The following is a 55,962-nucleotide window of genomic DNA, read 5'->3' on the forward strand; positions in this document are numbered from 1 at the left end:
CACGATGTCGAGCGAGCCCAGAATTGCGGACACGTCCGCAAGCATGTGGCCCTTGTTCAGATGATCCATGGCCTGAAGGTGCGGGAAACCCGGCGCACGGATCTTCAGGCGATAGGGTTTGTTGGTGCCGTCGCCGATCAGGTAGACGCCGAACTCGCCCTTGGGCGCTTCCACGGCGGCGTAATACTGACCTTCTGGCACGTGCACGCCCTCGGTGTAGAGCTTGAAGTGCTGGATCAGCGCTTCCATGGAGCGCTTCATCTCGGCGCGGCGCGGCGGCGCGAACTTGGTGTCCACCGGCAGCACATCGCCCTGGTTCTCCTCGCGGGAGAGCCAGTCACAGCACTGCTTCATGATCTTCACGGACTCGCGCATCTCTTCCATGCGGCACAGATAGCGATCGTAATTGTCGCCGTTCTTGCCCAGCGGAATCTGGAATTCGAGCTCGTCATAGACCTCATAGGGCTGGGAGCGGCGCAAGTCCCAGGCAAGGCCCGAACCGCGCACCATGACGCCGGAGAATCCCCACTCAAGCGCTTCCTGTTTGGACACGACGCCGATATCGACGTTCCGCGCCTTGAAGATGCGGTTCTCGGTCAGAAGGGTCTCAAGATCGTCCACGTGCTGCGGGAACTGCTCACACCAGGCGACGATGTCGTCGATCAGCTCTTGCGGCAGATCCTGGTGCACCCCGCCCGGGCGGAAATAGTGGGCGTGCAGGCGGGCGCCGGACGCGCGCTCATAGAAGCCCATGAGCTTTTCGCGCTCTTCAAAGCCCCACAGCGGCGGGGTCAGCGCGCCCACGTCCATCGCCTGGGTGGTGACGTTCAGCAGATGGTTCAGGATGCGGCCGATTTCGGAGTAGAGCACGCGCACATAGGAGGCGCGCTTGGGCACGGGAATGCCCGCGAGCTTCTCGATGGCCAGGCAGAAGGCGTGCTCCTGATTCATCGGCGCGACGTAATCGAGGCGGTCGAAATAGCCGATGCCCTGAAGATAGGTCTTGTGCTCCAGCAGCTTCTCGGTGCCGCGGTGCAGAAGGCCGATATGCGGGTCAACGCGCTCGACGACTTCGCCATCCAGCTCCAGCACCATGCGCAGCACGCCGTGAGCGGCGGGGTGCACCGGGCCGAAATTGATCGTGAAATTGCGGATATCGGTTTCAGCCATGTCAGGCGTTCCCCTGCGGCGCCATGGCCGCCATCAATTCTTCGCCAGTCATCTTCTTGGTGTCCTGTGCGAAGTCATAAAAACGCGGTTTTGCATCGATGAAGACTTCCGAACGGAAGGTCGCAGCATCACTCAGCGGCACGGCGAAGGCGGAAATGGCGATCTTGTCGTGATCGTCCGCAAATCGCCAGGCGAGCGCAGAGCCGCACGTCTTGCAGAACAGGCGCTCGCCCCACTCCGAAGAACGGTAGACGCCCACAGCGTCCTGATCGTCAAAGACCGGGGCCGACAGCGCCATCACATCCATGAAGGGCCCGGCAGCCCAGGTCCGGCACTGTCCGCAATGGCACGCATCCACATTCTCGTCACGCAGCGTGACGGAGAAGGTGCAGGCCCCGCAAAGACAGCGCCCCTGTACAGGTTGAGACATCAAGCGCCCTCCCCGCCGGCCTTCTCGTCACCCGGCAGCACGTATTTCGCGCCTTCCCAGGGGCTGAGAAAATCAAAGTCGCGGTATTCCTGCACCAGCTCGACCGGCTCATAGACCACGCGCTTCTGCTCGTCGTCGTAGACCACCTGGTTGAAGCCCGAGAGCGGGAAGTCCTTGCGCAGCGGGTGACCGTGGAAACCATAATCGGTCAGGATCCGACGCAGATCAGGATGGTGATCGAACAGGATGCCGTACATGTCGAAGGCTTCGCGCTCGAACCAGTTCGCCGCCGGGAACAGCTCCACGACGGAATTGACGGGCGTATCCTCATCCGTGCTCAGAACCACGCGAATCCGCTGGTTCAGATGCATGCTCAGAAGATGATAGACCACATCGAACCGGTCAGAGCGGGACGGCCAGTCCACGCCGCAGATGTCGATCAGGGTGGTGAAGCGGCACAGGGCGTCATCGCGCAGAAACCTCAGCACCTTCACCACGCGGTCGCGGTGAATGGTCAGCGTCAGCTCCTCATGGGCGACGTCCACACTACGGACATCGTCGCTCAGCGCCGCCGAAAGATGGGCGCCCAGTTCAGTCATCGTTTCGGTCATGCTCATAAGAGCGTCTCCTAAACGGGCGCCTTAGCGCTCGATCGAGCCTTCGCGGCGAATTTTCTTCTGAAGCTGCAGGATGCCGTAAACCAGCGCCTCTGCGGTCGGCGGGCAGCCCGGCACATAAATGTCGATCGGAACGATCCGGTCACAACCGCGCACCACCGAATACGAATAATGGTAATAGCCGCCGCCATTGGCGCAGCTGCCCATCGAGATCACGTAGCGCGGCTCGGGCATCTGATCGTAGACCTTGCGCAGGGCCGGAGCCATCTTGTTGGTCAGCGTGCCCGCCACGATCATCACGTCGGACTGACGGGGCGAACCGCGCGGCGCGGCGCCCAGACGCTCGACGTCATAGCGCGGCATGGAGGCTTGCATCATCTCCACCGCGCAACAGGCGAGACCAAAGGTCATCCACATCAGCGAACCGGTGCGCGCCCAGGTGATCAGGTCGTCCGCCGCAGCGACAAGGAAGCCCTTGTCCGCCAGCGCATCGCTGACGCCGTCAAAGAACGGGTCATGCTTCTTCGGGTCGTAATGCGGCGTCTTGGCCGTAGCGGCGGAGCCCGCCGGAACAATCAGGTCAGACATGTGCCCTACTCCCAGTCCAGCGCGCCTTTGCGCCATTCATAAAGAAAGCCCACCGTGAGAACCCCCAGGAAGACCATCATCGACCAGAAGGCCGCGACGCTGCCGTCAAAGATCGGGAACAGCCAGGGGAACAGGAAGGCGACTTCGAGGTCGAAGATGATGAACAGGATCGCCACCAGATAGAAGCGCACGTCGAATTTCATGCGCGCGTCGTCAAAGGCGTTGAAGCCGCATTCATACGTGGAGACCTTTTCCGGATCGGGGTCAGACGGCGCCAGCACGAAGGCGGCGAGAATGAACACGAGACCCAGCCCGGCGGCTATGCCCAGAAAGATCAGGATCGGCAGATATTCCAACAGGAGCGCGTTCATGTGAGGTCGCACCCTTCCCCGCATCAAGATGGCCAAATGGACCGGTGATTCCGTTTTGCGTATCCGGCCATATAAATCCGAACAAACGCTTGCACAGTGAATCCCCGGCCGCGGTTGGGGCGGAAGCTAGTCTTCTGACTGCGCGCTCGCAAGCCGAAAGCTCTGTCCAAATGCGGTCTAAAGTGGGGAAAAGACGGCTATATTTGCGAATGCCTCTCAAATGCGGAGCATTTCTTTCTTCTGTTTCATTTTCTGCAACGGATCAGACCGTGATACGGCGTATGCCAAGCAAGACGGCGCATGTGCGCCAGGACTTCGCCAGGGGCAAAAACGTGACACGCATTCTATACGCAGGCGGAGCGATTCTCGTCGCCGCCGCATTGATCTGGTTTATCTTTTTCCGCGGCAGCGCAGCGGCGACGGGCGATCTTGTAATCGAGACCTCTCCCGCAGAAGCCCGCGACATCTCGAGAATCGTTTCCTCATCGGGCGCCATTGCGCCGCTGATCACGGTCGAGGTCGGCTCGCAATTGTCTGGTCAGGTGCTCGAACTGCACGCTGACTTCAACGACCAGGTCTCCTCAGGCGATCTTCTTGCCCGAATCGACCCCCAGACCTTCGAGACCCGCGTGGAAGAGGCGCAGGCCTCACTGGAAGTGGCGAGCGCACAGGTCGCCGTGGCCCAGGCCAATCTTGAACGCGCGCGTGTTGACCTCGAAGTCTCCCAACGCAGCTTTGACCGGGCGCAGGAGCTGGTTCAGCGCGGCACATATTCCGCTGCACAATATGACAGCGCCGAATCTGCGCTTGCCGCCGCGAACGCTGCGCTTCTGGTTGCGCAAGCCAATCTTCGCAACGCCCGCGCCAGCGAGCTTCAGCGGCGGGCCTCTCTGGAAAGCGCCCAGGTGGATCTGGAACGCACCTACATCCGGTCTCCCATCGAAGGCGTCGTGATCGACCGTCAGATTGATGAAGGCCAGACCGTTGCGGCGTCCTTCAACGCTCCGGTTCTGTTCCTGATCGCCCAGGACCTCTCTCGCATCCAGATCGAGGCCGAGATTGATGAGGCCGATATCGGCCAGATCGATGAAGGCCAGACCGTCACCTTTGACGTTGACGCCTATCCGGATCGCGAATTCGCCGGCGAAGTGACCCAGGTTCGCCTCGCCGCCACCAATGAAGCCAATGTGGTCACCTATACGGTCGTCATCCAGGCCGACAATCCCGGCCAGCGCCTGTTGCCGGGCATGACGGCGAACGTCTCCATCGTTACGGGCCAGGTTGAAGACGCGCTGTCCGTGCCGAACGCCGCGCTTCGCTTTACGCCGCGCGGCGCGGCCGAAGCCCTTGTGGTCGCCAATGAAGGCGATCAGGGCGGACGGCGCGAAGGCGGCGGCGCCGCCATGATGGAACGGCTCGCAGAGCAGCTTGAGCTGACCGATCAGCAACGTCCCGAAGTGGAGCGCGTCATGCGCGAGACCTTCCAGCAGATCCGGGCGCAGTTCCAGAACCCCGCTCCCGGCGCACCGCCGCCCAACCCGCAGGCTCTGATCCGTCGCGCCTTGTCGGGCGTTCTGACCGCCGATCAGCTGGCGCGTTATGACCAGCTGAGCCAGGAGCGCGCCCAGCAGCGTGATCAGGTGCGCCGCGGCTCGATCTGGATCGAAACGGCAGACGGCCAGCTTCAGGAGCGTCCAGTCGGCATCGGTCTGTCAGACGGTCAGTACACCCAGATCGTCGGCGAGTCCCTGAATGAGGGTGATCTCGTCGTCACTCGCGTCCGCGAGACCGCCGGATGACCGAGCCTCTCATTCAGGCGCGCAATCTGACCCGGGTCTATACGCTCGGCGGCGGAGATGTGTATGCGCTGGCCGGCGTGGACTGCGACATCAATGCTGGCGAGTATGTGGCGATCATGGGGCCCTCCGGCTCCGGCAAATCCACCTTCATGAACATGGTGGGCGCGCTCGACCGTCCCAGTTCGGGCGATCTGATCATCGCTGGCGAATCCCTGTCGGGCATGAGCCCGGACCAGCTGGCGGATTTCAGGAACCGCAAGGTCGGCTTCGTGTTCCAGCAATTCAACCTTCTGCCGCGCACCACCGCGCTCGACAATGTGGCGCTGCCGCTGCTGTATCGCGGCATGCCGCACAGGGAGCGCAACGAACGCGCGGCGGAGTGCCTTCGCATGGTGGGGCTGGGCGAACGCATGGACCATCATCCGTCTCAACTCTCAGGCGGTCAGCAGCAAAGGGTCGCCATTGCGCGCGCCCTGGCCGGAAAGCCCTCCATCCTCCTGGCGGACGAACCGACAGGGGCGCTCGACAGCCAGACCACGATCGAGGTGCTCGACATTCTCGATCAGCTGAACGCCGAAGGCATCACCATTGTCCTGGTCACCCACGAGGACGAAGTGGGCGCCCGCGCCCGTCGCCGGATCTGGTTCCGGGACGGCCTCATCGTGGAGGACAGCCAATGAACATGATGGCGGCGATCGGGGTCGCGCTGACGGCCCTGCGCGTCAATGCGCTGCGCAGCTTCCTGGCCATTCTCGGCGTGATCTTCGGCGTCATGGCCGTGATCACGACGGTCTCGCTGGCGGACGGCGCCAGTCAGGCGGTCCAGGACCAGATTTCCTCGCTGGGCTCGAACTCGCTCAACATCCGCGCCGGCTCCAACGACCGCGGCGGCCGACGCGGCGGCGCAGGCAGCGGCACGCCCTTCTCTTCTGATGATGTGGACGCCATCCGCAATCAGGTAGATGTCATCGTGGCGGCGTCCGGCACGGTGGACGGGTCTGTGACGGCTGTGGTGGACGGGGTGAACTGGCCCACTCAGATTTCCGGCGTGCATCCCGATTATCTCGAGATCCGTGACTGGACCATCGCCGAGGGACGCATGTTCTCGGTGGTGGACGTCGAACGCAGCAATCGCGTCGCCGTGCTGGGCCAGACCGTCGCCGAAGAGCTCTTTCCCTCGGGCGGCGCCCTGGGCGCATCCGTGCGTTTGAACAGCCAGCCGTTCGAAGTCATCGGCATCCTGTCCGAACGCGGCCAGTCCAGCTTCGGGCAGGATCAGGACGACATCATCATGGCGCCCATCTCGACTGTCCGTTCCCGTGTGGTCGGGTTTGCCCGCGCCGGGGTTCGCGATCCGGTTCAGCGTATCTGGGTCAAGGTCGCCGCTGGCGAGGACATGGATTACGCCACGGCCGAGCTGGAAAACTTCCTGCGGGTTCGCCGCGGGATCGATCCGGGAGAAGAGGACGACTTCCAGGTCCGCAACTTCGCTGAGTTCATCACCGCCTTCAGGGCGACAGAGACCGTCATGGGCCTTCTTCTGGCCGTCGCGGGCCTGATCACCCTCATCGTGGGCGGGATCGGCATCATGAACGTGATGCTGGTGTCCGTGACCGAACGGACCCGGGAAATCGGCCTGCGGCTCGCCATAGGCGCGCGCCGCGCAGACATCCGCAACCAGTTCCTGATTGAATCGGTTGTGCTGTGCTCGGTCGGCGGCGTGCTGGGGCTCCTCTTCGGACTGGGCCTCGCACTCAGCATCGAACAGTTCGCCCCTGCGCTGGGCGTGAACCTCAATGTCGCTGTGAAACCCACCATCGCACTGGTCGCCATTGGGGCCTCCACGATCGTGGGCGTGCTGTTCGGCTTCTATCCGGCGCACCAGGCCAGCCGTCTGGACCCGATCACCGCGCTGCGTCACGAATAGGCGCGAGCCTGACCCTCTATTGAAAAAGGCCGCCCCAAGGGCGGCCTTTTTGCATCTGATGACATGGGGAGCGGCATCAAGACCGGACACAAATCAAGAGGTTCCCATGTCCGCCAAGATTCGCCCGCTCATCATGATGGAGGTCCTTCTGCTGGCCGCCCTGGCCATGTCGGTCAAGGCCGTGTTCGGCCTCGTCGCCTGGCGCTATGCAGGGCCGCTCACATTGCTCGTCCTCCTGTCAGGGCTGACAATCTATTTCAAAGCCAGAGGCCTGAGTTGGCGCGAATACGGCCTCGTCCGCCTGCCAAAGCTCAAATCCTGGCTTCTTCTGCCTTTTCAGAGCCTTCTGGCGGTCATCGCCATTCTCGGAACCGGGGTGGCCGCAGCAAGCCTGGGCGGCGCGCTCGGCTTTGAATTCATGACCCAGGAGCCTGAAGGCGTGATGGATCGGTTCGGAGCGGTCGCTGATGGCAGCCTGCCACATTATCTGCTCTGGCTCGCCATAGCGATCTTCGCGGCGGGCCTTGGCGAAGAATTGTTCTTTCGCGGGTACTTGATCAACCGCCTGAAAGACGGCCTGGGCTGCGGGGGTTTCATGACCGCCCTGACGATCATTCTGCCCGCGCTCTATTTCGGCTATGGCCATGTCTACTATCAGGGTCTGCGCGGCCTGATCGTCACTGGACTCATCGGCCTGATGCTGGGCGTCCTGTTCGTTTTGTACAAGCGCAATCTCTGGCCGCTGATCATCGCGCACGCCGTGGTGGACAGCCTCGTGTTCACAGCGCTGTTCTTCCAGCTCGATGTGTAGACATACGGATCCGGTTCGGGCCGCGTCTCTGTCGTCATATCGGGAAGAAAATTCGATCCGAACTGGCGCGAGTGACGGGACTCGAACCCGCGACCTCCGGCGTGACAGGCCGGCGCTCTAACCAACTGAGCTACACCCGCCCGGATCGATGCGCCAGACAGATCTGGCGAAATCAAAAAGCCGCCCGTGGCGGCTTGTCCTGCTGATCTGAACTGGCGCGAGTGACGGGACTCGAACCCGCGACCTCCGGCGTGACAGGCCGGCGCTCTAACCAACTGAGCTACACCCGCTCAGATCATGCGCGGCGCATCGCCGCGTCAGGAAGCGTGTGTCTAAAGGCGCTCCGCACGACGGTCAAGCGGGTTTTGCCAGCAAGTGCAGCGCCTCGCTGTGGGAAAATCACAGCCGCGTGAAGCCGCTCGCAGGAAGGGAACGGCAGCGTTAAGCTGGGCTTATGAGACGATCACGCCCCCTGCTTCGCACCACCCTTTTCCTGGCGCTCCTGCTGCCGCTTCTGGGCGGTCTCGCTGTCTCCTGCAGTCCGGTCCGCTACATCATGATGACCGCCAGCACGACCGGCGCCGGTCCTGAGGCCCAACCGCCCTTGCCCGGCGTGGATGATGGTCTGTCTGGCTGGCTGCAAGCGCGCCCTGACGTCGATCTGCTCATCTCGCAAACGCTGTATGGCGCGCCGCTGCCGCCGGGAGAGGTTCGCGTCACTGAACACAGAGTGATTGATGCGAATGCCTATAATGGCGCGGGACGGCTTGAAATGCTGAGGCTCTCGATCACCCTGCCCGGCAACGGGCAAGGCGCTATCGATCTGGCGCTCGTCCTGCCCAATTCATCGACTGAGGCCGCGCCGGTCATCCTGATCCCGAGTGATTGCGGGCTGCAGGCGCAATTGCGACGCTCGGACATTCCGCCAAACCGCAATCCGGTCCCCTCCTATTGCGAACCCTCTGGTTCAAGGCTGGAGGAGTACGCCAGCAGCTTTTTTGGCGAATATGTCGTCAGCCCGCCCCTCGAACAGATTCTGCGCCGTGGCTACGCTGTCGCTGCCTGGCATGAGAGCGATATTGCGCCCGATCGGGCCAGCCTTCACGCCGAGACCTTGAGGTCGCTGGGTCTGGACCCGGCCGCGCCAGACCGTCCGGGCGTGATCGGCGTCTGGGCCTGGATGATGAGCCGCGTGGCGGATGTGCTTGAAACTGAAGAGGCCATCGATTCAGAACAATTGGCCGTCATGGGGCATTCCCGCCGGGCCAAGGCCGCGCTCCTCGCCGGCGCTCGGGATGAACGCTTCAGCGTCATCCTCGCCCATCAATCCGGCACGGGCGGCGCATCGCTCCACCGGGACAATCTGGGAGAACCGATCGGTTCCATCACCGAGGGATATCCGCACTGGTTCGTGCCCGGCTATGCCGATTATGCCGATCGCGAAGACGCACTGCCGCTCGACGCGCACTATCTGTTGGCGCTGATCGCACCGCGCAGCGTACTGCTGGGCAATAGCTGGCGGGATGTCTGGTCCGATCCGGCCGGCGCCTGGCGCGCAGCCGAAGCCGCAAGCCCGGTCTGGTCGCTCTATGACGTGGAGGGGCTGAACCAGACGCGCCTAGACGAAATCGATGTCAGTGGTCACATCGCCTATCATATCCGGCCCGCAACCCACGGCGTGCGGGGCGAGGACTGGGACGCATTTCTGGCGTTTCTGGACGCGCAGCTTCAAACAAGGTCCGGGCCTGAGCCCTAAAGCCAGCGTTTGATCCGGCCTTCACGTACTTCCTTGAGTTCCGCGCCTTCATCGCCCAGCGTGGCCCGGCTCCATCCCAGGCGCCAGGCGGAGTACGCCTTCTGCCGGTCCTCGCCCTCAAGGCCCGCCTCATCCATAGCCTTCACGAAGGCCGCGTAGTCCTCGAAGTCTTCGCCAGCATGGGCGGCCTTGAACGCTTCAAAGGGACTCATTCAGGCGCACTCCCCGGATGAGCGGGCCCAGGCCCGCTGCACTGATCGGAAAGACTGTCCGAGCCGCGCGACGGCGGCAATGGGGAAATGTCCCGACACTCTGGATCCTGTACGTGAAGTCCGGGCCGGTGGTGGGTGGTGACGGGGTCGAACCGCCGACCTACTGGGTGTAAACCAGTTGCTCTACCAGCTGAGCTAACCACCCGCATCCGACTCGAAGGGCCGCCCTTTTAGCCTTCAAGCTGGGTCGGCTTCAAGCGGTCAGAGCCGTAAGAGCCGAAGCGCCGTACAGATTTTGCATGACCGGCCAGGTGCTCGAGCGCCTTGGCCACGGCCTTGTCCTCTTCATGGCCTTCCAGATCGAGGAAGAACATCTGCTCCCAGGGCGCGCCATGAACCGGGCGGCTTTCAAGCTTGGTCATGTTCACCCCATGCTGACGGAAGCCATCAAGCGCATCCACAAGAGAGCCTGACGCATCCGACGTGATGAAAACCAGTGAGGTCTTGCACGGCAGGAGCGGCGACGCCGGCGCAGGATCGACCGCCAGCGCCACGAAACGGGTCTCATTGCCTTCAAAGTCAGAGATGTTGGGCTCGATCAGGTTCAGACCGAACAGGCGCGCGGCATCCGGGCCCGCAACAGCTGCGACAGCCGGGCCCTCATCCAGCGCCCGCTCGAGCGCCCGCGTGGTGGATGTGACCGGTATCTTCTTGAGGTCCGTGCGGGCATTGAGCCATCTTTGCGCCTGTCGCAGGGCTTGCGGATGTCCGTAGACCGTGCGCACGGGGCCCAGATCCGTCGCCTTGCCCATCAGCGCGTGCTGGATCTTCATATGGTGCTCTCCGGCGATCTTCAGATTGGAGTCGCGCAGAAGGTCATAGACCTCGTTGACCCCGCCCGTGGCGGTGTTCTCGATCGGCAGAAAGCCGTAATCGGCCTCGCCATCCTCAAGCGCCTTGAAGATGGCGGCGTAGTCGCGCTTGATCACCGGCGCAACGCCCGAGTACCGACCGGAGAAATGCGCATTGGCCGCAAACTGGGAGTAAGAGCCCGGCCCCCCGAGATAGGCGACGCGCGCCTCGGTCAGCATGACATCGCCCGCGCGCGCATCCAGGCTGGCGCGCTGACGGCGCAGGGAGTCATCGATGATGGCCTGAAACAGCGTTTCAACAAAACTGTCAGCCAGCCCCAGCTCCCGCCCTTTGGCCACTGCGCGTTCAATGACCGCGCGCTCCCGGTCAGTATCGCGAACGGGGCTCTGATCTCCGGCCTTGAGCGCGACCAGCGCTTCGACCAGCCGTCGCCGTTCCGCGAGCGTTTTCAGGATTTCGGAATCCGTCGCATCAATGGCCTGACGCAGGATCTGGCGTTCATCATGGGTCTTGGTCGGGCTCATTGCCGTTTCTCCAATAAAAAACCCCGCCATCGGGCGGGGCTGGTGACTTTTTCTTGCAAGCAAGCAGCGTCAACCGGCCCCATGGGGACGATAGAAATAGCCGCCGAAGAAAAAGAGGTTTGCTGTCATCATGCGATGCAGCATGAAACTGTCTGTGAGCTTCGGTCAAGTCCTATTGCCCGGACAATTGACATTCCGGGCGCAACACCGCCCGATAGCGGCTCACTCACAGTCAGGACCGTCATACAATGCTGACCGCTCTTACCGCCGCCGCCCTTCTGATCAGCCAGCCCCAGGCCGTGATTGAAACATCAGAAGGACGGATTGTCGTCGCGTTGAATGAGACGGCCGCGCCTGTCACCGTCGCCAACTTCATCGCCCATGCCGAGGCCGGCAATTTCGATGACGGCTCTTTCTATCGCACCGTGCGCGACGACAATGAGCGCGAAGGCATTGCGCCTATGAACCTCATCCAGGGCGGGCACAGCTTTGACGGGCTTGCGGGCGCGGAAGGCATTGCTCATGAGAGCACGCTTGAGACCGGTCTCACCCATGATCGCGGCGCCATCTCCATGGCGCGGGACGGAGTCGGGACAGCGACCACCGAATTCTTCATCATGGTCAATGACTATCCCGGCCTGGACGCCGGACCGGACGGGCGCAATCCGGATGAAGCGGGCTATGCGGTCTTTGGCGCGGTGACTGAAGGCATGGACGTGGTGGAACGGATCTGGATGAGCCCGGCCAGCCTGGAGCGGGCGCCGGCTGATTTCCCCTATCCGCAATTCATCTCAGAGCCCATCCGGATCGAAACCGTCCGGATTCTGGATGAGACCCAACAGACTGACTAGTTCTTGAGGTCCTGGCGAAGGGCTGTCAGTCGCGCCGCCACGTCGTGGGCGACCGCCTCCCCCATCATCTTCTCGAGCCGGGCATTGACCGATTCAAAGGCTGACTTGGCGCGGTCGGCCTTCTCGACACCTTCCTCGCTGACTTTCAGGCGCCAACGTCGGCGGTCGCTGGCGTCGCGGGTGCGTTCGATCAGACCTTCGCGCTGCAACCGCGCGACCATCTGGGTCACGGCAGGCTCAGACAGTTCAAGCCGGACGGCGATATCGCTCTGGGTGGCGTCGGGATCACGTAGCACAACACCCAGAAGCGCCGCTTGAGCCACCGTAAGACCCGCCGCCTCGATCACCAGGGAATCCGCTTCCTGACGCAGGCGTTCGGCGGTCTTGATCACGGCGGAATACAATCGGGGGCTGGTGTCGCTCATTCACTCACTCTGAATTCATCACTCCGCCCGCTCGGGCGGAGGCGTATATACATATTTATCGCTATCCCAGTTTGGTCAGGAAAGCCAAGTCGCTAAACGTCTAAACTTTCCAGACTCACAACAGAAAAGGCCCCGGAGCATGCTCCGGGGCCTGATCTTGTGTAACGCGCGGACCTAGTGCGGGCGCTGTTCCCCGCCGCCGCTGACTTCCGTCGATCCGGGCAAGGCCGCCAGCGCAGCGGCCTCCGCTTCTGTCCACTCAACCGGCTTAATCGGCTCGGCCAGGGCCGTGTTGAGAACCTCCTCGACGGTCTCGACCGGAATGATCTCGAGCCCTTCTTTGACATTGTCCGGGATCTCGGCGAGATCCTTTTCATTGTCCTTCGGGATCAGGACAGTCTTCACGCCGCCGCGCAGAGCCGCCAGCAGCTTCTCTTTCAGACCGCCAATCGGCAGGACACGACCCCGCAGGGTGATCTCACCTGTCATCGCTACATCCTTGCGCACCGGCACGCCGGTCAGCGTAGAGACAATCGCGGTGATCATCGCGCCGCCCGCAGACGGACCATCCTTCGGCGTCGCGCCCTCAGGCACGTGTACGTGAATGTCGGTCGTGCGGAACACAGTCGGCTTGATCCCGAGCGTCGGGGCCCGGCTCTGAACGTACGAGTTCGCCGCAGAGATGGATTCCTTCATCACATCCTTGAGGTTGCCCGTAACGGTCATCTTGCCGCGACCGGGCATCTGCACCGCTTCAATGGTCAGCAGATCGCCGCCCACCTCAGTCCAGGCCAAGCCCGTCACCAAGCCGACCTTGTCCTCGGCTTCGGTTTCACCGAAACGGTGTTTCCTCACCCCGGCGAAATCATCAAGATTGTCCGAGTTGATGGTCACATGGTCGGTATCGCCCGCCACCAGCTTACGCACGGTCTTGCGCGCCAGACGCGCAATCTCGCGCTCCAGATTCCGCACGCCGCTTTCACGCGTGTAATAACGGATCAGGTCGCGCAGAGCGCTGTCCTCGACCGTCCATTCGCTCTCCTTCAGCGCATGGGTCTTGAGCTGTTTGGGGATGAGGTGACGGCGCGCAATCTCGATCTTCTCATCCTCGGTATAGCCCGCGATCCGGATGATCTCCATCCGGTCGAGAAGCGGTTGCGGCAGGTTCAGCGTGTTCGCCGTGGTGATGAACATCACGTCGGACAGGTCGTAATCCACTTCCAGATAGTGATCGTTGAAGGTGGAGTTCTGTTCCGGGTCGAGCACTTCAAGAAGCGCCGAGGCCGGGTCGCCGCGATAGTCCGCGCCCAGCTTGTCGATCTCATCCAGCAGGATGATCGGGTTGGTGGACTTGGCCTTCTTCAGCGACTGGATGATCCGGCCCGGCATGGAGCCGATATAGGTCCTGCGGTGGCCGCGGATCTCGGCTTCATCCCGCACGCCGCCCAGAGACACGCGCACGAACTCGCGTCCCGTAGCTTCCGCGATGGAGCGTCCCAGCGAGGTCTTGCCCACGCCCGGAGGGCCGACAAGGCACAGGATCGGGCCGCGCATCTTCTTCACCCGGGTCTGAACCGCGAGATGCTCGACAATGCGTTCCTTGACCTTCTCAAGGCCGAAGTGATCGCGGTCCAGCACCTGCTCGGCCTGACCCAGATCCTTCTTCAGGCGCTTGCGCTTGCCCCAGGGCAGCGCCAGCATCCATTCCAGATAGTTACGCACCACTGTGGCTTCCGCCGACATGGGGCTCATCTGGCGCAGCTTCTTGAGTTCGGCCTCGGCTTTTTCGCGCGCTTCCTTGCTGAGCTTGGTCTCGGCGAGTTTTTCCTCGAGCTCGGTCAGCTCTTCGCGACCGTCATCGCCCTCGCCCAGCTCGCGCTGGATCGCCTTCATCTGCTCGTTCAGATAATACTCGCGCTGGGTCTTCTCCATCTGCCGCTTGACGCGGTTACGGATCTTCTTCTCGACCTGCAGCACGCTGATCTCGCCTTCCATCAGCGCGAACACCTTCTCAAGGCGCTCTGCAACATTGGAGTTGGCCATCAGCTCCTGTTTCTCGGAGATTTTCACCGACAGATGCGCGGCGATGGTGTCGGCCATCTTGGCGGCGTCGGAAATCTCGCCCACGGCAGACAGCGCCTCGGGCGGCACTTTCTTGTTGAGCTTGACGTAATCCTCGAACTTCTCGGCCGCCGCGCGCATCAGAGCCTCGACCTCGGCCGGGTCCGCGACCTGCTCGTCGACCAGCTCGGCTTCGGCCTCGAAATACGCCTGGTTGTCCAGAAAGCGGGTGATCGTCATGCGGCGACCGCCCTCGACCAGCACCTTCACGGTGCCGTCGGGCAGTTTGAGAAGCTGCAGCACGGATGCAACCACGCCATCAGTATAGACCGCCTCATGGGCCGGGTCGTCATCCGCGGCGTTCTTCTGGGTCGCCAGCAGGATCTGCTTGTCCGCGCGCATGACTTCTTCGAGCGCCCGCACCGATTTCTCACGGCCCACGAACAGGGGCACGATCATGTGCGGGAACACGACAATGTCGCGCAGCGGCAGCAGGGGAAGCGTTTTTGTTTCGCTCATAGTCATTCTCCAATCGGTCGGGTCACCCCCGCTCCCGGGGCGCAACTCAACCACGCCGACCCTTGCGGCGTCGGCCTCACGACCAGGCCCGCTCATCAAGCCGAACCTCGCCGTGTTTGCGTGCCTAGACAAGTGGAGGCGGCGCCTTGTGGCTTCAAGCCTGCGGTTCAGCGCCCATGACAGTTCCAGCGTCAGCGCAGCTCGAACTCGGGTGCGGATCGCGCCTCCACGCATGCGGGCGGCTCGGTCTCCCCCAGCATCTCACCGGATGATGAAAAGAATCTAGCAGCCAGTGACAAAGCGCAGCCATCACCATCCCAATTGGTTGTTTCAGTATGAAAACCGGCAGGAAGGATGATCACACGGCTTCGCTCCAGACCGCGTGCCGCTTCGTAGGCCCAGCTCGGCGGCGTCAAAGCATCAAGTTCGCCCGCCAGAATGAGCGTGGGCGCCTCACTGACCGTCTGTTGAAGTTCTGTCTGAGGCCGTGCGGGCACATCCCATAAGGCGCAGGTCTCTGGGGTGAAAACCGCGCTGTCCAGGCCAGCGAAACTGTCCGAAAGCGGGCCATTGCGACGCTGTGCATAGGGCAAAGCCTCGCTGCACCAGACCGACAAACGCACGCCCCAGTCAAAGTCAGAGGCATAGGCCACGCCCTCGCCGCCCGTTTCCAACCGCGTCGCCTCCTCCATCAGCCGGGGCGCGCGCTGCAGGTCGGAAGCGCTTGAAAGCGGGACGCTGTTGACGATATGGCGCTGACAAACACGCTCAGTTCCGCATTGCCGCGGCGCGGCGTCTATCGCGCCGAAGAAACGCGTCTCAAGGTCTGGATAAGCCGTGTTGCAGTCGTCGCTCTGAGCGCACAGCTGCGCGACACGTCGCAAGGACGCTTCAAGGTGCCCTGGATAGGCGTCATCAAACTGGACCCCATGCGGCAGGGGCGAATCCAGAACCATTGACTGGACTCGCTCCGGATAGTCCCGCGCATAGGTCAGCGCCAGTCGCGTGCCGTATGAGAGCGCGAAGAACGACCATTGCTCGCAACCCAGAACCGCGCGGAGGGCTTCGATGTCAGAGGCGCTGGCGGCCGTGTTGTAAGCCTCTCGTCGCACACCCTGCGCCTCCAGAGCGGACTGACACTCGGCAATGACCTGCTCAAGGCGGGCCCGGGCCCCCGGTTTGCGGCTCACAAGCGCCGGTCCAATGGGCTCGCAACGCAGGGAAGGTTCTGCATGGCGCGTGCCGCGACGCCCCAGTATGACGAAGTCGCGCTCCGCGCTCCAAGGATAGGCGCCAGGATAAAGCGCTGCGGACAAACCGCCCACACCTGGTCCTCCCGGAAGGAAGAGAACCGGCGCGCGCCCCGGGACAGGCGCCTGCGCCCGCACGATCACCACAGGCAGCCTCAGCTCAAGGTGATCCTCGGGGGCTTCGCTCTGTGCGATCACAAGAAAGCCGCGCTGATAGCGCGGCCCGTTCACGTCGACAGGAAAAGGGGCTCCCTCCTCCACGGTTTCAAATCTCGGCAAGACCGATTGCGCCGAGCTCACGCCCGGCAAACCCAGAACGCCCGCCAGCACCGCGATGATGAAACGCCTCATTCCCGCCCCCTATGGCAAAAGGGCCGCTCCATGATGGCGCGGCCCTCGAGCATATGGATCAGTGCAATCGGGAAGCGAATTAACTTCCGGTAACGCGTTTCTAGGCGCCCTGCTTCGGAGTCGCCGCCTCGCCCTTGGACTTGGCGTAGATGTAGAGCGGAGTGGCGTCGCCCGTAACGACTTCCGCGTTGACCACCACCTCTTCCACGCCTTCAAGGCTGGGCAGATCGAACATGGTGTCGAGCAGGATGCCCTCCATGATCGAACGCAGACCGCGGGCGCCGGTCTTGCGGTTGATGGCTTTCTCCGCGATCGCAGTCAGCGCATCCTCGGTGAAGGACAGGCCCACGCCTTCCATCTCGAACAGACGCTGATACTGCTTAACGAGAGCGTTCTTCGGCTCGGTAAGGATCTGCACCAGGGCCGCCACGTCGAGATCTTCCAGCGTCGCGATCACCGGCAGACGACCGACGAATTCCGGAATCAGGCCGAACTTGGTGAGGTCATCAGGCTCGACCTCGGCCAGCACTTCACCCTGACGGCGGGCGTCCGGATCGCGCACATCGGCGCCAAAGCCGACGGCGGAGCCTTTGCCGCGCTGGGAGATGATGCCTTCAAGGCCGGCGAAAGCGCCGCCCACGATGAACAGGATGTTGGTGGTGTCCACCTGCAGGAATTCCTGCTGGGGATGCTTGCGACCACCCTGGGGCGGAACAGAAGCCACCGTGCCTTCCATGATCTTCAGAAGCGCTTGCTGGACACCCTCGCCCGACACGTCGCGCGTGATGGACGGGTTGTCGGACTTGCGACTGATCTTGTCGATCTCGTCGATGTAGACAATGCCGCGCTGGGCGCGCTCGACATTGTAATCGGCTGCCTGCAGCAGCTTGAGAACAATATTCTCCACGTCCTCGCCCACATAACCGGCTTCGGTCAGCGTGGTGGCGTCGGCCATGGTGAAAGGCACGTCGAGAATGCGCGCGAGCGTCTGAGCCAGCAGCGTCTTGCCGCAGCCGGTCGGGCCGATCAGCAGGATGTTGGACTTGGACAGCTCCACATCGCCATTCTGGCCAGCGTGATTGAGACGCTTGTAGTGGTTATGCACGGCCACGGACAACACGCGCTTGGCCTTCGCCTGGCCAATCACATAGTCCTGCAGGACCTGGAAGATCTCCTGCGGGCTGGGCACGCCCTCATTGGATTTCACGAGGGAGGTCTTGTTCTCCTCGCGGATGATATCCATGCACAGCTCTACGCATTCATCGCAGATGAACACGGTCGGTCCTGCGATCAGCTTACGGACCTCATGCTGGCTCTTGCCGCAGAAGGAGCAATACAGAGTGCTCTTTCCGTCGCCTGTGGTCGCCTTGGTCATGGCTGCTCCCGTCGGTCCCGCTGTGCGCCGTAGCGCGATTGGTTCGCTTTGGCCTTGAACGTCACCTTATAGCTCAAAGTGACTCGACCCGTTCCTGCAAGATCAAGGCCGGACCTTAGCGAAACGTTTCTATAGCGCATGTGATCACAGCCAGAGGGGGGGGATCAAGCATGCAAAACCGCGCTGGCCGTATCTGGCGCAGCGCGGCTTGAGTGCTCAGGACTGAGACAGGCCTGGCTTGAATCAGGACGCTTCAGCCCCGCCGCGCTTCTCGTACACATGGTCGATCAGGCCGAATTCCTTGGCTTCCATCGCATCCATATAGAAATCCCGATCCAGCGTTTTCTCGACTTTCTCGAGCGGCTGGCCGGTGTGTTTGACGTAAATCTCGTTCATCCGACGCTTGATCTTGAGGATATCCTCGCCGTGGCGCTCAATATCCGCCGTCGTGCCGCGGAAGCCGCCAGACGGCTGGTGCAGCATGATGCGCGCATTCGGCGTCGCAAAGCGCATGCCCTTGTCACCGGCCGTCAGCAGCAATGAGCCCATGGACGCCGCCATGCCGACGCAAGCCGTCGCCACGGGGCAGCTGATGTACTGCATGGTGTCGTAGATCGCGAGACCTGCGCTGACCGATCCGCCCGGCGAGTTGATGTACATGGCGATTTCCTTGTTCGGATTTTCCGACTCAAGAAACAGCAGCTGGGCCACCATCAGGCTCGCCATATGGTCCTCGATGGGACCCGTGACGAACACGATGCGTTCCTTCAGCAGGCGCGAATAGATGTCGTAGGCGCGTTCGCCCCGCGCACTTTGCTCGACCACCATGGGAACGAGGTTCATCATCACATCCTGCGGCTCACGCATAGCCAGCTCCTCAAGGAAAGCAGTGTTCGTCTAGATCGGCCTGATTTGGCCATGGACCCGCACTGTGGCAAGGCCCGCGCCTGCGCGCAAACCCTCAAATGCACAAGGCCCGGGCCTTTTCCCTCTCAGCCGAGAAGAAAACGACCCGGGCCTTGATGGTCCCGATCGGGTTAAGGCCGGATTAGTCCTCGTCGGACTTTGCAGCCTTTTTCTTCGGAGCCGCCTTTTTCTTGGCCGGAGCCTTTTTCTTGGCGGGCTTTTTCTCTTCCGCGGCCGGCGCCTCATCGTCTTCAGCGAACAGCGCTTCGCGATCGATCTCCTGATCGGTCACATCCGCCAGCTCGAGAATGTAGTCGACGACCTTCTCTTCGTAGATCGGCGCGCGCAGGGCCTGAATGGCGCCCGGATTCTTCTGGTAGAACTCGACCACTTCACGCTCGCGACCCTGGAAGCGCTGGGCTTCCTGGTTCACGGCGCGCGCCAGTTCTTCCTGGGTGACGTCCACATTGGCCTTGCGGCCGATTTCGGCCAGCACCAGGCCGAGACGCACGCGACGCTCAGCGATCTTGCGGTAATCGGTCTTGAGCTCGTCCTCGGACTTGTTCTTGTCCTCGTCATCAAGCTGATCGTTCTCGATGGCGTTCTGAACTTCGCGCCAGATCTGCTCGAACTCCTGCTCGACCATCTTGGCCGGCAGATCCACAGAATCATGGGCAGCATCAAGCTCGTCCAGAAGCGAGCGCTTGACCTTCATGCGGGACGCCTGAGCGTGCTCGCTTTCAAAGCGCTTGATCAGAGCGTCCTTCAGGGCGTCGAGATCAGACAGACCCAGGCGCTCGGCCAGGGAATCATCGATCTGGGTTTCGCCCGGCGCCTGAACTTCCTTCACCTCGGTGGCGAAGACTGCGTCTTTGCCCGCCAGATGCGCAGCCTGGTATTCTTCGGGGAAGGTCACTTTGACATCGACCTTGTCGCCTGCCTTGGCGCCCACCAGCTGATCCTCGAAGCCCGGGATGAACTGGCCAGAGCCCAGAACCAGCTCTGCGCCTTCAGCGGCGCCGCCCTGGAATTCCTCGCCGTCGATGGAGCCGACAAAGTCGATCACGACCTTGTCGCCGTCAGCGGCCTTGCCCTTTTTCTCTTCATAGGAGACAGCTTGCTTGGCCAGCTCCTGGAGCGCCTCGTCAACCTGTTCGTCCGCGACCTTGGCGACCGGACGGGTGAGCTTGAGGGTCTTGGGATCGATCGTGTCGAATTCCGGCATGATCTCAAGGCTGATTTCGAAAGAGAAATCCGCGCCTTTCTTCAGAACGTCTTCCGGGTCCGACTTGACGTCCACCGCAGGCTGGGACGCCGGGCGGATCTTGCGCTCGTCCAGAGTGTCCTGGGTCGCTTGCGGGACCAGCTCCTGAAGAATGTCGCCCATGATCGAAGCGCCGAACATCTTGCGGATGTGGTTGGCGGGCACCTTGCCCGGGCGGAAGCCCTTCAGGCGCACTTCGGGACGGATCTCTTCGATCTTGGCGGTCAGTTTGGCTTCGAGCTCCGACGCGGGCACGACAACCTCAAACGTGCGCGAGAGCCCTTCAGCGGATTTTTCAACTACGTTCATCTTGGCGAGGCCTTGTTAGAAAGCGGTCGCCGCCATGCACGGACACGCAAATACGCGCCGGCGGCGGCCGGGAATGAGCGCGCGTTATGTCATGCAGAATTTGCAGACGCAACGCCCAGCGGCGGTGAATGTGTGCAGCCCGCCCCTCCGGTTCGTGAAAACCGGATTGGCGGAAAGAGGCAGATGACGCCTTATCAGCATCATACCTGCTTCAACTCAATCAAAACTTCTGCGCCATTTCAGTGAGATTTCATTGCTGGAATCCCCGCTGACCTCCGAGGCCAGCACCAGCGAAGGCCTGAGGCGCCATTCGATACGCGCGGATCCGAGCGCCTGTCCCACACCCGATTCCAGCTCGAGATAGACATCGTCAGTCAGTTGCCGGCCACCCAAAACGGTAATGGCGCCGTCCGAGTTCTGGCGCACATCCAGACGGTCCACCCCCAATGCAGCGCGCACATCCGCCATCGCGTCCATCCAGCCCGCACCGGAAAGTTGGGCCGCCAGCTGCGAGGCTTGCAACGGACTGAGATCGGAGACGCCAGACCCAAACAGCAGGCGTGACAGGATTTCATCCTCGGGCAGGCTGGGCGTGCTTTCAAAATGCACTTCGGGCGCACGCACAGAGCCTTCCACCCGGCCCGTCACGGTCAGGTCTTCGGCCTCATGCCGCCCCTCAATGGCCAGACGCGTCTGATCGACCGGTCCGTCGAACGTCACCGTACCCGACGTCAGATCGAAGGGCGCTGTCAGCAGCGAGGCCTGACCGGACATCAAAGTCGCCTGTCCCGACAGCCGCGGGCGGTTCGCCGTGCCCGTCACATGCACATCCGCTGACCACTCGGAACTGAAGGCGCGACTGGACACCATCAAGCGGTCGTCAGCGCGCAGACGATAATCCAGCTCAATCCGGATCGGGCGACGATAGGCGCGGTCCAGCACATCAGGCCTGTTCAGCTCCTCCACCTCGATCTGAGGGATTGAGGCGCCGCCGCTTCCCGTCGGGCGCACATCCATACGCTGGATGTCGGCTTCCCCGGTCAGCGTCAGAACTCGACCTTCAAGGCTGAACTCCGCATATCCCGAGGCGCCGCCGGACAATTCGGGACGGTCGACCAGATAGAGCTGGTTCAGCTCAATTCGACCCTCACCCTCGACGCCATCCGAGGTCGCGCGGAACTCGGCCTGGCCTGTGGCGCCGCTTTTCCCGCCTTCACCGATCTGAACGCTGTCAATGATCAGAGCGCCATTCCGCCAGGACCCCTGCGCACTGATCGGTTCGAACGTTCGCCCTGCGAGTGCGGATTGCAGCGCCCCATCGCGGAATCGCACTTGTCCGGATGTGTCCATGCCATTGATTTCAGCGTTGACCGTAAGAACGCCTCTCAAAACTTCATCCTCGGGCATGTAGAGCGCCGCCAGCACTCCGACCTCCCCATTCAGGCGCACAGCGCCTCGCCAATCCGGCTCGAGCAGGGAGCCCGGGCCCGTCATGGCGCCCTGCCGATCAAGATCGATCTCGATCTCAAGGTCGGTGTCTGTGAAGGCTCCTGTCATGCTGGCGCCCGTCTCGGTCACATTCAGGCTCAACTCGCCATCCAGGGCCCCCAGCGCCGGCTGCGAAGCTGAGGACAGGCCCAAGACTTCCAGCCGGGACCGCCCGGTCCAGACCTCTGCCTGCCGCGAGAACCGCCCGGCGAGCGCCAGATCACCTTGCGCCTGGGGCAAATTGAGCAATCCCATCACCAGATCGGCCGGAATGGCGCTGAGATCGTACTCAAAATCAGTTCCGCTCTCGTCCCGTTCAAGCTCGAACTGGAGCCCTGCGCCGTCCAGCGCCAGACGACCGCCTGCGCTCAGCGCGCCCTCCCCATATCCGATCTCGAGCGGCTGTGGGGACGTCAGAGTGCGGTCCGTCAGTTCGCCGGCAAACTGGAAGGATGCCTGCAATGCATTGTCTTCATAGGATACCGGGCCGCCAACTGAGATGGTGAAAGGCTCTGTAATCGCCCCGTCGGCATTCAGCTCGAAACTCAATCCATCAACCGGGCCTGAGAGTCGCGCATTCAGGACGTTCAGCGTCACCCCCGACAGCCGGTAATTCTCAAGCTCAGCAGACAGGTCAAGCCGCCCCTGCATGAGGGCGTCGCGGGACGCCTCATACTCCAGGGACGCCGACCAGAGCTGGATGGCGCCATCCTGACGCGCCGTGACGTCAATCGTCAGGGCGTCCGGGGCCAGCAAGGCCTGACCCTGTACTGCGATATCCGCGAAACGCCCCGAAGCGACATCCACACTGCCAGCGCCGTCATACCACTCAAGATCGCCCTGCAGCGCCAGATCGCGTTGCGATGTTCTTGCGTCAAAGCGCCAGTCGCCTGCAAGTCCGCCCTCGGCCTGAGGATCGATCTCGACACGCAGAACGGGGTTTTCCAGACTCGTTCCGCCCACTTCGAACCTGTCCGCCTGGGCCTGGATCCTGGCGGAGAGCGCTCCATCTTCCTGCTCGAGAGTTGCGGCTCCGGCAATGACCCCAGCCAGACTACTGACGCCCAGACCTTCGGCATCCACGGCGTAATCAAGCTGACCCCGCCAGACGGAGGCGCCTTTCGGACGCTGCAACCCGCCTGCGACGCGCAGATAGCGTCCGTCAACATCCAGACCCGACAGCGCGAACCCGTCGCTAAAGTCGACTCGCCCCTCGCCCGTTATCCCGGTGGCGAGCGCATACGGCGCGCCTTCGCCCGTCAGGTCCTGCCCATCAATATGCAGCAACAGGCCGTCAGAGTCGCCTTCGCCTCTTAAGGTGACAGGTCCGCTCAGACCCTGCTGGACACGGCCCGCATCATCAAGCATGAGCGTGAAACGGCCGTCGTACTCCACAGGAGACAGGGATATTTCCCCACTTCCCTCCAGTGAAGCGCCCGCCGAGCGGAGATTTGCAGCGCCCAGCCGGACTTTCTGGTCTGCGCGCAGATACACTCCCTCTGCGGTGAACTGTACGATCTCGCCCAGCGCTGCGCCTGCTCGAGCGTTTGACAGCTGAACATCCTGCCCCTCGCCCGTCAGTTCAAAGCGAAAATCCTCTCCCTCACGCTCCAGCATGAACCGGGCGTTCGCAGCCTCAAGACCGATCTGGGGGTGGGTCAGGTCTTCCACCCGGAGATCTCCCGTAAGCCAGCGAGACGGAGTCTCCGGATCCAGACGCGCATCCAAAGCGGCGTGCTGAATTGAGAGGGTCTCTGGCAACACGAGCGCAAGCCCGTCCGCGTTCAGACTTCCCGTAATCTCGACAACGGGCGGCTCGGAACGGCTCAGAGAGACCTCGCCTGCCGCACTGGTGAAGTGCAATTGCCCGGTGCGGGGCTCCAAACGCCCCTGCCCTGTCAGCGAACCTCCAGACAGCAATGCCCGGACTGAAGACGGCAAAGACGGCCAGGCGTCGGCATCAGTATCCGCGTCCAGGCTCCATCCGCCATCTCGCCAACGCCCCTGCCCGTTGATGCCATCACGATCGCCAACGGTGAAGGTGAAATCCGCGGCGCCGGCCTCTGGGTCACCCTCAATTTCCGCCGCCAGCTCAAATCCAAGGCCCTGGGCGTAGGCCAGTTGTGCGAGAGGACTGTCCGATTCAACGAGTACCGACAGATTCCCGTCGATCACTCCGTCCAGATCCCGCGTCAGGTCAGCATTCAGCCGATCTTCAGCGCCATCGGTTCTGACGATTTCGGCCGTGAGGCTCAGCCCCGCGCTCACATCACGGGCCAGGGCGGCCTCGGCGCGCAGTGCAGCTCTCTGACCGAGAACCGGTTCCTCAAGGACCAGCTCTGGAACCAGCAGACGATTCAATCGAATCCCGCGCCCGCCTCCGCTTTCGCCAGAAGGCGCTTCACGCTCGGTGTCGGGACGGCGCAGCACGCGAACACGGCCTGCCTCAACCTCTTCAATCCGGACAGAAGACCCAAGAAGCGATCTCGCGCGCCAGACGATATGAATGTCCTCCGCCTCGAGCCAGACGCCTTGATCATCTGACAGCGTGAGACGGCCGACCCTGAAGTCTGAAAGCATATCTCCTTGCAGATCGGAGAGGTTCACAACGCCAACGGCGCTGATCTCGCGTCCATCCATCACTTCAATGACCAGAGCGCGCCCGGGTGCGTGACTCAGGCTGACAAGGCCAATGAGGAGCAGAAGCGCCAGCCCGCTGAACACAGCTGCGAGAACTTTGATAAAGTCAGCCGCCCGCATCAGAAGGCCTCTCCCAGACCGAGATAGATCTGTATGTCAGCATCTGAGGCGTCCCCATCGAGCGGGGTCGCGATATCCAGGCGAAGCGGCGCGAAGTCGAGATAATAGCGGACGCCCACACCCACCGCACTCCGCACGGCTCCGAAGTCCGGCGTTTCGTCGCGTCCGGCCCCGGCGGAGTCGACAAAGACGACCCCCCCCCAACGCCGCGACTTCCTCCACCGCAGCTCGACGCTCGATTCCACGATCGAACGGCCGCCGATCAGATCACCGTCCGCATTGCGCGGCGACAATGACTGATAATCATACCCCCGCGCCGAGCCGCCGCCGCCGGCGAAGAAGCGCTGCTCAGGGGGCAGGGTTTCCAGCGGGGCTCCGATAAGCCCGCCAGCACGCAAACGTCCGGCTATGATCAGCGATGAGGTCAGGCGCTGATAACGGCGTCCCTCCGCGACCGCCCTGAAATATGTGGATGACGCGTCGCCCGCCAGCAGCGTGGGCGAGACCTCCATCGAAACCAGGGCGCCTTGCGTTGGCGCGATCGCGCTGTCGCGCTGATCCCAGACCGCCCCGAATGAGACCGAGCCGGTGTAGACATTGAGATCCAGCGTCTCGTTCTCACTGTGCGAGACGCTCAGGTCCGCGCCGGCCGACAAGGTCAGCGTGTCTGTTATCGGACGCGAGACGCGTGCCCCGACGCCCGCCTCGACCAGATCGTAGGCATCGGTTTCCTCCCGTTGCGTGCGGGCCTCAAGCGTCAGGGCCTGCCCCAGACGCCGCCAATGCGGCGCCGTCAGCTCGACCTGAAGACCGCTTTGCACCGTCGCCAGGTTCAGATTGACATCAAGGGTCTCGTCGCCACCGAAGAGATTGCGGCGCTTGTAGGCCCCGCTTACGCCGCCCCCCTCACTCGTGGACAGGCTGAAACCGGCTTCCGCAACATGTCGGGGCGAAGGCGAGGTCGAGACCAGGACCGCTCTTTGTTGAGGGCCATCAAGACCGGTCGGCTCTTCCAGGGTCACGGCGGCGCTGGACATGCTTTCCAGCGATTCAAGCCGGCTTTCAAACACGCGCATCTGGGCAGCGCTCGCCGCCTCGCCTGTTTCGAATGGCGACAGTCGCTCGATAAAGCTCTGACGCCAGCGGGCAGACTGCAGGTTGATGTCCCCGAAACGGCTTTCGACGCCCGGGTCATAGACAAAGACGGCCCGTGCGCTCGCATCCGCATGGTCGACGGTGACAGTCCGATCCTCCAGTCGGGCGTCCGGCCAGCCGGAATTGCGCAGGGCTCTCAAACCCTCGGTCTCAGCCGCGAGCACATCTTCAGCGCGCACAGCGGCGCCGGACCAAAGGGGCAGCGCGTCCCGAGCAATGGTCGCCGCCTCCCGGCTCCCTCCAGCCTCGACCTCCAGCGCCGTGAAATGAAACTGTTGGCCCGGCGTCACTTGAAAGATCGGAGCATCCTCGCTCTGGTCCGTGATGACGCGAGCCGTGTAATACCCTTCGGCACGCAAATAGCGCACGATAAGATCCGCTCCGGCGCGCGTATTGACCGCGCCCGATTTGGACCGTTCCTCGATCAGCGATTGCAGGGCGTTTTCAAGAGCCGCGTCGTCAGAGTCATTGAGATTGACGGTTTGCGCCTGGGCCGAGGCGGTCATGGCGGCTAATGCCGTAAATGCGATCGCCCTTAGCAGCATCATCTGAAACTCAGTTCGTCCCATGCATGAAGAAAAGCAGCGGGGCCTTCGCCTCGCCGCTCTGGTATCGTATTCGCCTCAAACATGGCCAAAAAACAACAGGCCAGTTTGTCAGTCGTTGTGCAATTCCCCGGTCTCGAAGCGGATTTCTCCGTCCCCGAACTGAATTTCGACCGTATCAGACTGCGCTTCCTGCCACACCAGAACTCCCAGAGTGACGATCAGGACAAGAACAATGGCGGCTCCGACGAGGACGACAGGGCTTGGTTTTTGGTTTTTCATCTCCTGCTCCTTGCTGTTTCGTTGTGACCCAAACGCATACTTCAGCAAAAGGGTTCCGTAAAAAAGCGGAACCCTCTGATCACTCCGGCGTTTTACGCGTATGAAGATAATCGCATTGATCACCTATGGTCGCAGCCTGATGGCGCTGACCATGGCGGAATCGGTCCAACCGCTCGTCGACCGGGTTATTGGGCTGGACACCATCGGGCTGACCGCCCTGTCCTTCTCAAAGTACTGCGATGAAACGCGCACCGTGCGCGAACCGTCGGAGGGACGCGGCTATACAGAAGACATCGCCTCAATCTGCAGGGAGTTCGCGGATGACCGGGTCCTAATCATGCCCGGGTTCGAGGACATGGAGACGCTGGCGGAGCACCGCAGCCTTCTGCCTGCCAACGCTGTTCTGGCCGCTCCCGATCAGAATTCGATAGAGCAAGTCACCCCGAAGCATCATTTCGCCAAGCTGGTGAAAGAGCATGACATCAACGCCCCTGAAACCGAGTTTTTTGAAACCGAGGATGAGGCGCAGTCCGGTCCGAGCATGGACTTTCCGCTCCTGATGAAGCCCAGCCGCGGCGCTGGCGGCCGGGGAATTTCAAAGGTCGAGAACCGCAAGGCCTATGAGGCCTACCTCACCGATCATGCCCAGAGCTATCCGCTGTTGGCCCAGTCCCTTGCTGAGGGAGACGACTATTGCGTCAGCGCGCTCGCCCATGACGGCGAGGTGATTGTCATGTCCGCCTATACCAATCTGGAAAACCAGCCGCGCGAGGCGGGAGCAGGCGTTGTGCGGGAAACAGTGAGCGCCAAGCCCTTCGAGGATGATATCCGCAAGATCGCCCGGGCGACGGGCTGGACCGGCGTCTTCGAAACAGACTTCATGTGGAGTGGAGACGATGCGGACTCTCCCGCCGTCATTGAGGTGAACGCCCGCTTCTGGGCCGGTCTGCGTCATTCGACTCTCAGCGGCGTCGACTATGCGCGACACCTGGCTGAACTTACGCTTTACGATGAGCTCAAATCCACGCCAGGCACGCCCGAGATCGGCTATCGCTCGCAAGTCCCCCTGGCCTGGATCCCTTCAGCGTTAGACGGCGCCTTCAGTGAGAGCGACTATGCCAGACAGTTGTCAGAAAGCTGGGAGAAAGTGAAAAACGCCAAGGGATTCAGTCTGAAGAACTTTGGAAAACTCATCGCCTCCCTTTCCGACGCGAAGGCCGCCAAGGAAGCGCTCGAGGATGTGACCCATCGTGTCATGGACCGATCGTCCCTGGATGTCGACCTGCTCGCGAAGGATGATCCGGCTGCGGCGCTTGGAGCCCTCTTCATCGTCTCCCACCTCGCTAAGTTTGGAGAACTGCCGCCCGAAGTCAGCTTTGATTCCGTAGGGTCATGACCCGCCCTGTCATTGCATATGTCACGGCGCCCAAGGGCGATCTCATCCTCTCCTTGCTTGTAGGGGCAGTCATCAGACTGTCAGGCGGGAAACCCTTGCGCCTGCGCGAGGAACCCCGCAGTGGAGAACGTCTGTTTGACGGTCTGATCCTGATGGGAGGGCTGGATATCCACCCCAGCCGCTATGACGCAAGCATAGAAATCGAAAGCCGTTTCGATCCGGAGCGGGACGGATTGGAGATAGGCTGGCTGCAACATGCCCGGGACCAGGACCTCCCGGTTTTGGGCATTTGCCGCGGTCTGCAGATGCTGAACATCTTCTATGGCGGGGACCTGCATCAGAAGCTCGACCCCGAGCTGACCCGAGACTGGCCGAACGGACCCTTGGGCTACACGTTATTCCGGAAGCCGATACAGCTCACAGGCCAGAGCTTCCTGTCAGACGTCTTCGCCCCGTACGAAACGGTCAGCGTCAACAGCCTGCACCGCCGGGCCGTCAGAACGATCGCCCCCGGATTTCATGCTACCGCCTGCGGCGAACGGGGCGGGGTCCAGGCGATCGAAGCGGACAACGCGCCGCTGCGGCTGGGCGTCCAGTTCCATCCCGAACTCCTGGTCTACAGAGCGGACATGCGTCGCTTGTTTCGAGCCTTCATCAAGGCCTGCGCATAAAAAACGGCCCCGTCTGAGGACGGGGCCGTTTTGCATAAAGGCGCGGAAGACCCTAGTTGCGGTTTTCCTCGGCGGTGTCCTCAATCGCGTCACCAGCTTCTTCAATGTCGCGACCGGCGCCCGCAATCGTGTTGCAGCCGGTGAGGATCAGCGTGGACACGGCCAGAGCGCAAAGCATAGCGTACTTCATTATAGCCTCCTTTTTTATGGCCTATTTGAAACGAACCAGACCATCAGAGGTTCCCTGTACTCAGCTCTTTTCTTCGCCAACCCGCAGCACAAAATCCATACCGCCTTCAGCATTGGCCTCAGACCAGGTTTCACCGTCCACCTGCATGGCGAACGCCTCCATCAGGGACGACCCTGTGCCCTGAGACGCCGTATCAGACATGCCCACGCCATCATCACGGATGCGCAAGGTCAGATCCTGCGCCGAGCTGGCAGTCAAAGACACGATAATGCGCCCGCTATTGCGGTCCTGGAAGGCATGCTTGTAGGCATTGGTGACCGCTTCAGTGACGAACAGGGCGATCGGAACAGCCGTATCAGGCTCAAAGGCGACGTCCTCACACTCGGCCTGGACAGAGATTGATCGTGAACCGTCATCACTGACCTGTTGCAAGTTCATGGCGAGCTCTGACAGGAAGCCGGGCATGTGCACCGCGCGCAAATCATCAGCCTCGTACAGGCTCCTGTGAACGAGCGAGAGCGCATTGATCCGCCGGCGCGCCTCCATGAGCGCGGAGCGCCCCTCCCCATCGGCCATTCGGCCCGCCTGCAGGTTGAGCAGGCTCACAATGATCTGCAGGTTGTTCTTCACCCGGTGGTGGATTTCCCGAAGCAGGGCGCCGCGTTGCTCCACCGAGGCCTCCAGCTCGCTGTGTTGCTCTTCAAGCGAGGTGGCCATTTCCGACATCGTATTCGCGAGTTCGCGTATTTCACGGGGCGCGTTCTGGGCGCGGATGGGCACAACGTCCAGACGCCCGCTGCCATACACGGCCGCGATCCGACGAAGATACCCCAGCCAGCGCAGCACGTAGTGATCCACGGCGAGCCAGACACTGGCGAGAGCCAGAGCGTACATGAGCAAAGGGATCAGGAAGGTCGCGGCGACCGACACCAGACCCCACTGTGTCACAGGCGCAGGAGATATCAGGAGAAGCGCCAGCTCATCCTCGACCAGGGGCGTCAACACCGCCGGGCGCTCACCCCCGTCCATCGACAGGCGCAGGGGTTCGGGACGGGACAATCCCTCAACCCGCCCGAGCAGGTCATCCTGCAGCTCTATCGCCACAGGCTTGAGGACACGCGCCGTATCGACTTCACGGGCTTCGGAGGGCGTCACGAGCACCACCTGACTCCCCTCGGCCACAGCATTGTCGATCAGGTTGCGAGACGCCTGCAGCACATCAATCGCTGCGGCCGCTGCGCCTCTGAATTCGCCCTCCTGCCCCAGTCGGGAGGCGACAATCAGAATCGGTCGTCGTGTGACGCGTCCCAGCGTCACGCCGGAAACAGAGCGTTCCGCCCCATTCTGCAAACTCTGATGCCAGTCCTCAGTACTCAGATCGAGCTGCCGGGCGTCCTCCAGGGCGGAACAGATGATCTCGCCATTGGCATTGGTCAGAGCGATATTTGTGAGAACCGTATCGCCGCCTGCAATCTGGGCCATGGCCCGACTGCAGCCGCCCGGCGCACTCATGAAAGCGAACCCGCGAGTCGATACGGCATCAATGATGCCTTGGGCCCGAGATATGGATTCATTGAGTTCTGACGCAGCAAGCGCGCCCAGAATGATCATGCGATCCCTCTGAACGCGCTGCTCTTCCCGCGCCTCGCTCCAGGTTTGCGCCATGGCGATCAGCAATAGGGGAAAAAGCGCCACAGCCAGCACCAGAGCGAGCACGAACCGCAATCGCCCGGTCATTTCCCCGCCCGGTTTGAACGGCATGCCTACCGAGCCTGTTCAGCGAGGTCGCTGACCTGATCAAGAAGCGTGTCGACGGCTTCTGAGGCGGCGATGCCATCTGAATTGGCCTTGGCGGCCGGTCCGGCCTTCATGATCCCTTCCAGAGCGAGACGCGCCCGGGACACACGGCTTTTGACGGTCCCTATCGCGCAATCGCAAATTTCAGCGGCTTCCTCATAGGAATACCCGCCCGCACCGACCAGGATCAGGGCTTCGCGCTGGTCATCAGGAAGCTCGGCAAGGCCACGACGCAATTCGTCCAGCGCCACGATCTGTTCCTGATTGTCCACTGCAGGCAGCGTGCGCTCCGCCAGTTCCTGATCCCACTCGGCCTGCCGCCAGGACCGGCGCTTGTCGGAGTAGAACTGATTGCGGACAATGGTCAGGACCCAGGCGCGAAAATTCGTGCCCGCCTTGAACTTGTCCCGTGCAGACCAGGCTTTCATCATGGCGTCCTGCGCCAGGTCGTCTGCGCTGGCCGCGTCGCCAGTCAGGCTTCGTGCGAAGGCGCGCATATGGGGGATCGCATCCGTCAGCTCTTTTCGAAACTGCGGCTGGGTCATCAATTCGGACGGCGACAGGCCGACCTTTTCTGAATCGACCTTACTCACGGGCGCCGCCTTTCTGGTCGCCGCGCTTGGCCTCGCCTTCTTCGAGACGGTCAAGCAAATCGGCAAAATCGTCAGGGACGCCTTCGTCCAGCACGGAATCAAACATGTGGCGCAATCCTGCGCCAATGTTTTCCTGCTGCTTGCGGGTCCGCTGCACGAGCGAGGGATCCGGGGCGCTCCGGGCGCCATTCTTGTCCTCTGACATTGCCATTCTAAGTCGCCATTCTCATGTCTTCATTTATGGTCGATAGGACCGAATTACATAAAAGAACGCAGGTTCCCTGATCGGGTTCCCAAAAAACTGAATCTTTTTTGGAACCCTTTCGGAAATCGGTCGTTTTGTACCGACATAGTTTTGTGGGGAGAGCCCAGAATGAGTTTCGTTTCAGCAATTCGCGCACACATTCCCTATCTGCGCAGATATGCTCGCATCCTGACCGGTTCTCAGCAAAGCGGCGACGCTCATGTGCGCGCTTGCCTAGAAGCCGCCGTTGAAGGCAATGAAGAGCTAGGCCATGACCTGCCGCCCCAGGTCGCCTTGTTCCAGTTATTCCATGCCTGCTGGAATCCCGAACTGGATACGAGCGATCTCCAGGATGAGGCCACCCCGCTCTCGCACGTCACCCCCAAGGCCCGCCAAGTCATGCTGCTGACATCCGTCGAGGGCTTCTCGATTGAGGATGTCGCCAAGATCCTGCGCATCGATGACGCAGAGGCCCAGTCGCTTCTGGTCTCAGCGCAACAGGAGCTGAACGCTGGTCTCGCCACGCGCGTCATGATCATCGAGGATGAGCCCGTGATCGCCCTGGATCTGCGGGCCATCGTGGAAAACGCCGGCCACAGCGTGACCGGCGTGGCAAGGACCCGGGATCAGGCCGTCGCGCTGGCGCAGAAATCTCCGCCGGGCCTCGTGCTGGCTGACATCCAGCTCGCCGACGACAGCTCGGGCATTGATGCGGTCAAGGATATTCTTGATGAAATGAATGTTCCGGTGATTTTCATCACCGCCTACCCTGAACGTCTTCTGACCGGTGAAAAACCCGAGCCGACCTACCTCGTGACCAAGCCTTTCATGCCGGAAACCGTGTCCGCCACGATCAGCCAGGCCCTGTTCTTTTTCGAACGCAAGTCGGTTGCAGCTGAGTAGACCCCCGCTTTCCCCATTTGAAAAAGGGCGCTGCGAATTTATTCGCAGCGCCCTTTTCTTTGTCATGCCGCAAACGCAAAATCCAGACACATTAAAGACATGATGAATTCACGAGATTGCCTGAAGAGAATCCGGAACACATAAGCATGCTCAACGTTTCCTTATTGCGTTCGACTTGATCGCTAGCAATGAAGGAGAGACATTATGTTGAACAAGCTGATGCTGACCACCTCGATCGCTCTGATTTCCACCACCGCTCTGGCGACGGCGCAAGCCCAGGACGCCGGGATGCAGGCCGAGATGGAGACGAGCGCAGAAGCGACGATGTCCAGCGACATGGTCAAGGCGTCCGACATTGTCGGCGCAGACCTTGAATATGCGGACGGTGCTTCGGCCATCACGGACATTCGCATGAATGACGCCGGCGACCCGGAAGCGCTCGTGATCTCACGTGGTGGTTTCCTGGGACTGTTTGACGAGGAAGTCGCCGTCTCCACCGTCGCCGCCAGCATCGCTCATGACGCAGAGGGCGAGCTGGTCGTCACCGCATCTCTGACCGATGCGCAGCTTGAAGACGCCGAAGCCATCCAGGACAGCCCGTTTGTGGTCTCGATCGAAGATCAACGCGAGGATGGCGACCTGTTTTACAGCGATCTCACCGGCGCTGCGATCCTCAACGACGCCGGCGAAACCATCGCTCACCTTGAGGACGTGAAGTTCACGCTGAGCGGTGAAACCGAATACGCGATCATCCGCGACGGCGGCTTTCTGGGCCTGGGCGGCGAAGTCGGCCTTGTCGACTTTAACGAGCTGGAACTGGCCTATTCCGCCGAAACCGGTTGGACCGTGACGTCTGACATCACCGGCGATGACGTGCGTGTGATGGAAGAGACGCCCATCAATACCGGCGCCTATCTGGATGGCCGTCAATTCCCAAGGGGCTGACCAACCCCAAACTGGGGGCGCGCTTCGGCGCGCCCCCTTTTTTGTTCACGATAGGCTGCTCTGACTTATTCCGTCGGCAAAGCAAACGCAGCTGCCGTGAAAGTCTGCCTGATGTCTCTTTGCTCACAGATCTCGCCGTATCGATCATCAGAGGTGGAGCCTGTCTGATACAGACAGCGGAACGGTCTGCTCCCTCTTTCGAATTCACAAGCCCGTTGATGACGGCGCGCTGGCTCAACTTCAGTTCCACTGACCTGACGGGCTTCTTGCAACGCATTGTGAGCGTTTCAGGGTTCCAGAACAGCGCCAACAAAGAAGCCGCCCTCATATGGAGGGCGGCTTCAAAAGCGGCTGCGCAAGGCCGTCAGGGGGAGGGTCAGCCTTCGCAGCTGGGTCGTCAATCATCCCGGCGGGGACCGGGATATCCGACTAACGCCCCGGTGCGAACGCGGTTCCCTGAAATCTGGACTCTCTAATCGATTTCCTCGTGCACCTGGCCATAGGCCAGACCTGCAAACAGAGCGGCGCCGCCCAGCGTATTGCCGACAAGCACGGGCAGGATGAAGGCCAGCCCCTCCCCTGCGCCCCAGACGCCGGCGACAATCAGGACAGTCGTTTCGACCGTCCCCGCCACGATATGCGGGAAACCGCCCGCCCCCACCAAATAGGTCACGATGAAGACCGCGCCGAGCTTCTCGTAAGGCAATCCTGGCAGCGACCAGGCCATCAGGCCAATGAGGAATCCGGCAGGCAGGGCCGAAATGAAGTTCCCCAAAGCATCCCTGTGTGTGATGTGAGAGGATGCTGAGACCATCGCCTCGAACAGATCCGGCTCGGTCACATGCGATAGCACAGCCCCGATGGCGACCGCGCCAACGAGATTGCCGAACAGGACAATCGCCCACAACCGCCCCAGAAGACGGACGGAGCGCCAGCGACGATTCTTGGTGACCGGCAGGACCGCGGTCAGCGTATTCTCCGTGAAGAGCTGCATGCGGGCCATGGCGATCAGAAGAAAGCCCGCCGGGTACCCCACGGCGATCGCCAGCGAGCTCCAGGACGCGTCTCCGACCGCTTTCTCGATCGCCCCCATGAGCAGCACGGACGCGCCCATGGCCAGACCGGCTGTCAGCGCCGAGTACAGCAAGGAGCTGGAGGGGCGAAGCAGCTCTTCCTTCCCGGTCTCCGCAATGACGGAATAGAGGGTTTTGGACGCAATTTCGCTGCGCGCCGCAAGTCGCTTGGCGCGCAGCTCATGATCAGTTTTCTTTGACAAGGGCAGACCCTTTATTTGGAAAGCGCGAACCGGGACAGGGTTTCCATGGCGAGCTTGGGTTTTCGAGCGAGAAGTGCGCCGAACCCCATCAGCGTCGCCGTTGTTTGCAAAGGCTTGCGCTTCATGGCCATCTCCACGAGCGCCAGGGGCGAGGCGGAGCTGGACGTCGTTTCAGAAGGCGGCTCTTTGCGGTTGGCTTTCCAGAGAAGGATTGCTGCGGCGATCGAGCCCAGAGAGGCATAGATAGCGCCAACAAGGGCGCTGGCCACCCACGGGGAGTACTGGACTGACGCCCAGCTCCATCCCGCATGGGTGGCGAACACTGCGCCGATGATCGGGCCGATCAGGGCAATGACTATCAGCAGTGCGTTCACGATGCGCTCCCTAGCGGCGCATCAGCAATGCGCCGAGAAAGCCGGCGCCGATGGCGGCGCCGCAAGCGCCCAGCGGGTTTTCACGAATAAGTTCGCGAAGCTGGTCCGGGGCCTCTTCGGCGGCTTCCATGCCATCCTCCAGCACGGATTTGCCGGCCTTCACGCCGTTTTCTCCGCTCTGCTGGACAATCTTAGACAGATCACCCACCAGCTGGTCCATGTCCTCGCGCAGAGAATCCAGATCCGCTTTGAGTTCTTCAGTTGTAATGTCGGGTTTAGCAGCGGCGCGTGCCATTTTGCTCTCCTTTTCTGAAGTCTGTGAGTGGGCGATAAGTCTGTCTTAGCGGGACGGTTCGTCCGTGGCCTCTTCAGCTTCATCCACGGCTTCGTCCACTTCCTCGCCGGCGTTCTCGAAGGTGTCCTGGTCCTCGCCAGTCACATTCTCGACCGCCTCATCCATGTCTTCGCCTGCGTTTTCCGCCGGACCATCAGAACAAGCGACAGCCGTCAGCAGGAACGGAGCGGCGAACAGGGGGACAAACTTTTTCATGATTTCAATTCCTTCACGTCTATATGGCGATGCGGCTGCGGGGGTCCGCCCCGCAGCCGTGGCGATCAGTCCAGGGTCAGGCTCGCGGCGTCCGACCACGCAGTGCGCCAAACAGCAGCGACACCACGAACAGAACCAGGAAAACGAAGAACAGCACTTGCGCGATAGAGGCCGCGCCGGCTGCAATGCCGCCAAACCCGAACAGGGCTGCGATCAGGGCGACGACGAAAAATCCAAGGGCCAGTCTCAGCATGGGTTAGCTCCGTGTGTATCAATCAGGCCCCCAATCAACGCATCGACCCTCAACAGGTTCCAGAAAACTCCAAAATCATTTCAAAATTTCGCGCGTATATATAAAGCATACATTATCTCATTCAGGGTCGCCGGAGCACTTGGCAAGCTATTGCAAAATTGCGGCAGGCGCTGACTGCAGTTTTATTCTCCCTCTCCGGGAACCTTAACGCATCCGTCCGCGTTTATCGGTCCCGCAACATGATGGAGATTGATAATGAGCAGCGCCGCTCTTGCTTCCAAAACCGCTCAATTTGATCAGAAAGCCGGCATTCAACCTGAAGACCGCTCCAAGATCGCGAGCGAGCTGGGCAAGGTCCTGGCTGACAGCTACATGCTCTTCATCAAGACCCAGGGCGTTCACTGGAACGTCGTCGGCCCCACCTTCTACAGCCTGCACAAGCTGACTGAAGAGCACTACGGCAACCTCTATGCCGCCATCGACGAGATCGCCGAACGCATCCGCGCCCTGGGCGAGAAGGCCCCGGCCTCTTATCGCAAATATGGCGAGTTGTCCGACATTCAGGATTATGACCTGGAGCAAACGGCCGAACAGCATGTGAAAATGCTGATCGATGACCACCGGACCGCCGTCAAATCCATGCGCGGCGCCATCGAATGGTGTGAGGACAAGAAAGACTTCGTCACGGCCGACATGCTGATCGAGCGCATGAGCTGGCACGAGGAAGCCATCTGGATGCTCAACTCGATCATCGCCGAGAAATAGGCTGTCAGACGTCTGAAAAAGCGGGCCTTCGAGCCCGCTTTTTCGCGTGAGGAGAAACGATGAGCCAATCGCCAGACGCCGCCGCCTCTGAAGCCCTCAACGCGATGGAAGCGAATGTCCAGAGCGTGGTCGAGCAAGGTCGGAACACCGTCTCGGTCCTGATCGACTGGATCGCTGAGGACACGCAGGCCGTCACGCTCGCCCTGGCGATCACGCTTGGCGTCGCGGTCGTCGCAACCTTGATCAAATGGGGCGTTTCCCTGATCCGGCAGCGCTCCGAACAGAGCAGTCTGGCGTATGTCTTCCTGGGCGCCGCGGATCGCTTGTCCGCCATGACCTTTCTGGTCGTCGGCGCGGTGATCGGTCTTGGGGCGACCGGCGCGCCATCCCAGGTCATTGATGCAACCTGGTATATCCTTGGGCTCATCCTGATCATCCAGATCGCCGCAATCATACGCGGGCTTCTGGTGGATCTTGTCCAGCGACGCGCCCTGAAACGATCGGACACCCGCAGCGCCGTCTGGAACGGCATCGCGATCATCAAATGGGCGATCAGCACCTTTATCTGGTCGGCCGCCCTGCTGCTGGTTCTGGATAACGCCGGCGTGGATATCACTGCGCTGATCGCAGGCCTGGGCGTGGGCGGCATCGCGATCGGCCTGGCGGCGCAGGGCCTTTTCAGCGATCTCTTCGCAGGCGTGTCGATCCTTTTCGACAAGCCCTTCCAGCGAGACGACTTCATCGAATTTGGCGATTTTCTGGGCACGGTCAGCAAGATCGGCCTCAAGACGACGCGACTGCGCTCGCTCTCAGGCGAGGAAGTCATCATCCGCAACACCAACCTGCTGGATGAGACGATCCGCAATTACCAGCGCCTGGAGGAACGCCGCTGGCAGTTCCGCATTGGCGTGATCTATCAGACAGGCGCTGACAAGCTCGCGCAGATTCCGGACTGGATCGAGACCATCATCGATGAAACCGAGCAGGTCCGTTTCGAGCGCGCTCATTTCGCCGGTTTTGGCGACAGCGCGCTTGAATTCGAGATCGTCTGTCATGCCCAGAGCATGGAGTATGCCGTTTACATGGATGTCCGCCACGCCGTGAACCTCGCCCTCGTCCGGAAGTTCGCCGAAGAAGGCGTCGAGTTCGCCTATCCCACCCGCACTCTCATGGTTGCGCGCGGAGACGGCTCTGTTGTCGATCCCGCGCGCGCCCCCTCAGAGCCCTCTGAAACAGGAGACGAGCAATGACCAAGGATCATGGCCCATCCGTCAAGGACGACGAAACCTATGAAGCCTTGCGTGAGGACGGGGCCTCCAAATCCAAGGCCGCCCGTATCGCCAATGCCCAGGCGTCCGATGAAACTGACGCCTCGGCAAAGGGCGGTGCGCACGAACCATATGAGGAGTGGACCAAGGATGAGCTGTACGAGCGCGCCCAGGAAATCGGCATAGAAGGCCGGTCCGACATGACCAAGGATGAGCTGATCAAGGCTCTGCGCAACGGACAATAGCGCGTTCATCTGAACTTCAGCCTCAAAATATCGGGAACATCCTGTCTTTCAGCGCGTTTCTGAATTGAGGCTGATTTTTGGAGGACTGCATGTTCGTTACGACCGCTTTATTGCTGACAATGCAGACTGCGACTGTTCCGGGCTTGCAAAATCCGGGTCCTGAACCTGAGTCCCGGCTCGTCCTGAGAAACTTTACCGATCAGCTCCATGCCGAGTTCGGCGACACCAGCCAGAGCAGCTGGTCCATCCCGTTGGGCGGCGATGATAGCCCTTCGCTGGTTCCCTCCCTTTCTGCGCAGAATGAAAGCCGGAACGACAGCGACGAGCTGTCGGCTCTGGGGATCGGCCTAGAGCTTGAGACCAGCCCCCTCGCCTTCCGCTCCATCCGTCGTCTCAGCCTGATTGTTTCCTATGACCAGGAGACTGTGATCATGCGACCTGGCGGCGGCGGCGTCAGCGCCCTGACCCGTGTCGCGGGCGAAGTCGGCGTGGCCGACGGGTTCGCTGGCATCGGCATGTCCCTGAGCGAACATGGCGCCCTGACTGCGGGCTATATCCGACAGGAACGCGAAATCCGCTTCGGTGAGAATAGCTGGGAAGCGGAATCAAGCTTTGTCGGGCTTACCTATCGACAAGCCTGGTAGGCTGATTTTCAACGCTTGAGTCTGCCGCACCCCTCGACCCCGCAAATGCATAAGCATCTGCGGGGTTTGTTCTTTTTGCGATTCGTCTTGCCTGATTCCTGTTCAGACCCGCCACGAAAACGGGAACCGCCGGGAGACTGGAACGTTTGTTCGGGAGCCCTGACCCTTTTCAAGGAGGCCTGACCGATGAAGACCGCCATCACCCTGACCGCCGTTGTTGCGCTGGCTGGACTATCGGCAGCCGCCTTCACCCAGACCAGTCAGACGACTGAACCCGAATTTGTTCAGGAGACCGTCAGCGGCAAGCCGTTCTATCTGGCGTCCACCCTTCTGTCCTCGCGCCTGATGCTCAAGGACAGCCAGGTCCAGATCAAGGATCTGCTTCTGGATGAAACCGGCAATCTGCAAGCTGTTGTCGTGGACAATCCGAACTTCATGAGCGGCGACGCCGCAATTGCGGCGGACCTGATCTACCGGGCTGGCGCAGAGGGTCAGGAGACGTTGCGCGTGGATCTGGATCGCACGGACTTCCAGATGCTGAGCCAGGGCGCCGGCTATCAGCCGATCGGTCTGAGCTGGGCGTCAGAGTATGAGAATGCACGCTCACTGAGGGCGTTGATGGGGCGTCCCATCTCCGTCAGTGAGACGTCTGCCCGCATCGCCGTGGACGACATCGAGATCAGCGAAGGCGGAGCGGTGTTGGCTGTACGGTTTGAATCCCGCGGCTGGAGCGCCTTTGACCGCCTGGAAGGCCGCCTTCCCGTGAATGCGGTGCGGTTTGACTACGCCCAACCTCAAGGCTGGACCATCGCCTCCACCGTCAACGACGCCCAGCTGAACGCGCTGGCCGGTCGTGACACCGCGATCTTCCTGAGCGCCGCTTCGGCGTCCTGATTTATTGATTGAAGGAGACCCTTATGAGCACGCAACAAGCGACCGCTACCGGCGGTGACATTTTCCGCATCATCCTGGCCATCCTGCTGCCGCCGCTCGGCGTGTTCTTCCAGGTCGGTCTGGGCCTGCACTTCTGGCTGAACATTCTGCTGACCCTGTTCGGCTATGTGCCCGGCATCATCCACGCGGTGTGGATCATCGCCACCCGTCGCTAGGCCATACGCCAGAATTCGGGCGCTGGAATCCTCCCCGTTCCAGCGCCCGAATTATATCTGGACACAGGCGCGCCCGCACGCCCGCAGCGAAGCGAGGATCGCCCGAACCGAGTGAGGGAGAACAGGAAAGAAGTGGTGCGGGTGAGAAGACTCGAACTTCCACGTCATAAGACACTGGAACCTAAATCCAGCGCGTCTACCAATTCCGCCACACCCGCACAGGCAAGACAGGCCGCAGAGTTAGCGTCTGGCGCAACCCGCGGTCAATCTGTCATAGCCGCTGACCCCGCTGTCGGATGCACTGTGCAAAGCGCCATGGACGCAGATGCCTGATGCGCCATCATGGACTGCGCGTTCAACAGGCGAGACGACCATGACCCAGGCCTCTTCCGACACCCCCCGCTCCGAAGACCGCAGCGGCTTTGACTGGGAATCCCGGTTTCAGTCCGATGACGCGCCCTGGGAGCGTCAGGGCGTCCATCCGGCAGCACAAGACTGGGTCCGCAACGGCGAGATCAAACCCGGACAGGCCATACTGACGCCCGGCTGCGGACGCAGTCAGGAACCGGCCTTCCTGGCGAGCCGGGGCTTTGATGTGACGGCCACCGATATCGCCCCGACCGCCATCGCCTGGCAGAAGACCCGGTTCCAGACTCTGGGCGTGATGGCTGAAGCGATCGAGACAGATGCGCTCGCCTGGCGTCCCGAGACCGGGTTTGATGCGCTCTATGAACAGACTTTCCTGTGCGCCATCCACCCCAAACGGCGGCAGGATTATGAGGCCATGGCGCATGCCAGTCTGAAGTCTGGCGGAAAACTGCTCGCGCTTTTCATGCAGAAAGCCGAAATGGGCGGTCCGCCCTATGGCTGCGGACTGGACGCCATGCGTGAACTGTTTGCGGACACACGGTGGGTCTGGCCTGACGGCGAGGCTCGCCCCTACCCGCACCCCGGCCTGAATGCGAAGGCCGAGCTCGCCATGGTGCTGATCCGCCGCTAGCGCGCCGATAGCAGACTTTTAAGCCCTTTGCGGCAGCATGACGGCTCCAGAATGGAGCCCTCATGGCCGCAGTAAGCGCCTCCTACGTTTCATCGCTCTACAACGCCGACGCTTTCGCGCGAGGCGCGGGAAAGCGTGCATCTTCATCGGAAGGGGCTCCGCCCGCCAAAGTCGCGACCAAGGTTCAGGACCGGCTGAGCGACGCGTTAGAGGCCATGAAACGCGCCCCTGAAGAGCATAAGCAGGCCGCCCGGAACCGGGCGCGAGACCGTGTGGAAGCTGTCCGCGAACAGCTCAAGATCATCAAGGAACTCTACGCGCAGAACCCCAAGGAAATGGCGAAAGCGCTTCGCCATCTCGTCAAGGAACTTCAGACCGCGCTCAAGGCCTACAAGGAGGCCGGCGGAGATATGACGTCGATAGGCGGGGCAGGCCTCATCGCCATGACCGCGAGCGCCGCGCCTTCTCGATCTACAGGCGCCCCTGGCTCTGAGCCTGATGCAAACGCAGCGGAAACGGGGGCAGAGACTGATGACGCCCCTGTGTTCGGCGAGCCGGCCGCAAGTCCGGCCCACTCGCCAGGCCAAGGGCCACGTCCTGACTCGTCTGACATGTCCGTTGAAGAGCTTGAGGCCCGACTGGGCGTGCTGATGGGCGATGAGGAATTCGTCCGGTCTGTCGACGGATTGAAGCGCAAGATCAAGGAATTGTTCGAGACTTCGAAAATCCAGTCCGCTTTCCTGTCCCGGGACCGGTCGCGGGATAAGGCCTTTGAAGCGCTTGACGAAGATCTCGAGGCCCTCGATGAGGATGTCACCGCGTACAAGCGTGACGTTCAGGATGAGCTGATCGCGGTGAGGCTTGAGATCAAGCTGATTGAACGCGGTGAGCGGTCTGCGCCTGTCGCGCTGGATGTGAGCGCCTGATCCGGGTCTATCGCTTGCCGCCTTCCTTGGCGGTCAGGGGCGCGAATTTCAGCACCAGGAAGGCGATCACGACGCCAGCAATCAGGTTTGCGGCGAACAGGCCCCAGATCACGCCGTTGGCGCCGCCCAGATAATTGCCCAGCCAGGCCAGCGGAATGATCAGGGCGACTCCGCGGAAGGCATTGCACGCCACTCCGATCAGCGGGCGACCGAGACCGTTGAATCCCGCCGCCGCCGCCATCGCCACTCCATACCCGCCCATGGCGAACGGCGCGATCGCCCAGTAGGTGCTCGCGACAGCCTGTCCTTCAGCCGATGGCAGGAAGACCGGGGCCAGGAACCGCCCCAGCACGAAAAGCATGACCGCCATCGCAAATCCCCAGCCGGCGCAGAAGAGGAAGGATTTGACGAACGCTTCGCGCACCCGGTGATCCAGTCCGGCCCCGCCATTCTGCCCGGTGATGGGGCCAATGGAGCCCGAGAGCGCGAACAGTGGAATCAAAGCCAGCGCCTCGACCCGCATGCCCACGCCGAGGCCCGCCACTGCAGGCTCGCCAAACGGCGCCATTGCGGCGAACACCATCGTATTGGCCAGGGGGCCGATCATGTTCGAGCCTGACGCCGGCGCGCCGATGCGCGCGATCTCGCGCCAGTTCCAGAACAGGGTGTCAAAGCCCGGCCAGCTGAAGTCGAGCATCTTCTCGCGGAAGACCAGAACGCCGAGCGCAATCATGAAGACCGCCATGTTGGCGATCAGGGTCGCCAGCGCCGCGCCCGTCACCTCCATCGCCGGGATGGGGCCGAGACCGAAGATCAGGATCGGGTCGAGGATCATGTTGATGACGGCGGCGATGATCATGATCACGCTGGGCACGATGGCGTCGCCCATGGCGCGCAGCAGGTTGCTCGCCACCATCGGGCCCACCATGAAGACCGCGCCGGCGAACCAGATCGTCATGTACTCCCGCACATAGGGCATCATCTGGTCGGTCGCACCCATGGCTCGAAAGACCGGATCGATCAGCGGAATGCCGATCACGCTGACCAGCAGCACCATGATGAAGGACAGGCTCAACGCATCCGTCGCCACGCGTTTGGTGGATTCGCCGTCCCCGCGCCCGGCCGCACGCGCCACCACCGACACGGCGCCGGCGCCCAGGCCGATCGATATGCTCATCACCAGCATGGAGACCGGAAACACGAACTGCACCGCCGCCTGCTGGTCCGTGCCCAGCCGTCCTACCCAATACGCGTCGATCACGCCGACCAGCATCATGGCCAGAATGCCAAAGCTCATCGGGGCGACCAGACGGATGATGTGACGGAAGACCGATCCCTGAGTCAGATCGTTCGAGGCGCGGGTGGAGGCCATGGGAAGGCTTTCTAAAAGTCAGAAAATCAAACAGCGCCATAGGTAGGACACCCCATGGCGCTGTTCCATGCCCGAAATGGAAAAGGTCTGTTCAGGACCCCGATCCAGGCCCACTCAGGGCGTGTGGTTGAGATCGTAGGCGGCAAGTCCGGCCAGATTGACGATGTCGGACACATTGGAGCCGACACGCGCCACCTGCACGGATTTCTCGAGCCCGATCAGCAGGCCTTCGATCACCGTGGCGCCGCCCGCGGATTTCAGAAGCCGCGCCGCGATCGAGGCCGAGTGCACCGCAGGCATCACCAGCACATTGGCCGCGTCCGACAGGCGCGAGAACGGATAGCGTTCGCGATGATTGGGATCGAGCGCGATATCGACCGCCATTTCGCCCTCATACTCGAAATCAAGATCCAGCTGATCAAGACGCGCGACCGCGCTCTGGACTTTCGTGGTCCGCTCGCCCGGCGGATTGCCGAAGGTGGAATAGCTCATGAAGGCCACGCGCGGATCGAGGCCCAGACGGCGCGCGGCATGGGCTGCGCCCACCGCGATCTCGGCCAGACCTTCGGAGTCGGGGAATTCCGTCACGTTGGTGTCGGCGATCATCAGCATCTTGCCGCGCGCCAGCGCCACGGTCAGGCCGATCACCCGCCCGCCCGGCGCGGGGTCGAGCACCAGACGGATATCGCTCATCGTATTGGTGAAGTGACGCGTTACCCCCGTCACCATGCCGTCGGCGTCCTCGAACTTGAGCATGCAGGCGGAGAACACGTTCCGGTCATTGTTCACCAGACGCTGCACGTCGCGACGCAGGTAGCCGCGACGCTGGAGACGCTTGTACAGCCAGTCCGCGTAATCGGCGTTGCGGTCCGACAGACGCGCATTCTGGATCTCCAGCACGTCATCCGGCAGTCCGAGAGAGCGCATGTTCGCCTTGGCCACTTCTTCGCGCGCTACCAGCACAGCCTGCCCCAAACCCTGGGACTGGAAGGCGAAGGCGGCGCGGATGACGGACGGCTCCTCGCCTTCCGCGAAGACGATGCGCTTGTCGGAGCCGGAAATGGACTGTGTAACGCGCTGCTGGAGCGCAGCGGTCGGATCGAGGCGACGCGCCAGCGACTGACGATATTTCTCCTCATCCTCGATCGGGATGCGCGCCACGCCCGTCTCGATCGCAGCGCGCGCCACATAGGGCGGAACGAAACTGATCAGGCGCGGATCGAAGGGAGACGGGATGATGTAGTCCCGGCCGAACCGCAGACCGCCATCCGATTTGTTGGCTGTGGAGACCTCGTCCGGCACGTCCTGACGCGCCAGATCGGCAAGGGCGCGAGCCGCGGCCAGCTTCATTTCCTCGTTGATCGTCCGCGCGCGCACATCAAGCGCCCCGCGGAAGATATAGGGAAATCCCAGCACATTATTGACCTGATTGGGAAAATCCGAACGGCCTGTCGCGATTATCGCATCAGAACGCGCCGCCCGGACCTCGTCGGGCATGATTTCGGGCGTTGGATTCGCCATGGCGAAAATGATCGGGTCCGCCGCCATGGATTTCACCATGTCCTGCGAGACGATGCCGCCTGCGGACAGGCCCAGGAAGACGTCTGCGTCCACCATGGCCTCTTTCAGCGTGCGCAGATCGGTCTCGCGCGCATGCTGGGCCAGGCGGTCATGCAGGTCGTTGCGACCGGTATGCACAACGCCATTCACATCCACCACCGTGACATTGTCGTGCCTGACGCCGAGCGATTTCACCAGCTCCAGCACCGAGAGGCCGGCCGCGCCCGCGCCGCACAGCACCAGCTTGACGTCTTCAAACTTGCGGTCGGTCAGATGACAGGCGTTGATCAGGCCAGCTGCAGCAATAATGGCCGTGCCGTGCTGGTCATCATGAAACACAGGAATATCGAGCTTTTCGCGCAGGCGCGCCTCGATCTCGAAGCATTCCGGGCTCTTGATGTCCTCGAGATTGATCCCGCCAAAGCTGTCGCCGAACCCGGCGACGCAATCGACGAATTTGTCGGGGTCCGTGTAATTGATCTCGAGATCGAAACCGTCAATGTCGGCAAAGCGCTTGAACAGCACGGCCTTGCCTTCCATCACCGGCTTTGAGGCGGCGGCCCCCAGATTGCCCAGGCCCAGGATCGCGGTGCCATTGGACACCACGGCGACAGTGTTGCCCTTGGACGTGTAGTCATAGACCGCGTCAGGATTTTCGGCGATCGCGCGCACGGGTGCGGCCACGCCGGGCGAATAGGCCAGCGCCAGATCGCGCTGGGTCGCCATCGGCTTTGTCGGGATCATCGCCACCTTGCCCGGCGGGCTCGCGCGGTGAAATTCCAGCGCGTCGGCGTCGGTCGAGGAAAGCTTTTCGTTGTCGGACATGGCGATGATGAATCTAACTGGTCTGGTGGAAACTCATGTGAGCTATACGCGTCTGCGCAGCCGCTTGCTACACCGGCGCACGCATCAAACGCTGCAGGGCCGCCTTGCGTCCTTGCAAGCCGCCGACGTGCGCAAGTGCTTGAGGCAAGCAGGAGAGGACCGTCTCCACACTCCCGCCCATGCCCAGTCGACGCCCGGCGTCACCATGGCAGTAAACCGCCGCTGACGCCGCGTCATAGACGCCTTGCCCCTGCGCCAGAAACGCGCCGATCAGACCCGCCAGCACATCGCCTGTACCTGCTGTCGCCAGACGCGGGCTGGCGTGGACATTGACCCTGACATCACCTCCGGGAGCGGCAATCACGGTATCTGCCCCCTTGAAGACCACGACGGCGCCACATCGGCGGGCCGCCAGACGAGTGCGCTCTATCTTGTTGCCATCACCGGTCTTTTCCGTGAGATCGGGAAACAGTCGCTCGAATTCTCCTCCATGAGGCGTCAGCACGCATGTGTCGTGAAGCGCTTCGAACAGACGGTCAGGTTCATCCCGAAACACGCTCAGGGCGTCCGCATCCAGAACCAGCGGAATCTGCGAGCGGCACGCTGACAGCACGCGTTGTTTCAGACGCTCATCCGGCCCCGCTCCGGGCCCGAGAACTGCCGCGCTGGCGCGATGGTCTGCGAGCACCTCTCCAAAGTCGGCGTCATGGTCATAGGCTCGCGCGACAAGGCTGTCGGAAGCGGAGGCGATTTCATTCAGCGCCCCCTGTCCGGACAGAAGCGTGACAAACCCGGCTCCACCAATCTGACCGGCCCGCGCCGCCAGACGCGACGCCCCTGTGGCGCCATATCCTCCCGCAAGCACACACAACCTTCCGCGCGAGTGCTTGTGCGCGTCGGTTTCAACATCGGCGCCTGGAAGTTCCCACAGATCAGGATGATTGAGCATGGCGCAGGGATGAGCCGTCTCGCTCCAGCCATCCGGAATGCCGATATCGCACAGAACGACCTCTCCGCATCCCTGTCGGCCGGGAGACAGCAAATGGGCCGGCTTGAGCCGATGAAAGGTGACGCTCAGATCCGCCCGGAAGCAGGGTCCGTCAAGCGGCGCGAGATCGCCTGACAATCCGCTCGGCACATCGACTGCAACACAGACGCCGTCAAAGGACTGGCTTTCGCTTGAAAGACGGGCCGGTTCCCCCTCCAGCGGCCGGTTCAGCCCGGCGCCAAACAACGCGTCCACGATGAGCGCATGGTCTTTCAGGCGGCAGTCGGACAAGGCGTGAATGTCACCAGTCCACTCTTGCGCGCACGTTGCGGCGTCTCCAGTCAGGTTCTGACGGTCCACTGCCGAATAGATCGTCACAGCCCAACCGGCCTGGCGCAGCTGCTCGCCGACAACCCAGCCGTCACCGCCATTATTGCCAGGTCCGCACAACACGGCCGCCGATCTAGGGGCCCAGCGGGACATGATCGCCCGGGCCACACCCGTCCCGGCGCTTTGCATGAGACGGCGTCCGTCCACTCCTTGTTCAATGGCGAAGCTATCCGCTGCGCTCATTGCAGAAACCGTTAGTATGGCGTGCGGCTGGTCTGACATTTCACATCACCCTCAGGCATCGCCCCACTTTCGAGCATTAGCGCTCACAAATGCAGCATCGGTAAATTTCAACATCCGTGCGACGTAACCATCACTTGCGAGGCCCAAAGCGATCCTTAGCGTGCCAGTTGTGAGCGGAGGCCCCGAATGAAAAAAATCGAAGCGATCATCAAGCCGTTCAAACTGGACGACGTGAAGGAAGCCCTGCAGGAGATCGGTCTTCAAGGTCTGACTGTCACTGAAGCCAAGGGGTTTGGCCGCCAGAAAGGTCATACCGAGCTCTATCGCGGCGCGGAATACGTTGTCGACTTCCTGCCCAAGATCAAAATCGAGCTAGTGATCCCGGACAACCGCGTCGAGGCCGCCGTGGAAGCCATTCAGACCGCCGCCCAGACCGGGCGGATCGGCGACGGCAAGATCTTCATTCTCCCGGTCGAAGGCGCCATCCGCATCCGCACCGGCGAAACGGATGACGACGCCATCTGATCCACACTCTTTCAATCGCCCGCCAGCACCCACAGCCAGCAATTAAGGACCCTGCCATGTCTGCTGACAAGATCCTCAAACAAATCAAGGACGAAGACGTCGAGTTCGTCGATCTGCGTTTCACCGACCCGCGCGGCAAGCTGCAACACGTCACCTTTGACGTTGATATGGTCGACGAAGATTTCTTCGAAGAAGGCTCCATGTTCGACGGATCCTCGATCGCTGGCTGGAAGGCCATCAACGAGTCCGACATGGTTCTGATGCCGGACGTGAAGACCGCAGCCATCGACCCCTTCTTCCAGCAGACCACGCTTTCGATCGTTTGCGATATTCTCGAACCAGACAGTGGCGAAGCCTATAACCGCGATCCGCGCACCACGGCCAAGAAGGCCGAGAACTTCCTCGCCGCCTCCGGCATTGGCGACAAGGCGTTCTTCGGTCCGGAAGCCGAATTCTTCATTTTTGACGATGTGCGCTGGTCGACCGCCCAGAACAACACCTTCTATGCGCTCGACTCCGAGGAAGGCCCCTATAATTCCGGCACGAAGATGGAAGGCGGCAACCTCGCCCACCGTCCGGGCCCGAAAGGCGGCTATTTCCCTGTGCCGCCGATCGATTCGCTTCAGGACATGCGGTCTGAAATGCTGTCCGTGATGAAAGAGCTCGGCCTGCAGCCCGAGAAACATCACCACGAAGTGGCGCCGTCCCAACACGAGCTGGGGATGAAATTCTCCACGCTCACCGAGATGGCCGACCGCATGCAGACCTACAAATACATCGTGCACAACGTCGCCGCCGCCTATGGCAAGACCGCGACCTTCATGCCGAAACCGGTCTATGCCGACAACGGTTCGGGCATGCACGTGCACCAGTCGATCTGGAAGGACGGCAATCCGCTGTTCGCCGGCGACAAGTATGCCGGCCTGTCCGACACCTGCCTGTATTACATCGGCGGCATCATCAAGCATGCGCGCGCGATCAACGCCTTCGCCAACGCGTCCACCAACTCCTACAAGCGCCTGGTCCCGGGCTTCGAAGCCCCGGTCCTGCTGGCCTATTCGGCCCGCAACCGCTCGGCGTCGATCCGTATCCCGCACGTGCCGTCCGCCAAGGGCAAGCGTATCGAGACGCGCTTCCCCGATCCGGCCGGCAACCCGTACCTGACTTTCGCCGCGCTTCTGATGGCGGGCCTGGACGGCATCGAGAACCAGATTCATCCCGGCGACGCGATGGACAAGGATCTCTATGACCTGCCGGCTGAAGAGCTCAAGGACATCCCGACGGTCTGCTCGTCCCTGCGCCAGGCGCTCGAATCTCTCGACGCCGACCGTGACTTCCTCAAGAAGGGCGGCGTGATGGATGATGACCAGATCGACGCCTATATCGATCTGAAGATGGAAGAAGTGTCCCGGATCGAACACCACCCGCACCCGGTGGAATTCGAGCTGTACTACAAGGTGTAGTTCTCCTTCCTGTCAGGACGTCTGCGGCCGCTCCGGATTGCTCCGGGGCGGCCGTTTTCATTTCAGCCTCTTCTGCACAAAGCGAAATTGGCTGCGGCGCAGGGTCGAGCGATGGTCGACGCGCGCAAAACCATGGGCTAGAAAGACTCTCCTACGCACGTATGGTTCACCTCTTGTGAACTTGCGCCCGACCGGAGACCGACGCATGCGCCGCAGCCTTCTCGCCGCCGTTTCCCTGTCCGCACTGATCGCCACGCCTGCCTGGGCGGATGAGGAGATCAATGACGAACGCACCGAGCCGGTCGAGACCGCCGATGCGGATGGCGCAGGCAATGCCGACAATATCGTCATCGGATCAAACGGCCGCGTCACCCTGATCGGGGTTCCGGGCCCTGCCGTACACGTCAATTCGAACAACGATCTGACCACTCAGAACGGGTCGATCATCCGCATCAATGACCGCGATGGCGACGGCGATCCTGTCAGCGTGGATGGCGCGGTGGGCATTCAGGTCGATCCCGGCGTCGAAGGCGATATCTCTCATGGCGGCCGCATCGTGCTGGATGACAGCGACGATCCGGCGGACCTGGGCACGGACGATCTCGTGGATGCCGACAATGACGGCGAGGTCGACGATCCGGACGGCGAGGCGGACGGCGCTTTTGCTCAGGACCAGAACAAGACCGGCCTGCTGATCGGCGCCGTGGACGGCGATTACAATCCGGTGGCCGGCCAGGATGCGGTGACGGGCGATGTCGCCATCACCAGCACCGGCGCCATTGTCGTCCAAGGCCAGAACAGTTTCGGCGTGCGCGCCGTGACCGCGATCGACGGCGATTTCTTCTCGGATGGATCGGTCACCGTGACCGGCGAGAACAGCCGCGGCATCTCCCTCGAGGATGATGTGTCCGGCAATGTGGAAATCATTTCCGTGAACACGGTCTCACCGGGCGGCAATGCCGTTGTGGTGGAGGGCGATGTGGGCGGCGGCGTTCGCGCCAACGGGACGGTTTCCGCGCACGGCTATCGCACCACAACCCGCTATCGTGAAAATCTCATGGTTCTCTTCGAGAATGAAGAGGAAGCGGCTGCGCGCGGCGATGTGGCGGACAATCTTGATTCGGGTTCGGCCTTTCTGGTGGCGGGGTCTGTCGCCGACGGCGTCTTCATCTCCACCAGCGGCACCATCCAAGCCTATACGGGCGGCGGCGCTGCGCTGGAACTGCGCCCTGACGAGGACGGCACGGGCGATCAGGTGATCGGCGAGGTCTCCCTGCCCGATGATTACACCACCAATCGCACCGATGACGATGATGAGGGCGATCAGCTGGGTTATGCGGTCGTCAACGAGGGCACCATCGCCAACAACGCTGTGTTTGACGGCAAGGACGCCACGGCGTTCCTGGTCGTCGGACGTGACGACAATGGCGTGCTGCGCTCGGTGATACTGGGCGCCGGCGGGGTCATGAACACCCGCACGGTCACCGCCACCGCCTATGACGGCACTGCGCGCGCCATGCATTTCGGCGCGGGCGCTCAGGCCGACACGATCCTGAACTCCGGTGTTCTGCGCGCCGCCGCCGTGCTCGGCCATGAAGAGGACGGATTCGCAGACGACGCCTATGGCGCAGGACGCGCCATCGCGCTTGATCTGGACGAGAACTCACAGATTCGCCGCATCCTCAACGAGGCCGGCAATATCAACGCCACCATCACTGGCGGCGGCCAAAGCGCAATTGCGATCCGCTCCAACGACGATTCACTCGATGAAATCCGCAACTCCGGGATCATCAGCGCCGTCGCCGGCGGTCTTGAAGACGGCTTTTCGCGCGATGACATGGAGATCCTGGCGATCGACGCCCGCAACAATGACGGCGGCCTCGCGATCATTCAGGAGCAGGCCTATGACGATGAGGGCGAACCGATCTCAACGCCCTCCATCACCGGCGACATCCTACTTGGCGACGGGGATGATCGCGTCGAGATCAACGCGGGCTCCATCACTGGCGACATCTCGTTCGGCCTGGGCGCTGACGTTCTTGTCATCAATAACGGCTCGCTGAACGGCGCCGTCAGCGATGCGGACGGCCATCTCGTGCTAGATGTGACCAATGGCGAGATCGGTTTGACGGGAACGGACGCACTGGCCCTTCGGGACGCGATTTTCCGCAATGGCGGGGTGCTGGAAGTCGTCATTGACGCCCAGGATCGCACAAACGCCTTCCTGAACGCGTCCGGCGACGTGACCTTCGAGGAAGGATCCTCACTTTCGGTCGGTCTGGGCGATGTGATCGGCGCTGGCGGAACCTTCGAGATCATTACGGCCGGCACGCTGAGCATTGCAGATGAAGCGGGCACCCTGACCACCACCGAGTCGCCCTATCTGTATAACGCCACGCTGGCGCGCTCGAGCGAGGACGAAAACAAGATCCTTCTCACGCTCGAGCTGAAGACGGCGGACGAGCTGGGCATGCACGTCAATCAGGCTGCGGCCTATGACGAAGCGCTGGCCGCGTTCGAGACCATTGAATCCCTGGGCGCCGCCTTCGCCGGACTGCGCACCGCCGAGGAATTCTACGGCGCCTATGACCAGCTGCTGCCGGAATACGCCGCCAGCGCGATCCAGTTCGCCCTGGCGTCCAACGACGCCGCCGCAGGCGCCCTTCAGGGCCGTCTGCGCAATGCCCGTCTGGCTCCCGATGATCTGGCCGGCGTCTGGATCCAGGAGTTCGGCTATTACGCCGACCGGTCCAGCACCGCCTTCGGCCCGGGCTATCGCGGTCAGGGCGTCGGTCTGGCGGTTGGACTCGACCGTCCCGTCGGCCCCTTCTACGCCGTCGGCCTCCAGCTCGTGGGCGCCGCCAGCGAGATCGAGGAGACCAATGGTTTTGACCAGCCCATGGTGTCCATGACCGGTCAGATTGGCGGTTACGCCGCCCTGAATCTCGGCGGCTTCGACATCTCAGGCAATGTCGGCCTCGGCTACGACTATTTCGAAACAGACCGTGAAATCCGAATTGGCGACTTCACCGCCCTGACCAGTGCGGATTGGAGCGGCTGGCATGCGACCGCCAGCTTCCAGGCGGGCCGGGACATCGCCTTTGGCAAATGGGTGCTGCGTCCTGAAGCTGACCTGACCTATGTGACCCTGTTTGAGAGCGGGTATTCGGAAACCACATCCGGAACGAATGCGGACGCCATCTCGGATCTGGCGCTGATCGTAGACGACCGCGAGTCCTCCACCCTGCTCGGTTCGGGCACGCTGACGCTGGCTCGCCGGTTCGGCACGGATGAATCCTGGTGGGCGCCCTCGCTGCGCGTGGGTTACCGCGGCGAGTTCTCCAGCTCCGGCGGCGAAACCACGGCCCAGTTTGGCCAGGATGGCAATCCATTCACCCTGCGCTCTGAACAACTGGCCAATTCCGGCGCCCTGCTGGGGTTTGGCCTGAGCGCAGGCTCGAACTACTCCACCTTCACGTTCGCGTATGATGCGGATGTCCGTGACGACTTCGTCCGACATGTCGCCCGTCTGGTCATCCGACTGACATTCTAGAACAACTTCACATAGATGCATTGCACGCATCAGGGGAGTCTGGTAAGGATAATTCGTCTTCCTGTCCTGACCCCATGCATTGACGGCGAAGACATGGGTCGGCGCGTATGACGCAGGCGCGCCGACCCCACGCTTCCCCTCGCACACGAAACGCGCACGCTTGCACAGGCGTGCGTTTTTCATTTGGCGCCCGTCAGGGTTTCACTGCCGGTTAACCGTGTGAGAGCAGAGTGCGGACATGGTGATCCGGTCCGTCATTCTTGGCCTTGTTGGTCTTGTTCTTCTGTCAGGCTGCGCGTCCGGCCCGCCTGATCAGGTTCATGACGCCTGCCTCATCTTGCAGGACAATCGCAGCTGGTGGCGGGATCTGCAGCGAACTGAACGGCGCTGGGGCATTTCGCCCGGCACCCAGCTCGCCTTCCTGAAAAAGGAATCCAGCTTCAATCGTCATGCGCGACCGGCGCGGAGACGCCTGCTGGGCGTCATTCCCGGCGCCCGTCCCTCTTCCGCCTATGGCTATGCGCAGGCGCTCAACAGCACCTGGGACTGGTATCGCGAGGACACGGGACGGCGGGGGGCGGACCGCGACGACTTTGGCGACGCCGTGGACTTTATCGGCTGGTATGCGAGCAAATCCCAGCGCCTCTCGGGCATAGCCCTAGATGATCCCTATTCGCTCTATCTGGCCTATCACGAAGGTCATGGGGGCTTTAACCGGCGCACCTATCGCAACAAGGACTGGCTGCTGCGTGCGGCCCGAACCGTGCAGACAGATGCAGAGCGATACGATTCCCAGATCCGCCGCTGCGAGCGTCGCCTCAACCGCGGACTGATCCCGTTCTTCTAGCGACTAGGATCGCGCCGCACGGGAAAGCGCCTGCAGCACCTCAAGCGCATCCCGCGCCCTGTCCTCAGCCACAAAGACATGGTCATGGTGAAGCGCCGCCACGACATTGGCGCTGATCCCGCGCTCTGACAGGGCCTGAGCGATGCTCGCCGTCAAACCCACTGCCTCCAATGCGGAATGCACGCTGAGTGTGATCCGACGACAGATATGGATCGGTTCAAGCCCCAATGTCTCCAGATCATCAAGCAGAGCGATGATCGAGACTCCCTCCTCCTCCCGGAATGTCGCGAAAGCGATCTCGCACAGCGTTTCTGTCAGCATATCCAGCCTGGCATAGGCGTAGGGATGAGGGTCGAGCACCGGCTCGAGCCCCTCGAGCAGGGCTTGCAGATCCGTCAGAGGCTTCATCGCGTCAAGCTTTCCACATGGCATTGCGGTGCAGGCTGCTTCGCCCACTACACGCCGGGCCGGGCGTGAGGCAAGTTACGCTGTGATGGCTGATGATTCGCAAGACGATCTGTTTTCCGCTCCGTCCGCGCCCAAAGGGCCGGCCTCCCCGTCCGCGCCGCGTGTGACGACGCCTGATCCCGCGCCTGCTGCTCAATCGACAGCGGAACCGCCCCGGCAAACGCCGCCCGCGCCTCCGCCCGCCGCACCGAAACCCGCCGCTCCCATCCCGGCCGCCTCTGCGGAGAACAAGGGGTATGACGCCTCCTCGATCGAGGTGCTCGAGGGCCTGGAGCCGGTCCGCAAGCGTCCGGGCATGTATATCGGCGGCACCGATGAGCGGGCGCTGCATCACCTGTTTGCAGAAATCCTCGACAACTCGATGGATGAAGCCGTGGCCGGCCATGCCGACCGCATCGAAGTCACAATGGATGAGGATGGCTTCGTCTCCGTAAGCGATAACGGTCGGGGCATCCCCGTCGATCCGCATCCCAAGTTTCCCGACAAATCCGCGCTCGAAGTCGTGCTGACCACGCTTCACGCAGGTGGCAAATTCTCAGACAAGGCCTACCAGACCGCCGGCGGCCTTCACGGGGTGGGCGTGTCCGTGGTGAACGCCCTGTCCGAGTTGGTCGAGGTCGAGGTGGCGCGCGACAAGACACTCTGGCGTCAGGTCTATGTGCGCGGGATTCCCCAGGGCCCGGTCGAAAAGGTCGGCGGCGCGCCGAACCGGCGCGGCACCACTGTTCGATTCAAGCCTGATCCGGAAATCTTCGGCCCGCGCGCCATTCTTAAGGCGCCGCGCATCTTCAACATGGCGCGCGCCAAGGCGTTCTTGCGCCGTGGCGTGCAGATCCGCTGGAAATGCCCCGAAAGCCTCGTTGAAGGAACGGACATTCCGGCTGAAACCACCCTCGCCTTCCCGGGCGGTCTCGCTGACCGGCTCGTCGAGCTCACACCGGGCGCAGCTCTGGTCACCGACCAGTTCGCGGGCCGCGTCGAGCGTGACGGACGGATGGGCGCCGTGGAATGGGCGGTCGCGTTTTCCGAGAACGGTTTCGGTCCCGATGACAGCTTCTGCCAGAGCTTCTGCAACACCGTCCCCACACCTATGGGTGGAACGCACGAACAAGGCCTGCGATCCGCCCTGTCCAAGGGCCTTCGCGCCTATGGCGAGCTCGCCAATGTGAAGAAAGCCGCCCAGATCACGGCTGATGATGTGATGGGCGGCGCCGGCGTTCTGATATCGGTCTTCATCAAGGATCCCGAATTCCAGGGACAGACCAAGGACAGGCTGTCCACCGCCGAGGCGGGCCGTCTGGTCGAACAGGCCATTCGCGACCAGTTCGATCACTGGCTGGCGGGCCGTCCCAAGGACGCTGCGCGTCTCGTGGAATGGGCGGTTGATCGGGCTGAGGACCGGCTCAAGCGCAAGCGCGAGAAAGAGGTCAAGCGCCAGTCCGCCACCCGCAAGCTGCGCCTGCCGGGCAAGCTGGCGGATTGTTCCCAGAATTCCGCCGAAGGCGCCGAGCTGTTCCTGGTCGAGGGTGATTCTGCAGGCGGCTCCGCCAAACAGGCGCGCGACCGGAAGACCCAGGCCATCCTGCCCCTGCGCGGCAAGATCCTGAACGTTGCGTCGGCCACCGCGGACAAGATCGCCGCCAATCAGGAAATCTCTGACCTCCTGCTGGCGCTCGGCGTGCAGCCGGGCAAGAAATTCGACCTTGAGGACCTTCGCTATGAGCGCGTCATCATCATGTGTGACGCCGATGTGGACGGCGCTCACATTGCTGCGCTCCTGGCGACCTTCTTCTACAAATTCCTGCCTGGCCTGATTGAATCTGGCAGGCTCTTCATGGCCCAGCCGCCGCTCTACCGCCTGACCCAGGGCGGCAAGACGCTCTATGCCCAGGATGATGTCGAGAAGGACCGCCTTCTGGAGACGGCCTTCAAGAAGGGCAAGGTTGAAGTCGGCCGCTTCAAAGGTCTGGGTGAAATGACCCCGCCCCAGCTCAAATCCACCACAATGCTGCCGGAGAGC

The 55,962-nt window shown here is 61.8% G+C and carries 52 protein-coding genes and 4 tRNA genes (2 of these 56 only partly in view); 23 read left to right on the forward strand and 33 right to left on the reverse strand.

Features of this window, described 5'->3' with window-relative positions:
• The 5 genes in view from OA2633_RS02885 to OA2633_RS02905 are tightly spaced (at most 30 nt apart) and all read right to left on the reverse strand, a layout consistent with a single transcriptional unit that may run on beyond the window.
• Positions 1–1,170 carry the 5' portion of an NADH-quinone oxidoreductase subunit D gene (locus OA2633_RS02885; protein WP_009800982.1) on the reverse strand. The gene continues 21 nt to the left of window position 1, outside the view, so the window shows 1,170 of its 1,191 coding nt (coding positions 1–1,170); its start codon is at positions 1,168–1,170; the stop codon falls past the left edge of the window.
• Position 1,171: 1 nt separating this feature from the next.
• Positions 1,172–1,600: a GFA family protein gene (locus OA2633_RS02890; RefSeq protein WP_040612407.1), complete on the reverse strand. Its 429-nt coding sequence runs from the start codon at positions 1,598–1,600 to the stop codon at positions 1,172–1,174.
• Positions 1,600–2,211 (reverse strand): NADH-quinone oxidoreductase subunit C, encoded by a 612-nt coding sequence (locus tag OA2633_RS02895; RefSeq protein WP_040612982.1) that lies wholly within the window; start codon positions 2,209–2,211, stop codon positions 1,600–1,602. Before OA2633_RS02895 ends, OA2633_RS02890 begins: the two co-directional genes overlap by 1 nt.
• Positions 2,212–2,241: 30 nt before the next feature.
• Positions 2,242–2,841, reverse strand: coding sequence for an NADH-quinone oxidoreductase subunit B family protein (locus OA2633_RS02900; protein WP_156776067.1), 600 nt, complete (start codon positions 2,839–2,841; stop codon positions 2,242–2,244).
• Complete coding sequence (locus OA2633_RS02905) at positions 2,811–3,176, reverse strand: NADH-quinone oxidoreductase subunit A (RefSeq protein ID WP_009800986.1); 366 nt, start codon at positions 3,174–3,176, stop codon at positions 2,811–2,813. The genes OA2633_RS02900 and OA2633_RS02905 overlap by 31 nt, the downstream gene beginning before the upstream one ends.
• 332 nt (positions 3,177–3,508) lie before the next feature.
• Here OA2633_RS02905 and OA2633_RS02910 point away from each other — a divergent pair, with 332 nt between their 5' ends.
• The 4 genes from OA2633_RS02910 (at position 3,509) to OA2633_RS02925 (ending at position 7,713) form a co-directional block, all read left to right on the forward strand.
• Positions 3,509–4,975, forward strand: a complete 1,467-nt coding sequence (locus OA2633_RS02910; protein ID WP_241760685.1) for an efflux RND transporter periplasmic adaptor subunit — start codon at positions 3,509–3,511, stop codon at positions 4,973–4,975.
• Positions 4,972–5,655: an ABC transporter ATP-binding protein gene (locus OA2633_RS02915; RefSeq protein WP_009800988.1), complete on the forward strand. Its 684-nt coding sequence runs from the start codon at positions 4,972–4,974 to the stop codon at positions 5,653–5,655. The genes OA2633_RS02910 and OA2633_RS02915 overlap by 4 nt, the downstream gene beginning before the upstream one ends.
• On the forward strand, positions 5,652–6,902 hold the full coding sequence (locus OA2633_RS02920) for an ABC transporter permease (RefSeq protein WP_009800989.1): 1,251 nt from the start codon (positions 5,652–5,654) through the stop codon (positions 6,900–6,902). Before OA2633_RS02915 ends, OA2633_RS02920 begins: the two co-directional genes overlap by 4 nt.
• A gap of 106 nt (positions 6,903–7,008) precedes the next feature.
• The gene (locus tag OA2633_RS02925) at positions 7,009–7,713 is read left to right on the forward strand and encodes a CPBP family intramembrane glutamic endopeptidase (protein WP_009800990.1); all 705 of its coding nucleotides are present in this window, start codon (positions 7,009–7,011) and stop codon (positions 7,711–7,713) included.
• Positions 7,714–7,776: 63 nt separating this feature from the next.
• Here the strand turns inward: OA2633_RS02925 and OA2633_RS02930 are convergent.
• Both OA2633_RS02930 and OA2633_RS02935 read right to left on the reverse strand, forming a co-directional pair.
• Positions 7,777–7,853, reverse strand: a tRNA-Asp gene (locus OA2633_RS02930).
• A 73-nt stretch (positions 7,854–7,926) separates the two neighbouring features.
• Positions 7,927–8,003 (reverse strand) — tRNA-Asp (locus OA2633_RS02935).
• A 164-nt stretch (positions 8,004–8,167) separates the two neighbouring features.
• On the opposite strand from OA2633_RS02935, the gene OA2633_RS15145 reads away from it, so the two are divergent.
• Positions 8,168–9,469, forward strand: a complete 1,302-nt coding sequence (locus OA2633_RS15145; protein WP_009800991.1) for a hypothetical protein — start codon at positions 8,168–8,170, stop codon at positions 9,467–9,469.
• Here the strand turns inward: OA2633_RS15145 and OA2633_RS02945 are convergent.
• The 3 genes from OA2633_RS02945 to OA2633_RS02955 form a co-directional block, all read right to left on the reverse strand.
• Positions 9,466–9,681, reverse strand: a complete 216-nt coding sequence (locus OA2633_RS02945) for a hypothetical protein (protein ID WP_009800992.1) — start codon at positions 9,679–9,681, stop codon at positions 9,466–9,468. The genes OA2633_RS15145 and OA2633_RS02945 overlap by 4 nt on opposite strands.
• Before the next feature lie 129 nt (positions 9,682–9,810).
• Positions 9,811–9,886, reverse strand: a tRNA-Val gene (locus tag OA2633_RS02950).
• Between the two features lie 25 nt (positions 9,887–9,911).
• Positions 9,912–11,078 carry a bifunctional chorismate mutase/prephenate dehydratase gene (locus tag OA2633_RS02955; protein ID WP_009800993.1) on the reverse strand — a complete coding sequence of 389 codons (1,167 nt, stop codon included), beginning with the start codon at positions 11,076–11,078 and terminating at the stop codon, positions 9,912–9,914.
• A gap of 248 nt (positions 11,079–11,326) precedes the next feature.
• Here OA2633_RS02955 and OA2633_RS02960 point away from each other — a divergent pair, with 248 nt between their 5' ends.
• The gene (locus OA2633_RS02960; RefSeq protein ID WP_009800995.1) at positions 11,327–11,929 is read left to right on the forward strand and encodes a peptidylprolyl isomerase; all 603 of its coding nucleotides are present in this window, start codon (positions 11,327–11,329) and stop codon (positions 11,927–11,929) included.
• Here the strand turns inward: OA2633_RS02960 and OA2633_RS02965 are convergent.
• The 9 genes from OA2633_RS02965 to OA2633_RS16010 all read right to left on the reverse strand — a co-directional run bounded on the left by OA2633_RS02965 (position 11,926) and on the right by OA2633_RS16010 (position 26,619).
• The gene (locus tag OA2633_RS02965; RefSeq protein ID WP_009800996.1) at positions 11,926–12,354 is read right to left on the reverse strand and encodes a MarR family winged helix-turn-helix transcriptional regulator; all 429 of its coding nucleotides are present in this window, start codon (positions 12,352–12,354) and stop codon (positions 11,926–11,928) included. The genes OA2633_RS02960 and OA2633_RS02965 overlap by 4 nt on opposite strands.
• Positions 12,355–12,528: 174 nt before the next feature.
• Positions 12,529–14,934, reverse strand: a complete 2,406-nt coding sequence (gene lon, locus OA2633_RS02970; protein ID WP_009800997.1) for an endopeptidase La — start codon at positions 14,932–14,934, stop codon at positions 12,529–12,531.
• Positions 14,935–15,125: 191 nt separating this feature from the next.
• The gene (locus tag OA2633_RS02975; RefSeq protein WP_009801000.1) at positions 15,126–16,535 is read right to left on the reverse strand and encodes an alpha/beta hydrolase; all 1,410 of its coding nucleotides are present in this window, start codon (positions 16,533–16,535) and stop codon (positions 15,126–15,128) included.
• Positions 16,536–16,635: 100 nt separating this feature from the next.
• Positions 16,636–17,910: an ATP-dependent Clp protease ATP-binding subunit ClpX gene (clpX, locus tag OA2633_RS02980; protein WP_009801001.1), complete on the reverse strand. Its 1,275-nt coding sequence runs from the start codon at positions 17,908–17,910 to the stop codon at positions 16,636–16,638.
• A gap of 243 nt (positions 17,911–18,153) precedes the next feature.
• Positions 18,154–18,777: an ATP-dependent Clp protease proteolytic subunit gene (locus OA2633_RS02985; RefSeq protein WP_009801002.1), complete on the reverse strand. Its 624-nt coding sequence runs from the start codon at positions 18,775–18,777 to the stop codon at positions 18,154–18,156.
• Between the two features lie 181 nt (positions 18,778–18,958).
• The gene (gene tig, locus OA2633_RS02990; RefSeq protein ID WP_009801003.1) at positions 18,959–20,389 is read right to left on the reverse strand and encodes a trigger factor; all 1,431 of its coding nucleotides are present in this window, start codon (positions 20,387–20,389) and stop codon (positions 18,959–18,961) included.
• Positions 20,390–20,605: 216 nt separating this feature from the next.
• The gene (locus tag OA2633_RS02995; protein WP_009801004.1) at positions 20,606–24,637 is read right to left on the reverse strand and encodes a translocation/assembly module TamB domain-containing protein; all 4,032 of its coding nucleotides are present in this window, start codon (positions 24,635–24,637) and stop codon (positions 20,606–20,608) included.
• Entirely contained in the window at positions 24,637–26,298 is a 1,662-nt protein-coding gene (locus OA2633_RS03000) for an autotransporter assembly complex family protein (RefSeq protein WP_009801005.1), read from the reverse strand. The genes OA2633_RS02995 and OA2633_RS03000 overlap by 1 nt, the downstream gene beginning before the upstream one ends.
• A gap of 150 nt (positions 26,299–26,448) precedes the next feature.
• A complete protein-coding gene (locus tag OA2633_RS16010) occupies positions 26,449–26,619 on the reverse strand; it encodes a hypothetical protein (protein WP_156776069.1) in 171 nt (56 codons plus the stop codon).
• A gap of 100 nt (positions 26,620–26,719) precedes the next feature.
• On the opposite strand from OA2633_RS16010, the gene OA2633_RS03010 reads away from it, so the two are divergent.
• Positions 26,720–28,015: an ATP-grasp domain-containing protein gene (locus tag OA2633_RS03010; RefSeq protein WP_083783177.1), complete on the forward strand. Its 1,296-nt coding sequence runs from the start codon at positions 26,720–26,722 to the stop codon at positions 28,013–28,015.
• Positions 28,012–28,686, forward strand: coding sequence for a gamma-glutamyl-gamma-aminobutyrate hydrolase family protein (locus OA2633_RS03015; RefSeq protein WP_009801008.1), 675 nt, complete (start codon positions 28,012–28,014; stop codon positions 28,684–28,686). The genes OA2633_RS03010 and OA2633_RS03015 overlap by 4 nt, the downstream gene beginning before the upstream one ends.
• Positions 28,687–28,738: 52 nt before the next feature.
• Here the strand turns inward: OA2633_RS03015 and OA2633_RS15725 are convergent, their stop codons facing one another.
• From OA2633_RS15725 to OA2633_RS03030, 4 genes are read right to left on the reverse strand one after another with little or no spacing between them, the layout of a single operon-like run.
• Entirely contained in the window at positions 28,739–28,876 is a 138-nt protein-coding gene (locus OA2633_RS15725) for an entericidin A/B family lipoprotein (RefSeq protein ID WP_156776072.1), read from the reverse strand.
• 60 nt (positions 28,877–28,936) lie between these two features.
• Complete coding sequence (locus tag OA2633_RS15150) at positions 28,937–30,637, reverse strand: sensor histidine kinase (protein ID WP_009801010.1); 1,701 nt, start codon at positions 30,635–30,637, stop codon at positions 28,937–28,939.
• A 2-nt stretch (positions 30,638–30,639) separates the two neighbouring features.
• Positions 30,640–31,218 (reverse strand): sigma-70 family RNA polymerase sigma factor, encoded by a 579-nt coding sequence (locus OA2633_RS03025; RefSeq protein ID WP_050752846.1) that lies wholly within the window; start codon positions 31,216–31,218, stop codon positions 30,640–30,642.
• A gap of 40 nt (positions 31,219–31,258) precedes the next feature.
• Positions 31,259–31,477 carry a NepR family anti-sigma factor gene (locus OA2633_RS03030; RefSeq protein WP_009801012.1) on the reverse strand — a complete coding sequence of 73 codons (219 nt, stop codon included), beginning with the start codon at positions 31,475–31,477 and terminating at the stop codon, positions 31,259–31,261.
• Between the two features lie 162 nt (positions 31,478–31,639).
• On the opposite strand from OA2633_RS03030, the gene OA2633_RS03035 reads away from it, so the two are divergent.
• Both OA2633_RS03035 and OA2633_RS03040 read left to right on the forward strand, forming a co-directional pair.
• Positions 31,640–32,413, forward strand: coding sequence for a response regulator (locus OA2633_RS03035; protein WP_009801013.1), 774 nt, complete (start codon positions 31,640–31,642; stop codon positions 32,411–32,413).
• A 204-nt stretch (positions 32,414–32,617) separates the two neighbouring features.
• On the forward strand, positions 32,618–33,358 hold the full coding sequence (locus tag OA2633_RS03040; protein ID WP_009801014.1) for a PRC-barrel domain-containing protein: 741 nt from the start codon (positions 32,618–32,620) through the stop codon (positions 33,356–33,358).
• A gap of 472 nt (positions 33,359–33,830) precedes the next feature.
• Here OA2633_RS03040 and OA2633_RS03045 read toward each other — a convergent pair whose 3' ends face one another.
• The 5 genes from OA2633_RS03045 to OA2633_RS15730 form a co-directional block, all read right to left on the reverse strand.
• On the reverse strand, positions 33,831–34,634 hold the full coding sequence (locus OA2633_RS03045; RefSeq protein ID WP_009801015.1) for a formate/nitrite transporter family protein: 804 nt from the start codon (positions 34,632–34,634) through the stop codon (positions 33,831–33,833).
• A gap of 11 nt (positions 34,635–34,645) precedes the next feature.
• Positions 34,646–35,008, reverse strand: coding sequence for a hypothetical protein (locus OA2633_RS03050; RefSeq protein WP_009801016.1), 363 nt, complete (start codon positions 35,006–35,008; stop codon positions 34,646–34,648).
• 10 nt (positions 35,009–35,018) lie between these two features.
• Positions 35,019–35,303: a hypothetical protein gene (locus OA2633_RS03055; RefSeq protein WP_009801017.1), complete on the reverse strand. Its 285-nt coding sequence runs from the start codon at positions 35,301–35,303 to the stop codon at positions 35,019–35,021.
• A gap of 45 nt (positions 35,304–35,348) precedes the next feature.
• Positions 35,349–35,558, reverse strand: coding sequence for a hypothetical protein (locus OA2633_RS03060; protein ID WP_009801018.1), 210 nt, complete (start codon positions 35,556–35,558; stop codon positions 35,349–35,351).
• A 76-nt stretch (positions 35,559–35,634) separates the two neighbouring features.
• Positions 35,635–35,811 carry a DUF1328 family protein gene (locus OA2633_RS15730; protein WP_009801019.1) on the reverse strand — a complete coding sequence of 59 codons (177 nt, stop codon included), beginning with the start codon at positions 35,809–35,811 and terminating at the stop codon, positions 35,635–35,637.
• A 255-nt stretch (positions 35,812–36,066) separates the two neighbouring features.
• Between OA2633_RS15730 and OA2633_RS03070 the strand changes: the two genes are divergently transcribed.
• The 6 genes from OA2633_RS03070 to OA2633_RS03095 all read left to right on the forward strand — a co-directional run bounded on the left by OA2633_RS03070 (position 36,067) and on the right by OA2633_RS03095 (position 39,842).
• Positions 36,067–36,576 carry a Dps family protein gene (locus tag OA2633_RS03070; RefSeq protein ID WP_009801020.1) on the forward strand — a complete coding sequence of 170 codons (510 nt, stop codon included), beginning with the start codon at positions 36,067–36,069 and terminating at the stop codon, positions 36,574–36,576.
• 59 nt (positions 36,577–36,635) lie between these two features.
• Positions 36,636–37,826, forward strand: coding sequence for a mechanosensitive ion channel family protein (locus OA2633_RS03075; RefSeq protein ID WP_009801021.1), 1,191 nt, complete (start codon positions 36,636–36,638; stop codon positions 37,824–37,826).
• Entirely contained in the window at positions 37,823–38,089 is a 267-nt protein-coding gene (locus tag OA2633_RS03080) for a Rho termination factor N-terminal domain-containing protein (RefSeq protein ID WP_009801022.1), read from the forward strand. The genes OA2633_RS03075 and OA2633_RS03080 overlap by 4 nt, the downstream gene beginning before the upstream one ends.
• A gap of 89 nt (positions 38,090–38,178) precedes the next feature.
• Positions 38,179–38,733, forward strand: a complete 555-nt coding sequence (locus OA2633_RS03085) for a hypothetical protein (RefSeq protein ID WP_156776073.1) — start codon at positions 38,179–38,181, stop codon at positions 38,731–38,733.
• A 186-nt stretch (positions 38,734–38,919) separates the two neighbouring features.
• Complete coding sequence (locus tag OA2633_RS03090) at positions 38,920–39,627, forward strand: hypothetical protein (RefSeq protein WP_009801024.1); 708 nt, start codon at positions 38,920–38,922, stop codon at positions 39,625–39,627.
• Between the two features lie 23 nt (positions 39,628–39,650).
• On the forward strand, positions 39,651–39,842 hold the full coding sequence (locus OA2633_RS03095; RefSeq protein ID WP_009801025.1) for a YqaE/Pmp3 family membrane protein: 192 nt from the start codon (positions 39,651–39,653) through the stop codon (positions 39,840–39,842).
• Positions 39,843–39,975: 133 nt separating this feature from the next.
• Here the strand turns inward: OA2633_RS03095 and OA2633_RS03100 are convergent.
• A tRNA-Leu gene (locus OA2633_RS03100) sits at positions 39,976–40,060 on the reverse strand.
• Between the two features lie 155 nt (positions 40,061–40,215).
• Between OA2633_RS03100 and OA2633_RS03105 the strand changes: the two genes are divergently transcribed.
• A complete protein-coding gene (locus OA2633_RS03105; protein ID WP_009801026.1) occupies positions 40,216–40,842 on the forward strand; it encodes a methyltransferase domain-containing protein in 627 nt (208 codons plus the stop codon).
• Between the two features lie 215 nt (positions 40,843–41,057).
• Positions 41,058–41,768 carry a hypothetical protein gene (locus OA2633_RS03110; protein ID WP_009801027.1) on the forward strand — a complete coding sequence of 237 codons (711 nt, stop codon included), beginning with the start codon at positions 41,058–41,060 and terminating at the stop codon, positions 41,766–41,768.
• Positions 41,769–41,775: 7 nt separating this feature from the next.
• Here OA2633_RS03110 and OA2633_RS03115 read toward each other — a convergent pair whose 3' ends face one another.
• The 3 genes from OA2633_RS03115 to OA2633_RS03125 all read right to left on the reverse strand — a co-directional run bounded on the left by OA2633_RS03115 (position 41,776) and on the right by OA2633_RS03125 (position 47,125).
• Entirely contained in the window at positions 41,776–43,140 is a 1,365-nt protein-coding gene (locus tag OA2633_RS03115; RefSeq protein ID WP_009801028.1) for an MATE family efflux transporter, read from the reverse strand.
• 114 nt (positions 43,141–43,254) lie between these two features.
• Positions 43,255–45,525, reverse strand: a complete 2,271-nt coding sequence (locus tag OA2633_RS03120) for an NADP-dependent malic enzyme (protein WP_009801029.1) — start codon at positions 45,523–45,525, stop codon at positions 43,255–43,257.
• 67 nt (positions 45,526–45,592) lie between these two features.
• Complete coding sequence (locus OA2633_RS03125; RefSeq protein ID WP_083783178.1) at positions 45,593–47,125, reverse strand: NAD(P)H-hydrate dehydratase; 1,533 nt, start codon at positions 47,123–47,125, stop codon at positions 45,593–45,595.
• 147 nt (positions 47,126–47,272) lie between these two features.
• On the opposite strand from OA2633_RS03125, the gene OA2633_RS03130 reads away from it, so the two are divergent.
• From OA2633_RS03130 to OA2633_RS03145, 4 genes are all read left to right on the forward strand, one after another.
• On the forward strand, positions 47,273–47,611 hold the full coding sequence (locus OA2633_RS03130) for a P-II family nitrogen regulator (RefSeq protein WP_009801031.1): 339 nt from the start codon (positions 47,273–47,275) through the stop codon (positions 47,609–47,611).
• A 56-nt stretch (positions 47,612–47,667) separates the two neighbouring features.
• Entirely contained in the window at positions 47,668–49,074 is a 1,407-nt protein-coding gene (glnA, locus tag OA2633_RS03135; RefSeq protein ID WP_009801032.1) for a type I glutamate--ammonia ligase, read from the forward strand.
• A gap of 205 nt (positions 49,075–49,279) precedes the next feature.
• Complete coding sequence (locus tag OA2633_RS03140; protein ID WP_009801033.1) at positions 49,280–52,627, forward strand: autotransporter outer membrane beta-barrel domain-containing protein; 3,348 nt, start codon at positions 49,280–49,282, stop codon at positions 52,625–52,627.
• Between the two features lie 238 nt (positions 52,628–52,865).
• Positions 52,866–53,474, forward strand: a complete 609-nt coding sequence (locus OA2633_RS03145) for a membrane protein (RefSeq protein WP_009801034.1) — start codon at positions 52,866–52,868, stop codon at positions 53,472–53,474.
• 3 nt (positions 53,475–53,477) lie between these two features.
• Here the strand turns inward: OA2633_RS03145 and OA2633_RS03150 are convergent, their stop codons facing one another.
• Positions 53,478–53,882, reverse strand: coding sequence for an ACT domain-containing protein (locus tag OA2633_RS03150; protein WP_009801035.1), 405 nt, complete (start codon positions 53,880–53,882; stop codon positions 53,478–53,480).
• A gap of 85 nt (positions 53,883–53,967) precedes the next feature.
• Here OA2633_RS03150 and parE point away from each other — a divergent pair, with 85 nt between their 5' ends.
• On the forward strand, positions 53,968–55,962 hold the 5' portion of the coding sequence (gene parE / locus OA2633_RS03155) for a DNA topoisomerase IV subunit B (protein ID WP_009801036.1). The gene runs 144 nt beyond the window's last position; the window shows 1,995 of its 2,139 coding nt (coding positions 1–1,995); it begins with the start codon at positions 53,968–53,970; the stop codon falls past the right edge of the window.

This window comes from Oceanicaulis sp. HTCC2633, from assembly GCF_000152745.1.
GTDB lineage: Bacteria > Pseudomonadota > Alphaproteobacteria > Caulobacterales > Maricaulaceae > Oceanicaulis.

Excerpts from the sequence above, each read along its gene's own strand:
- OA2633_RS02890 (WP_040612407.1), bottom strand. The coding sequence starts at position 1,600 with ATGTCTCAACCTGTACAGGGGCGCTGTCTTTGCGGGGCCTGCACCTTC.
- OA2633_RS02895 (WP_040612982.1), bottom strand. The coding sequence starts at position 2,211 with ATGACCGAAACGATGACTGAACTGGGCGCCCATCTTTCGGCGGCGCTG.
- OA2633_RS02900 (WP_156776067.1), bottom strand. The coding sequence starts at position 2,841 with ATGGCGCAAAGGCGCGCTGGACTGGGAGTAGGGCACATGTCTGACCTG.
- OA2633_RS02905 (WP_009800986.1), bottom strand. The coding sequence starts at position 3,176 with ATGAACGCGCTCCTGTTGGAATATCTGCCGATCCTGATCTTTCTGGGC.
- OA2633_RS02915 (WP_009800988.1), top strand. The coding sequence starts at position 4,972 with ATGACCGAGCCTCTCATTCAGGCGCGCAATCTGACCCGGGTCTATACG.
- OA2633_RS02920 (WP_009800989.1), top strand. The coding sequence starts at position 5,652 with ATGAACATGATGGCGGCGATCGGGGTCGCGCTGACGGCCCTGCGCGTC.
- OA2633_RS02925 (WP_009800990.1), top strand. The coding sequence starts at position 7,009 with ATGTCCGCCAAGATTCGCCCGCTCATCATGATGGAGGTCCTTCTGCTG.
- OA2633_RS15145 (WP_009800991.1), top strand. The coding sequence starts at position 8,168 with ATGAGACGATCACGCCCCCTGCTTCGCACCACCCTTTTCCTGGCGCTC.
- OA2633_RS02945 (WP_009800992.1), bottom strand. The coding sequence starts at position 9,681 with ATGAGTCCCTTTGAAGCGTTCAAGGCCGCCCATGCTGGCGAAGACTTC.
- OA2633_RS02955 (WP_009800993.1), bottom strand. The coding sequence starts at position 11,078 with ATGAGCCCGACCAAGACCCATGATGAACGCCAGATCCTGCGTCAGGCC.
- OA2633_RS02960 (WP_009800995.1), top strand. The coding sequence starts at position 11,327 with ATGCTGACCGCTCTTACCGCCGCCGCCCTTCTGATCAGCCAGCCCCAG.
- OA2633_RS02965 (WP_009800996.1), bottom strand. The coding sequence starts at position 12,354 with ATGAGCGACACCAGCCCCCGATTGTATTCCGCCGTGATCAAGACCGCC.
- lon (WP_009800997.1), bottom strand. The coding sequence starts at position 14,934 with ATGAGCGAAACAAAAACGCTTCCCCTGCTGCCGCTGCGCGACATTGTC.
- OA2633_RS02975 (WP_009801000.1), bottom strand. The coding sequence starts at position 16,535 with ATGAGGCGTTTCATCATCGCGGTGCTGGCGGGCGTTCTGGGTTTGCCG.
- clpX (WP_009801001.1), bottom strand. The coding sequence starts at position 17,910 with ATGACCAAGGCGACCACAGGCGACGGAAAGAGCACTCTGTATTGCTCC.
- OA2633_RS02985 (WP_009801002.1), bottom strand. The coding sequence starts at position 18,777 with ATGCGTGAGCCGCAGGATGTGATGATGAACCTCGTTCCCATGGTGGTC.
- tig (WP_009801003.1), bottom strand. The coding sequence starts at position 20,389 with ATGAACGTAGTTGAAAAATCCGCTGAAGGGCTCTCGCGCACGTTTGAG.
- OA2633_RS02995 (WP_009801004.1), bottom strand. The coding sequence starts at position 24,637 with ATGCGGGCGGCTGACTTTATCAAAGTTCTCGCAGCTGTGTTCAGCGGG.
- OA2633_RS03000 (WP_009801005.1), bottom strand. The coding sequence starts at position 26,298 with ATGACCGCCTCGGCCCAGGCGCAAACCGTCAATCTCAATGACTCTGAC.
- OA2633_RS16010 (WP_156776069.1), bottom strand. The coding sequence starts at position 26,619 with ATGAAAAACCAAAAACCAAGCCCTGTCGTCCTCGTCGGAGCCGCCATT.
- OA2633_RS03010 (WP_083783177.1), top strand. The coding sequence starts at position 26,720 with ATGAAGATAATCGCATTGATCACCTATGGTCGCAGCCTGATGGCGCTG.
- OA2633_RS03015 (WP_009801008.1), top strand. The coding sequence starts at position 28,012 with ATGACCCGCCCTGTCATTGCATATGTCACGGCGCCCAAGGGCGATCTC.
- OA2633_RS15725 (WP_156776072.1), bottom strand. The coding sequence starts at position 28,876 with ATGAAGTACGCTATGCTTTGCGCTCTGGCCGTGTCCACGCTGATCCTC.
- OA2633_RS15150 (WP_009801010.1), bottom strand. The coding sequence starts at position 30,637 with ATGCCGTTCAAACCGGGCGGGGAAATGACCGGGCGATTGCGGTTCGTG.
- OA2633_RS03025 (WP_050752846.1), bottom strand. The coding sequence starts at position 31,218 with ATGACCCAGCCGCAGTTTCGAAAAGAGCTGACGGATGCGATCCCCCAT.
- OA2633_RS03030 (WP_009801012.1), bottom strand. The coding sequence starts at position 31,477 with ATGGCAATGTCAGAGGACAAGAATGGCGCCCGGAGCGCCCCGGATCCC.
- OA2633_RS03035 (WP_009801013.1), top strand. The coding sequence starts at position 31,640 with ATGAGTTTCGTTTCAGCAATTCGCGCACACATTCCCTATCTGCGCAGA.
- OA2633_RS03040 (WP_009801014.1), top strand. The coding sequence starts at position 32,618 with ATGTTGAACAAGCTGATGCTGACCACCTCGATCGCTCTGATTTCCACC.
- OA2633_RS03055 (WP_009801017.1), bottom strand. The coding sequence starts at position 35,303 with ATGGCACGCGCCGCTGCTAAACCCGACATTACAACTGAAGAACTCAAA.
- OA2633_RS03060 (WP_009801018.1), bottom strand. The coding sequence starts at position 35,558 with ATGAAAAAGTTTGTCCCCCTGTTCGCCGCTCCGTTCCTGCTGACGGCT.
- OA2633_RS15730 (WP_009801019.1), bottom strand. The coding sequence starts at position 35,811 with ATGCTGAGACTGGCCCTTGGATTTTTCGTCGTCGCCCTGATCGCAGCC.
- OA2633_RS03070 (WP_009801020.1), top strand. The coding sequence starts at position 36,067 with ATGAGCAGCGCCGCTCTTGCTTCCAAAACCGCTCAATTTGATCAGAAA.
- OA2633_RS03075 (WP_009801021.1), top strand. The coding sequence starts at position 36,636 with ATGAGCCAATCGCCAGACGCCGCCGCCTCTGAAGCCCTCAACGCGATG.
- OA2633_RS03080 (WP_009801022.1), top strand. The coding sequence starts at position 37,823 with ATGACCAAGGATCATGGCCCATCCGTCAAGGACGACGAAACCTATGAA.
- OA2633_RS03085 (WP_156776073.1), top strand. The coding sequence starts at position 38,179 with ATGTTCGTTACGACCGCTTTATTGCTGACAATGCAGACTGCGACTGTT.
- OA2633_RS03090 (WP_009801024.1), top strand. The coding sequence starts at position 38,920 with ATGAAGACCGCCATCACCCTGACCGCCGTTGTTGCGCTGGCTGGACTA.
- OA2633_RS03095 (WP_009801025.1), top strand. The coding sequence starts at position 39,651 with ATGAGCACGCAACAAGCGACCGCTACCGGCGGTGACATTTTCCGCATC.
- OA2633_RS03105 (WP_009801026.1), top strand. The coding sequence starts at position 40,216 with ATGACCCAGGCCTCTTCCGACACCCCCCGCTCCGAAGACCGCAGCGGC.
- OA2633_RS03110 (WP_009801027.1), top strand. The coding sequence starts at position 41,058 with ATGAAACGCGCCCCTGAAGAGCATAAGCAGGCCGCCCGGAACCGGGCG.
- OA2633_RS03115 (WP_009801028.1), bottom strand. The coding sequence starts at position 43,140 with ATGGCCTCCACCCGCGCCTCGAACGATCTGACTCAGGGATCGGTCTTC.
- OA2633_RS03120 (WP_009801029.1), bottom strand. The coding sequence starts at position 45,525 with ATGTCCGACAACGAAAAGCTTTCCTCGACCGACGCCGACGCGCTGGAA.
- OA2633_RS03125 (WP_083783178.1), bottom strand. The coding sequence starts at position 47,125 with ATGTCAGACCAGCCGCACGCCATACTAACGGTTTCTGCAATGAGCGCA.
- OA2633_RS03130 (WP_009801031.1), top strand. The coding sequence starts at position 47,273 with ATGAAAAAAATCGAAGCGATCATCAAGCCGTTCAAACTGGACGACGTG.
- glnA (WP_009801032.1), top strand. The coding sequence starts at position 47,668 with ATGTCTGCTGACAAGATCCTCAAACAAATCAAGGACGAAGACGTCGAG.
- OA2633_RS03140 (WP_009801033.1), top strand. The coding sequence starts at position 49,280 with ATGCGCCGCAGCCTTCTCGCCGCCGTTTCCCTGTCCGCACTGATCGCC.
- OA2633_RS03145 (WP_009801034.1), top strand. The coding sequence starts at position 52,866 with ATGGTGATCCGGTCCGTCATTCTTGGCCTTGTTGGTCTTGTTCTTCTG.
- OA2633_RS03150 (WP_009801035.1), bottom strand. The coding sequence starts at position 53,882 with ATGAAGCCTCTGACGGATCTGCAAGCCCTGCTCGAGGGGCTCGAGCCG.